We start from the raw sequence: 57,033 nt of genomic DNA, 5'->3' as shown, positions 1-57,033 counted from the left end.
GACGCCCGTGACGACATGTTGGGCGACTTCGGCCGGCAGACGTCGGTCCCGGACGTCTGGTGGATCGAGGGCCTGGCCGAGTACGTCTCCTACGGATACCGCGGAATCACCGACGACCAGGCGGTCGCCGAGGCCGGCAAGCACACCTACCGGCTGAGCACGCTGTTCCAGAACACCTACGCCAACAGCGATGTGACCCGCACCTATCCGTGGGGCTATCTGGCGGCCCGCTACATGTTCGAGAAGCACCCGGCGGACATCCAGAGCATGCTCGCCCGCTTCCGGGTGGGCGACTACCAGGGCGGATACGACGTCTACGCCACCGGCATCGGCACCCGCTACGACGACGACTTCGACCAGTGGCTCACGGCGTGCGCGACCGGCGCCTGCGCCACCCCGTAGTCCGATCCCTACGGACAGCGGCGGCGACCGGGAGGTTGCCGCCGCATCGTCCGTGCGAATTGCTGATGCTCCATCACCAACCTGTGAAAAGAAGGTGGTTGATGAGCAGAGCGAGGACGGCCTGTGCGGTGAGCCAGGCCCGCGGGCCGGTGAGGAGCGCGCAGGAGGGCAGCAGCCACAGGGCGAACGGCAGCCAGATGCGTTCCGTCTCCGCCTTGCTCATGCCGGAGAGGTCGGCGACGAGCAGCGCCACCAGTGCACTGAACACGAGCAGCGCGAGGCGCGCGTCGGCAGCGACGGCCGGGTCGGTCACGTCGGCGGTTTCCGGTGACCGACGGGGCAGCAGGGCGGTGCGGTCGCGGACGAGAGCGGGACCGGCCCGGCCGAGACCGGCCGCGGTCGCGAATCCGACGGTCAGCACGGTGCAGGCCAGGTTCGCCCAGACCCAGTAGCCGTAGGGACGGATGCCGCCGACTCCTTGGTAGTAGCGCGTGACCAGGAGCCGGTATCCCTCCCACCAGTCGAAGCCGGCGAGGGTGAACAGCAGCGGCACCACGGCGAGGCCCGCCAGGAGCAACGGCAGCCCTCGGAGAAGGTCATGGGCCCGGACCCGGCCGAGCAGCACCACGGCGGCACCGATCAGCGCGAACAGCGTGAGGCCGTACGAGAGATAGCAGGTCAGACCGAACAGCAGCCCGGCGCCGAACGTGGCCGTGGCCCGTGCGCCGGCCCCCGACCGCCCGGCCAACGCCATCGCGAGCAGCGCGACGGACCAGGCGGCCACGGCCGCGAAGTATCCGTCGGCCGACGTCCCGACCCACACCGCGGCCGGCGCCAGCACCAGGAACGGCGCGGCCCGTCGGGCGAGTTCCCGTCCCCCCAGCAGCCCCACCGTCACCAGCACGGCCGCACAGGCGGTGGTGCCGACGGTGATGCACCAGGCTCCCGCCCAGCCCCCGCCCCGCAGACCCACATGGTCGAGCAGGACGAAGGTCACCGTCGCGGCCGGGGGATGGCCGGCGATATGGGCGGGCCAGGGCGCGGGCGACTGGGCCAGGATGTGGTGGGTGAAGTCGCGCAGGGTGCCGGGGATGTCGTGGAAGCGGTCGACGACCCTGAGGTACTCATTGGTGGTGGTGAGCCGGCCCGCGACGCCCCGCTGCCAGCCGTCGACCAGCGCCAGTGACCAGGTCCAGGCGAGCGAGGCGCCCCAGGCCGCCACGAGCAGCGCCCGCCACGGCAGCCGCAGGGCGAGCCGCGGACCGTAGGCGATCACGGCCACCGCCACGACCAGGGCTGCCGGGGTGCCCGGCCCCACATGGGGGTCCCAGTCGGCGAACAGCGGAGGCCAGTGGACGAACAGGGTGCGATGGGCGTCCTGGATGTGGCGGCCGACGACGACGGCCGTCAGGACGAGCAGGGCGGCGGCCGCGACGGCACACAGGTCGCGGAGATGGGCGCGGGTCACAGCGGAACGCTAGGCCGAAAGGCGGCCGGAACATCGGCGCATGGGCCGGACGTCAGCGTTTCGTCAGGAGTTGCGCGCCCGGTGCGGGGGTGCTCCCGCCCTACGGTCTGATCATGCGCGACCAACGGCTCCCCACCTCGCCCGGCTTCTGGCGCAGCTCCGTGCGCGGCCCCTGGTTCACCTCCGTGCTCGGCGTCGTCCTGCTCGTCGGCATCACCGTGCTGTTCGTGACCGGGCTGGTCTCTTACGCCGCCTACAACCCGGACCTGTCGCCGGTGAACGACATGACCCCCGACAAGGGCATCCTCGGCTTCTACCTCTTCTCCTGGCCGACGAGCCCGTACTGGCTCTACCGGTTCGCCCAGGGCGTGCACGTCACCCTCGGGCTCACGCTGATCCCGGTGCTGCTGGCCAAGCTGTGGTCGGTCGTGCCGAAGCTGTTCACGCTGCCGCCGGCCCGCTCCGTGGCCCACGCGCTGGAGCGGGTCTCCTTGCTGCTGCTGGTCGGGGGCGCGCTGTTCGAGTTCACGACAGGCGTCCTCAACATCCAGCTCGACTACATCTTTCCCGGCTCCTTCTACCCCCTGCACTTCTACGGCGCCTGGGTCTTCTTCGCGGCCTTCGTCGCGCACGCCGCGCTCAAACTGCCCACGGCCGTAAGGACCCTGCGCGGGCTGCCGGAGGAGGGCGAGCTGGTGTCGCCGAGGCCCGGTCCGCCCACCGTCTCCCGGCGTGGCGCGCTGTGGTTCGTAGGCGGTGGCTCCCTGCTGCTGTTCGCGACCAGCGCCGGCCGCAGCTTCGACCAGCCGCTGCGCGCGACCGCCCTGCTCGCGCCGCACGGCTGGGCCGACCCGGGCAGCGGCCCCGGCGGTTTCCAGATCAACAAGACGGCCGCGTACGCGCACATCACCGTGGCGGAGACGAGCGACGACGCCTGGCGGCTCGTGGTCACCGGCCGCACCGGAACCGTCCGGCTCGGCCGCGCCGAACTCGCCCGACTGCCCCTGCACAGCTCCGCGCTGCCCATCGCCTGTGTCGAGGGCTGGTCGACCGGCGACCAGTGGTGGCGCGGGGTGCGCCTGCGCGACCTCGCGGCCCTCGTCGGACACGACGGCAGTGCACCGGACGTGTTCATCGAGTCCCTGCAGCGCCACGGCGCGTTCCGCAAGGCCGCGCTGCGCGCCAACCAGGTGGCGGACCCGCGCTCGCTGCTCGCTCTGTACGCCAACGGCGAGGACCTGACCCTCGACCACGGCTATCCGGCGCGGATCATCGTTCCCGCGGCGCCCGGTGTCCTCAACACCAAGTGGGTGGCCCGGATGACCTTCGGAGACCTCGGATGACCCGCCGGATCCCCCTCGGCAGCCCGCTGCAACTGCTGCTGCTCGGCTGCTCGTTCGCGCTGGCCGGATACGCCGGGGTGCGCCTGCTGGCGGGTGACTGGCTCGGCGTGGCGCTGTGGTTCGTCGGCGCGGCACTGCTGCACGACCTGGTGCTGCTGCCGCTGTACTCGTCGGCGGACCGTGCCGTCTTCCGGGGCCTGGACGCGACCGGCCGCCGGGAGTGGGCGGTGTACGTCCGGGTCCCGGCGGCCCTGTCCCTGCTCCTGCTCCTGATGTGGTTCCCCCTGATCAGCGGTCAGATGGACAGCGACTACCAGCTGGCCGCCGGCCTGTCGACGGACGGCTTCCTGACCCGCTGGCTGCTGATCACCGCCGTACTGTTCGGCGGCTCGGCCCTGCTGCTGGTGCTGCGACTGCGCAGGGCCACGAGGCACCGGCCGCCCGAGACTCACTGAGCACCGGGCTTGAGTGCGGGACTCATCGGCCCGCGACCGCCGTCAGCCGGGCCAGCCGGGCCGCGAACCGGCCGTACGGTGCCGCGGCGGCGACGGCGTGGGCGTCGGCGGCGGTGTCGACGTCGCGCAGCCGGGGCAGGTCGCGCACCCGCAGGCCCGCGGCGACCAGCCGCTCACGCTGGACGGCGCCGGTCATCGGCGTCGACATGGGTACGCCCCGCAGCAGTCCGGGGTCGGGCTCGGCCAGCCCCAGGGCCCAGAACCCGCCGTCCTCGGCAGGACCGAAATACGCGTCGCAGCCGGCGAAGTCCACCGTGAGCAGATCCGGGGTCACCTGCGGTGTGTCCATGCCGATGAGGAGGGCCGGGCCGTCGCACCGGGCGAAGGCGCCGGCCAGCCGCTCGTCCAGCCCGCCCGCGCACTGCGGTACGACGTCGAAGCCGGGCGGCAGCCAGGGGCCGGGCGCCCCGTCCAGGACGAGGACGCGCCGGGCGGCGGGAGTGGCCGCCACGGTGCGCAGGGTGTCCGCGAGGGCCGCCTCGGCGAGCGCCGCCGCCTGCTGGGCGCTGAACGGTGGCGTCAGCCGGGTCTTGACCCGCCCCGGAAGCGGCTCCTTGGCGATGACGAGCAGCGTGGTCACCGGGGGATCCCCTCTCGGACGGGCGGCTCGGCCAGCACGCGGCGCATGTCCCGTACCGCCTGCCAGGTGCCGCGCCAGGTGCCCGTCACCTTGGAGACGCCGGACCGCGGCCGATACGGCACGTCGTGCTCGGCGATGCGCCAGCCCGCGTCGGCGGCACGCACGACCATCTGGAGCGGGTAGCCGTTGCGCCGGTCGGTCAGGGCGAGGGCCATCAGTCCTTCGCGGCGGGCGGCGCGCAGCGGGCCGAGGTCGTGCAGGCGCAGTCCGGTGCGGCGGCGCAGTATCAGGGCGAGCGCGAGGTTGCCCGCCCGGGCGTGCGGCGGCCACGCGCCCCGGCCCTGCGGTCGCCGCCGGCCGAGCACCAGGTCCGCCTCGCCGGCGCACACCTCGCCGACGAAGGGCGCCAGCAGCGAGGGGTCGAGCGAGGCGTCGCAGTCGCAGAAGCACACGATGTCCGCGGTGGCGGCGGCCAGGCCCGCGTGGCAGGCGGAACCGAACCCGCGTCGGGGTTCGTGCACCACGGTCGCGCCCAGTGCGCGGGCGATGTCCGCCGAGCCGTCGGTGGAGCCGTTGTCCACGACGAGCGCGCGCCAGCCCCGCGGAACGCGGGCGAGAACCCAGGGCAGGGCCTCGGCCTCGTTCAGACAGGGCAGGACAACGTCGACGTCCGGGGAAGGGGGAGAGATCGTCACGGCTTTCACCCTACGAACGCGAATGGTGCATTTCGGGCTTCCGCTCCTTACGAAACACGGACGTCCGGGGCCGGACCGCCCTGGCGGACCGCATGGGCGGGTGGGGTGGTGCGAGGCTGGACGCATGCAGCAGCCGTACGAAGCCGATGGCCCGGCGACCGAAGCCGATGAGCCGGCGACCGCCACGAGGCGGCCGGGCGAGGGCGCCCGCGTCCTGGTCGTGGACGACGATCCCACCGTCGCCGAGGTCGTCTCCGGCTATCTGAACCGCGCGGGCTTTGTCGTGGACCGGGCCCCGGACGGGCCCTCGGCGCTCGCCCGGGCAGGCGCGCACTGGCCGGACCTGGTGGTCCTGGACCTGATGCTGCCCGGCATGGACGGCCTGGAGGTGTGCCGCCGGCTGCGCGGGCACGGCCCGGTGCCGGTGATCATGCTCACCGCGCGCGGCGACGAGGACGATCGCATCCTGGGCCTGGAGGTCGGGGCGGACGACTACGTCACCAAACCGTTCAGCCCCCGAGAGCTGGTCCTCAGGGTGGAGTCGGTGCTGCGGCGCACCCGGCCCGGTGCAGGTACGGGCCCGCTCGGCGCGGCCGGTCTCCAAGTCGACCCCGGCGCCCGTCGCGCCACCAAGAACGGCGTCGAACTGGCCCTCACGCTCCGTGAGTTCGACCTGCTCGCCTTCTTCCTGCGTCATCCCGGCCGGGCCTACGGCCGTGAGGATCTGATGCGCGAGGTGTGGGGCTGGGACTTCGGTGATCTGTCCACGGTCACCGTCCATGTCCGCCGGCTGCGCGGCAAGGTCGAGGACGACCCGGCAAGCCCGCGCCTCATCCAGACCGTGTGGGGGGTCGGCTACCGCTTCGACTCCGGTGGACAGGAAGGGAGTTGACCGTGCGGGACACCCTCCTCATCGCCCTGTACGCATTCCTCGGCGCCGCCGCGACCGGCCTCGCCGGAGCGCTCGTCCTGCGGCTGATCCGCAAGCGGTCCTTCACCGCCTCGCTCACCGTGGTGGCCTCCGTCGCCGTGTTCGCCATGTTCGCCGGGACCCTGGCCGTGGCGGAGGCGATGTTCCTCTCGGCGCACGACCTGAGCGTCGTGACGACGGTCGTCGCGATGGCGGCCGTCGTCTCCCTCGCCACCGCGCTGCTGCTCGGCCGCTGGGTCGTCGCCCGCAGCCGCGAACTCCAGCTCGCCGCCCGCTCCTTCGGCGACGACGGCGACTTCGCCGCGCCGGACGCTCCGGCGACCGCCGAACTCGCCGCCCTGAGCCGGGAACTGGCGGCCACCAGCGCCAGGCTCGCCGAGTCCCGCGACCGCGAACGCGCCCTTGAGTCCTCCCGCCGCGACCTCGTCGCCTGGATCTCGCACGACCTGCGCACCCCGCTGGCCGGCCTGCGGGCCATGGCGGAGGCCCTTGAGGACGGCGTGGCCGCCGACCCGGACCGCTACCTCAAGCAGATCCGCACCGAGGTGGAGCGGCTCAACGACATGGTCGGCGACCTGTTCGAACTCTCCCGCATCCACGCCGGCACCCTGGCCCTGTCCCCGTCCCGGATCTCCCTGTACGACCTGGTCGGCGACGCCCTCGCGGGAGTCGATCCGCTCGCCCGCGAACTCGGGGTGCGGCTCGTCGGCGACCGGGTCGAACCCGTGCCGGTCGAGGTGGACGGCAAGGAGATGAGCCGGGTGCTGGGCAATCTGCTGGTCAACGCGATCCGGCGGACACCGGCCGACGGGACGGTCGCGGTGGCCGCCGAACGCTGTCCGGACGGTGTCGTGGTGTCGGTGTCCGACGGCTGCGGCGGCATTCCGGAGGAGGACCTGCCGCGGGTCTTCGACACCGGCTGGCGCGGCACGCACGCGCGCACGCCGCCCGCCGGGGCGGGCCTGGGCCTGGCCATCGTCCGCGGGATCGTCGAGGCTCATGAGGGCCGGGCCGCCGTACGCAACATCCCCGGCGGCTGCCGCTTCGAGGTGACCCTGCCCGCGGCCGAGCGGTGACGCCCCGCGCGACGGTCACCGTGTGCCGGGCTCTTCCCCGCGCAGCCGCGCCCGCGCGAACTCGCGCATGCCCGCCTCGAAGCCGACCTCGGGCTTCCAGCCCAGCGCGGCTCGCAGTCGCGACGAGTCCGCCGTGATGTGCCGTACGTCGCCCAGGCGGTACTCCCCGGTGACGACGGGTTCGGGGCCGCCGTACGCGACGGCCAGCGCCTGCGCCATCTCGCCGACGGTGTGCGGCTCCCCGCTGCCCGTGTTGTACGCGGTGAGCGCACCGGCGGCCGGATCCGCCTCCAGCGCCGCCACATTGGCCGCCGCCACGTCCCGTACGTGAATGAAGTCCCGCCGCTGGCGGCCGTCCTCGAAGACACGCGGGGCCTCGCCGTGGGCCAGCGCGGACCGGAAGAAGGAGGCGACGCCGGCGTACGGGGTGTCCCGGGGCATCCCGGGCCCGTACACGTTGTGGTAGCGCAGCGACACGGCCGACCCGCCCGTCGCCCTCGCCCAGGCGGCCGCCAGATGTTCCTGGGCGAGCTTGGTCGTGGCGTACACGTTCCGTGGATCGACGGGCGCGTCCTCACCGACCAGCCCGGGGGACAGCTCCTCACCGCACCTCGGGCACACCGGCTCGAAGCGCCCCGCGTCCAGGTCGGCCACGGCCCGCGGCCCGGGCCGTACGACCCCGTGCCGACCGCACTCGTAGCGGCCCTCGCCGTAGACCACCATCGACCCGGCCAGCACCAGGTTCCGTACCCCCGCGTCCGCCAGGGCGGTGAGCAGTACGGCGGTGCCGAGGTCGTTGCGGGAGACGTACTCGGCCGCGTCGGCGAAGCCCCGGCCCAGACCGACCATGGCCGCCTGGTGGCAGACGGCGTCGACGCCGGCCAGGGCGCGGGCGACCGAAGCCCCGTCACGCACGTCGCCGCCCGTGTCCGCGCGCACGTCGAACACCACGGGCTCGTGCCCGCGCGCCACCAGCGCCTCGACGACATGGGACCCGATGAACCCGGCACCGCCGGTGACCAGTACACGCATACCCACACGCTAGGTCCTTACCACCACCGCACGACACGAGCGCGCCCGGCACGTCATCGCTCCGTAAGGACGGACGCCGTCGCCGTGGCCGCGTCGCGCAGCCCGGGCGGGGGCCGCCGTTCGGCCTCAGTCTGGAGAGGAAGGGATCCATCCGCAGCGAGGAGCGGGCGATGGCAGCGGAACTGCAGGACAGAACGGCCGTGGTCACCGGTGCGAGCAAGGGGATCGGACTGGCCGTGGCCGAAGCGCTGGCGGCGGCCGGGGCCCAGGTCGTCGCGGCCGCCAGAACCTCCACCCCCGGGCTGGACGCGCTGGTGAAGAGCGGGACCGCCCGCTGGATCCCGCTCGACCTGACCGAGCCGGACAGTGCGGAGCGGCTGGCGGCGGAAGCCGGGCTCCGCATCGATGTGCTGGTGAACAACGTGGGCGCGGCCCCCGCGCGCCCCGGCGGATTCCTCGCCGTGACCGACGCCGAGTGGCGGCAGACCCTCGATCTCAACCTGTTCGCCACGGTCGCGGTGACCCGGGCCGTGCTGCCGCGGATGCTGGAGGCGGGACGCGGCTCCATCGTCAACATCGCCTCCGTCAACGCCGAACTCCCGGACCCCCTGGTCGTCGACTACGGCGCGGCCAAGGCGGCCCTGGTCAACTTCTCCAAGGCGCTCTCGAAGGAGTTCGGACCGCGTGGCGTGCGGGTCAACAGCGTCAGCCCCGGACCGGTGGAGACGGAGCTGTGGCTGGGCGGGGGCGGAGTTGCCGACACCGTCTCGTCCGCGGCGGGACTGAGCCCCGAGGACGTGGTGGCACGGGCGGCGGCCGCCACGGTCAGCGGCCGCTTCTCCCGGGCCTCGGAGATCGCCGACCTGGTGGTCTTCCTGGCGGGCGACAGGGCCGCGAACATCGTGGGCAGCGACATCCGCATCGACGGGGGATTCGTGCCGACCTGCTGAGACGGGCGGGCGGCGCCGGACAGGCCGTGGCCCGCTACGGCCCTCCCCTCAGCCCTTCCCGCCTGCCCGGACGGCCGCGGCGATCAGCCGGTCGATCAGGGCGATCAGCACGTCGCGCGACGACTCACGCTCCCGTGCGTCGCACAGCAGCACGGGGGTGCCCTCGGGCAGCGCCAGGGCGTCCCGGACCTCCTCGGGTGTGTACGGGTGGAGCCCGTGGAAGCCGTTGACGCCGACCACGAACGGGATGCGCCGCCGTTCGAAGAAGTCGATGGCCGCGAAGCTGGCCCGCGGCCGGCGGACATCGACCAGCACCACGGCACCCAGTGCCCCCACCGCCAGGTCGTTCCACATGAACCAGAACCGCTGCTGCCCGGGGGTGCCGAACAGGTACAGCACCAGATCGCTGCCGATGGTGATCCGGCCGAAGTCCAGGGCCACCGTGGTGGACCGTTTCTCCTCGATCCCGTCGAGGTCGTCGATGTCGAGGCCCGCGGTGGTCAGCGGTTCCTCGGTGCGCAGCGGGACGATCTCGCTGACCGACGCGACCATGGTGGTCTTCCCGACACCGAATCCCCCAGCGATCAGGATCTTGACGGTGTCGGGGGCGGCGACCGCCCCGGCGGCGGAGGCGGGGCCCGTCCGGCGGATCTGGCTGGCCATGAGTGGCGGTGCCCTTTCGTCTTCGGTGGGTCTCAGAGGTGCCCGAGGCCGTCCCGCACCTTCTGCAGCAGCTCCAGATCGGGTTCCGCGTGGCAGAGGGGGTGCGGTGGGTGGGCGGTGATCCGGCCGGACTCCAGCAGGTCGCAGAGCAGGATGACGACGACGCTCACGGGCAGGTCGAGGTGGGCGGCGAGCTCGGCGACGGCGACCGGCCGAGCGCACTGCCGAAGGATCCGGGTGTGCTCGGGCTGCAGCCGGCCGGCCCACGCGGGTGGCGGATCCACCGCGGTCACCGTCGTGATCAGCGTGAAGTCGGCGCGGCTGGGCCGGGTCCGTCCGCCGGTCAGGGCGAACGGCCGTACGAGACGGCCCGCCGCGTCGCCCCCGCTCACCTCACTCGCCGCGTTCGGACACGACGAGGCCCGTGCGCGGTGCCGCGCTGAGGTGCTCGCCGATCTTCTTCACCAGCATGTTCATCTGGTACGCCACCACACCCACGTCGGCGCCCTGGCTGGTGAGGACGACGAGATGGGCGCCGGGTCCGGCGGCCGTCAGGATCAGATAGCTGTTGGCCATCTCGATGAGGGCCTGGCGCACCGGGCCGCCGCGGAAGTCCATGCTGACGCCCTTGCTGAGGCTCATCAGGCCGGACGCGGTCGCGGCCAGGCGTTCGGCGTCGTCACGCAGGAACCCGGTCGACTTGCTGACCACGAGTCCGTCCTCGGACAGGACGACGGCGTGGTTCACCTCGGCGACCCGGTCGACGAGTCCGGTGAGCAGCTGGTCGAGCTGGGTGTGCGTGGCAGGGGTGGGGCGGGTCATGTCAGGTTCCTTCATGAGCGGTCGGCGGGCTGAGTCGAGGAGCGGGGTCCGGCTGCTCGGGCGGAGCCGGGAGCTCGGCTGCGGCGGGGACGTCCACCTCCGGGTCCTGTGGAGCGGTTTCCTCTGCCTGGTCGTACTGCGGATCCTTCTCTGCCTGGTCGTACTGCGGTTCGCCCTCCTCGTCACGTGCCTTGAGCGTGCCGCGCTGGAAGCCGGCCAGCGACGACGCGGCGCGTTCCGCGGTGAAGTCGTCCGGGAAGCCGTCCTCCTCGGCCGGCGCCGACTCCTCGCGCAGTTCGAGCGCCAGGCTCGTCTGCGGCACCCGGCGCGGCAGCGGGACGGGACTGCCGGACCGGCCGGTCCCACCGGATCGGGGCGGCTCCTCGCGGGCGTCGGCGGTACGGGCCGGCTTCGCCTGCCGCGCTCGCTGGGGGAGCGGCGGCGCGGCCTCGGACTCCTTCTCGTCCGCCGCCCCGTCCGTGGCGTCCGGCGCGGGCGGGGCAAGGGTCTCCCGTACGACGATCTCGTGCGGGACGAGGACGATCGCCGTGGTCCCGCCGAACGGCGACGGACGCAGGGTGACGGCGATGCCGTGCCGGGTGGCGAGCCGGGCAATCACGAACATGCCGAGCCGAAGATCGTCGGCCAGGGCCACCACGTCGAACTGGGGCTCCACCGCCAACTGGGCGTTGAGCGAGGCATAGTCCTCCTCGGACATGCCGAGCCCGCGGTCCTCGACCTCGATGGCCAGGCCCTTGGCCACCATCGCCGCGCGCACCTCGACCGGGCTGGGCGCGGGGGAGTACACGGTCGCGTTGTCGAGGAGCTCGGCCAGGAGATGGATCACGTCCGCGACCGCGGGCGGGGCGAGGCTCACCTCCTCGTCGGTGCGCACGTCCACCCGCTGGTACTCGGCGACCTCGCCGACGGCGCTGCGCAGGATGTCGATCAGCGCGACCGGCTCGGTCCAGCTGCGTCCGGGCCGCTCACCGCTGATGATGACGAGGTTCTCCTCGTAGCGGCGCAACTGGCTCGCGGTGGAGTCGAGTTCGTACAGACCCTTGAGGACGTCCGGGTCGGTGTGCTGCCGTTCCAGCCCGTCGAGCCTGCTGAGCTGAAGGTTGACCAGGTTCTGGCTCTGCCGGGCGATGCCGAGGATGACCTTCTGGAAGCCGCGCCGGATGTCGGCGAGTTCGACCGCGGTGTGCACGGCCGTGCGCTGTGCGGTGTTGAACGCCTTGGCCACCTGGCCGAGTTCGTCCTCGCCGTAGTCCAGCGGCGGTGTCGCCAGCTCCACGTCGATCCGCTCGCCGCGGTCCAGCCGCGCGACGACGTCGGGCAGCCGGTCCTCGGCCAGACCGAGGGTGGCCATCCTGAGACCGTGCAGCCGCCGGGACAGGGAGCGGGTGATGCGCCAGGACATGCCGACGCACAGCAGCAGGGCGACGAGTCCGCCGACGCTCAGGGAGGCTGCGGTGACCAGCAGTTCGTGCGCCCTTTCGGCGCTGCGGTGGAGCAGGTCGGCCGTCCGCTGCCGGATGAGGGCCGAGTACTCGTCGGAGACCTTGATCAGCGCGGCGCGCCACTGCTTCTGCACGTCCGGCAGGGCGATCCTGTGGTCCTTGCCCATGGTCGCGCGGGCGGCGAGCACCTTGCCCTCGATGGACTCCAGGGTCTTCCAGTCCGCGCTCTGCAGGATCCGCTCGGTCTGCCGCTTCGCGTCACCGCTGAGCGAGGGGACGATCTGGTCCTGCACGAGCCAGCGGCGGGCGTTCACCAACTGCGCGAACTCGGCCCAGGTCTTCTCGTCCATGTACCCGGCGGGCCCGGCCAGGGTGAGCTGCGTGTCCTCCTCGGACACCAGCTCGGCCGCGTGCTCCAGCGCGACGAGCGGACCGGCCTGCGAGGTGAGGTCGCCGTCGTCGACCTGGGAGAGCTCCTGGAAGCCGTGGATCTGGTCGTCGATGATCGAGGTGTACTGGCCGAGCGACTGTGCGGCGGTGATGTCGGTGGGGTCGTCCACCTGGCCGCGGTAGTACTCCAGGCTGCTCACCGAGGCGACGACCGAGTACAGCCGGTCCTTGATGCGGGCCGGTGCCTTCTTGATCGCGTCGGCCCGGTCGACCAGCTTGGCGACCGCCGCGTCGGTCTTCTTCCGCTGGGCGTCCAGTGCGGCCCGGGAGCCGTGCCCCGAAGCCACCCATACGGCCGACAGGCTGCGCTCCTGCTGCAGGGCGAGCGTGGCCTCGGTGCCCATGGCCCCGGTGGACCTGCTCAGTTGCGTCTGCGAGCGCAGCCGTAGTCCTTCGGAGAACATCTGTGTCGTCGTCACGCCCCACATGGCGGCGAGGGTGACGCTCGGCACGAGCGCCAGCAGGATCAGGGAGAGACGTATGGAGCCGAGGCGGCGCCGGGCACCTGTCCGTGGAGACATCGTCGTCCTAGAGGGCGGTCAGCGGGGCGGGGGAGTGCGCGCGGAGCGCGGTGGGTCGAGGGCGGGACAGGTCAACGTGTGCCGTTGGCGGCGTACTTGCCCACCGCGGCCACGTTCCTCCTGGTCACGAACGCGGGGCCGGTGAGCACGGGGGCCACGCCGCCGCCGCTGACGTTGCCGTTGGTCCGGTACAGCCACAGCGAGTCCACGGCCAGGTAGCCCTGCAGATACGGCTGTTGGTCCACGGCGAACTGCACGTCCCCGCTCCGCACGGCCTTGACCAGGTCCTTGCTGAGGTCGAAGGTCGCGATGTGCGCCCTGCTGCCCGCCTGCTCAACGGAGTTCACCGCGGCGAGCGCGAACGGGGCGCCGTTCGTGACGACTTCGTCGATGCTCGGGTCCTGCCGCAGCCGGGACGCGACGGAGTCGGTCACGGCCTTGATGTCGGTGCCGTCGACATAGAGCATGTCCGTGCGGCCGGTGAACGTCTTCTTCACTCCGGCGCAGCGCGCCTCCAGGGCGATGTTGCCGCGCTCGTGGATGACGCAGAGGGTGTGCTCGGCCTTGAGGCCGTCCAGCTTGTCGCCGACCGCGCGGCCCGCGACGCTCTCGTCCTGGCCGAAGTACTCCAGGACTCCCTCCGACTTCCACACGTCTATACCGGAGTTGAGGGCCACCACCGGTATGCCCGCCGCCCTGGCCCGGGCGATCGGGCCCTTCATCGCCTCCGGCTTGGCCAGGGTCACCGCGATGCCGTCGGTCTTGTCCCGGATCGCGTCCCGCACCAGTTCGGCCTGCCCGGCGGCGTCCAGGTCGCCGGCATAGGTCAGTTCGACGTTGTCCTTGGCCGCCGCGGCCTCCGCGCCCTTGCGCACCAGGTCCCAGAAGGTGTCACCCCGGTCTCCGTGGCTGACCAGGGTGATCTTGATCCGGGGGGTGCCCGCCTTGCCGCCGCTCGACTCCGACCGGGTGCCGTCGGATCCGGAGCAGCCGGATATGAGCAGACAGGTGACGACCAGCACCGCGGCCGGCATGAGGCCGTGCGCCGGTCTGCGTTGGGCTGGACTCGGGGGAGGAGTGTTCATGAGGGTGCGGCACCTCGCTGTGCGGCCGAGCATGAGGGGGATGGATCGCGACCCGCGGCACATATGTGTGCCGACCGGCGACTCTCCTGGCCGGAGCCAATCGTGTGTGACCGCAGGTAGTCAAGTGAGCGATCAGCGTTAGTGCGTTGTCGCTGCCGCATCGTGACGATCCGGGCGGTGCGCGCGAGTTGTGCGGGCGCGACCTGGGCCGCCGCTCCCTGGTGGGGAGCGGCGGTCGGGCGTGGCGGCGCGGTTATGCGCGGTAGCCGAGGACCGTCATCATGCCACTTTCCGAGTGGTACTGGTTGTGGCAGTGGAGCATCCAGAGGCCGGGATTGTCGGCGTCGAAGTCGACGACGAGCTTGCGGTGGGGGAGCACGATCGAGGTGTCCTTGCGGGCTCCGGCGTCCCAGAGAGCGGCAAGGGCGAAGGTGTGGCCGTGCAGATGCAGCGGGTGCCACATGTCGGTGGCGTTGACGAGGGTGAGCCGGACGCGTTCGCCCTGACGGACGGGGTGGCGTTGGGTGACGGAGTAGGGCTTGTGGTCGAAACCCCAGTCGAACCGTTTCATGTTGCCGGTGAGTCTGACGCGCAGTTCCCGGTCGGGCTCGCGTTTGCCGAGGTCCACGGACTCGTGCGGTCTCATACGGCGGGCGGGTACCAGCTCTCCGTCGAGTTCGGCGGGGTGGACATTGGCTGGCGGAACGGTTCTTCCCTTGCCGGTGCGCAGGAGGGCGATGCCCTGGCCGTTCTTGCCCTCGGCGAGGGCGACGAACGGGAAGACGCCGTCCTTGACGGTGACCAGGACGTCGTAGCGCTCGGCCATGCCGACGATGAGCGCGTCGGTGCGCTTGTGCTCGATCGGATAGCCGTCGGTGTGGGTGACGGTCATGGTGTGGCCGCCGAGTGCGACGCGGAAGGCGGTTTCGGAGCCCGCGTTGATGATCCGGAGCCGGATGCGGTCGCCGGGCTTGGCCTTGAACACGGACGGGGCCGACGGTACGCGTCCGTTGATGAGGTAGTGGGGGTAGGCCACACTGCCGCCCTCGCTGTGCAGCATGCGGCTGAAGGAGTGGTGGAGGAGGCGGGAGGGACCGGCGCCCTTCGGGCCCGCATGGCCGTGTTCGGCACCCCTGGCCACGCCCATGCCCTCCATCGTCACGTGCTTGCCCGGGGGGATGAGCTGCGTCAGGACGTTGTCGGGGGTGGAGCCGTTCACGCCGTCGAGCCAGTCGTCCAGGACGATCAGCCACTCCTTGTCGTAGGCGAGGGGCTCCTTGGGGTCGTCGATGATGAGGGGGGCGTACAGACCGCGGTCGGGCTGCATTCCGACGTGGGAGTGCAGCAGGTACGTGCCCGGGTGGCTGGCGGTGAACCGGTAGGTGAAGTCCGTTCCGGCCGGGATGGGCGGCTGGGTCAGGTCGGGCACGCCGTCCATGTCGCAGCGCAGGCGCACGCCGTGGGAGTGGAGGGTGGTCGTGGTCGGCAGGCGGTTGGCCAGGGTGAGGCTGAGGACGTCCCCCGCGGTGACACGGACCAGCGGCCCGGGCAGGGTGTCGGCGTAGCCCCAGGTGTTCACCCTTCGTCCGCCCAGATCCACGGTCACCGGTTCGGCGGTGAACTTGTACGTGCGCACAGGGCCGGACCCGCGCCTCCGCTCGGTGGCGCGGACCTCGGGACCCGAGGGCAGGACATATCCCTTGGGGCCTTTGGGGACGAAGCCGCCACTGTCCACGCTCGCCCCGTTGCCGAGGCGGGGACTGGTTTGCGGGTCCGGGCCGGATTCGGTGCAGCCGGCGAGTACTCCCAAGCCGACGGCCGCGATCGGGGCACGGAGCAAGGTACGGCGCGAAGGTGTGTGCATGACTGAATAACACACGTTTTATGGTGATATGTCCGTTAACCGGGGGCGACTCGTTCGGTGGTGTCGGCCGCCGCGGTCAGTCCCACAGGGGGACGGTCATGACCCGGTTGTATCCCTCCGGCCGGGTGTCGGTGTAGGTGAGGCTCAGTTGCGTGAAGTGCGCCACCCGCGGGTCCTTCTTCCAGGGCTCCGGGCGCTCCAGCCGGATGACCACCGGGTATCCGTGGAACGTACCTGCCGCGCAGTACGGCTTGCAGTCGTTCACCACGTTCACCCCCACGGCCGTCGCGGACGTCGGGCCCCACTGCGACCAGTGCATCGCGACCAGCCGGCTGTTGCCGTCTCCGCAGGCCAGGATGAAGTTCACGGGCTGCGTGTTCGAGTGGAACGCGCAGTCGACGAGCACCGGGGCCGACTGCTGCGTCACCGCCCGCGGGGCAGCCTGTGCCGATGCGGGCGGGGTGGCGGAGGCCGTTGTCATCGACGCTGTGAGCACTGTGCCCGCCCCGAGAATGATCGCTGTGTACACCGCTGGTCTTGCCATCGTTGCTCCCGGTAGTGGGCGATCGCCTCTGTATCGACGCTACGACCGTCCCGGCCGATGCACCACTCGCACGGAGTAGTGGGCCCCGACGTGGTGCCCCGTGCATGATCGGTCCGTAGACGGCGGCACGGAGTGTACGGGGGGCATGGGCATGGCGGCACGGACATACGGCTATGTCGGACCCGGTGATCTGAAGGGGCTCGTGCGGCCGGGCGGAGAAGGCGAGGGCATCCGCTGCGCGGCGGACTTCGCCCGATGGGTGTCGGCTCGCGGCGCGGTGGAACTGGCCGAGCCGTTCACCTTCGTGGTCGATCCCGAGGGCGTGCTGCGCCTCGCGCCGCGCCGCAGCGAGCATGTGGTCTGCGCCGGGGGCGGGCCGGTGCTCAGCGCCGGCGAGATGAGCTTCCGGGAGGACTGCGGACGGTGGGCGGTCGACGAGGTCAGCAACCAGTCGACCGGCTACTGCCCGGACGTCGGCTCATGGCCGGCCGTCGCGGACGCCCTGGACCGGGCCGGCCTCGTCCGTCCCGGTGGTTTCACCCATGAGGTGGTCTTCCGCCGCTGTGTGTCGTGCCGGCAGGTCAATGTCGTACGCGACGACCACTTCGTCTGCGTCCTGTGCGACGCGGACCTGCCGCCGGATTGGAACGTGACTCCGACGGAGCTTTTCGACGTGCGCGCGATCAGCTTCGTCGAGGGCGAGGTGCCCCCGTTGTCGGCCGACGTCCGGCCGGCCATGGACCGTGTCTGGGACGAGGCGGTCCGGGCCGACCCGAGCCTCTTCGACGGTCCGGCGGTGGCCTGCACGGGTCTGCGGGAGGAGGCGGGGAGCCTCGTCCTCTCCTGGGCGAGAGCCACGTACCGGTACCGCGGCCTGCGCCGGGTACCGGGTGCGCCCTCGGTGTCCTCGGTGTTCGTCGCCCTGGTGCAGCCGACGGACGACGGACGTCTCCTGGTGGGCCGTATGTCGGCTTCGACGGCCGCCCCGGGCCGACTGCAGTTGCCCGGAGGGTCGATGGAACCGCCGCCGCACGGCGAGCCGCTCGACGTGGCCGCGCTCCGTGCCCATGCCGCCCGGGAACTGGTCGAGGAGACGGGCCTCGACACACCGCCCGAGGACCTGACCCTCTGGCTGGTCACCCGCGGAGAGCGCGGGAACGTCGGATTTCTGTTCCGCGCCCCGGCCCGGCCGGCCGAACTGCTGCACCGGCGCTTCGCGGCGCTGGTCGCCGCGGAGACGGCACAGGGGCGTGAGTCCGAGCTGGACCGGATCGTCCTGGTCGGCTCCGAGGCCGAGTCGGCCGGACTCGACGGACCTCAAGTGGACTACCTGGGCCCGGTCGTGCGGCGGTTCATGGATGAACGCGGGTGAGCGGTGGCGAGACGCCCTCCGGGCAACCCCGGGGGTCACTCGATCGGAGCCATCCGGCCCCGATCGCCCTCCGTTGGGCGGCGCTTGGCGTGCGGCGGCGGCCGGCCGCGGGTCAGATGGTCTGCGTGCAACGATCATCCATACACACAGCCATGGCCACAGCCACACGTGCCCACCGCACCCGTCTTGCCGCGGCCGTCGTCCCGTCCGCCGTTCTGGCGCTGCTCGTGCCCTCGGCGGCCGTACCCGCCTCGGCCGACGGCACTCCGGTGCGCGGCTCCGCCCATATGGGCATGGGAGTCATGACCCACGACGGCAGCAGCGGAACACCCGGCGACGCGCGCGCCGGCCAGACCGAAGGTGTCGACGTCGCCAGCTACCAGGGCGACGTCGCCTGGTCGAAGCTGTGGAGCAGCGGGGTCAAGTGGGCCTACGCCAAGGCGAGCGAAGGCACGTACTACACCAACCCCTCCTTCTCCGACCAGTACAACAACTCGCGGAAGGTCGGCATGATCCGCGGCGCCTACCACTTCGCCACGCCCGACACCGGCACCGGCGCCTCCCAGGCCGACTACTTCGTCGACCACGGCGGCGACTGGAGCGACGACGGCACCACGCTGCCGGGTGTGCTCGACATCGAATGGAACCCCTACGGCGACGACTGCTACGGCAAGTCGCCGAGCGCGATGGTCACATGGATCCGTAACTTCCTGAACCGGTACAAGTCCCGCACCGGCCGCAACGCCGTGATCTACACCGCCACCAGCTGGTGGAACAGCTGCACGAACAGCTACGGCGGCTTCGGGGCGAGCAACCCCCTGTGGGTCGCGCGCTACGCCTCGTCCGTCGGGGAACTGCCGGCGGGCTGGTCGACGCACACGATGTGGCAGTACACCTCGACCGGAGAGCTCGTGGGCGACCGCGACAGGTTCAACGGATCCAAGGACCGGCTGAAAGAGCTGGCCACCGGCTGAACCGCCCGTCAACGCCCGTTCCGCAATCCTCCGTTCGCGCCCGGCGGCGTGTGCGCGCGGCGCCGGCCGTTCTCGTCGCTTATGTTCAGCCACGGATCCGATATTTGGAGTAAAAATGCCAAAAGCGGATGAACTGGTTGATGCGGCGGGAGGGGTGGCGGTCGTACCCGTCAGCCCACCGAGACGGCGGCTGCTCCCGCGGCCGTTCGTTGCCGGGGCCGCGACGGCAGCCGGCGCGGTGGCGGTGATCTTCGCGCTCGCCGGAACCCAGTGGCTGAACCACCCGGCGGTCGAGGCCTGGCGCACCGTCTGCCTGGCCATCACCGTCCAGGCACTGCCGTTCCTGCTGCTGGGCACGGTGCTGTCCGGCGCGATCAACGCCTTTGTGCCGGCCGACCTGTTCACCAGGGCGCTGCCCCGGCGCCCCGCCCTCGCCGTTCCGGTGGCCGGGGTGGCCGGAGCGGTCCTGCCGGGCTGCGAATGCGCCTCCGTACCCGTCGCGAACAGCCTGATCCGCCGGGGCGTCACCCCGGCCGCGGCCTTCGCCTTCCTGCTCTCCGCCCCCGCGATCAATCCGGTGGTGCTGACCGCCACCGCCGTGGCCTTCCCGGGCAGCCCCGCGATGGTCGCCGCCCGGCTGCTCGCCTCGCTCGTCACCGCCGCGCTGATGGGCTGGCTGTGGCTGTGGCTGGGCAAGGAGGAATGGCTGCGTCCGGCCGTCCGGTACGCGGGCCACCGGCACGGGCACAGCCGCTGGACCGAGTTCCGGCTCGGCTTCCAGCACGACTTCCTGCACGCCGGAGGCTTCCTCGTCCTCGGCGCCATGGCCGCGGCGACCTTCAACGTCCTGGTGCCGCGCTCGGTCCTCGGCGTCTTCTCCGGTTCGCCCTGGCTCTCGGTGCTCTTCCTGGCCGCCCTCGCCGTCCTCCTGGCGGTGTGCTCGGAGGCCGACGCCTTCGTCGCGGCCTCGCTCACCGGCTTCTCGCCGACCGCCCGCCTCGTGTTCATGGTCGTCGGCCCGATGGTCGACCTGAAACTGATCGCCCTTCAGGCGGGCACCTTCGGCCGCGCCTTCGCCTGGCGCTTCTCCACGGCGACCACCGTGGTGGCGGTCGCCGCGGGCGTCCTGATCGGAGGCGTGCTGCTGTGAAACGCCACGCCCAGACAGCGCTGCTGGTGCTGATCGGCCTCGGCCTGCTGCACGCCGCCCTGTTCACCGACCTCTATCTGCGCTACGTCAAGGAAGGCCTGCGCCCGCTGCTCATCGTCTCCGGCGTGCTGCTCACCCTGCTGGGCCTGGCGAGCGCGGCCCTGGACCGGGGACACGAGGAACACGCCGGTCACGCGCACGGCCACTCCACCGCACCCCGCGTCGCCTGGCTGCTCTTCCTCCCCGCCGTGAGCCTTCTGCTCTACGCCCCGCCCGCCCTGGGCGCCTACACCGCGGCCCACTCGAACAACAAGGCGGTCAAGGCGCAGAAGCGGTTCGACCCCCTGCCCGCCGCGTCCCCCCTGCCCATGACGCTCACGGACTTCACCAGCCGCGTCCAGCAGGACCGCACCCTCGCCATCAAGGGCCGCAGCGTCCGGCTGACCGGCTTCGCCACCCCGGCCGGACCGGGCGGCGGCTGGTATCTGACCCGGATCATCTTCACGTGCTGCGCCGCCGATTCGCAGACGGTCAAGGTCCGCGTGTACGGGACCCCGGCCCCGCCCGCCAACAGCTGGCTGGCGGTGACCGGCGCGTGGCACCCCAAGGGCACCCTCGGCACGAGATCCGCGGAAGCGGCCCTCGATGTACGTCAACTCCAGCCCATGTCCCAGCCGGTCAACGCGTTCACGGACGACCTGCCTCTCACCCCGTCCTAGAGTCTGTCCGGCGTTCACCGCGAAGCCGGAGGCCGCCCCGGCCGACATACGATGGCCGTCCGGGAAACGGGCAGCGGCGGAAGGGAGTCAGGGCGTGACGGATCACCAGCGGCGTGCCCGGCGGCGGGGGCAGGGCGAGCTGGAGGCGATGGTCCTGTCGGCGCTGCGGGAGGCGGACGGCCCGGCGACCGCGGGCTGGGTGCAGGAGCGCCTGGGCGAAGACCTCGCCTATACGACGGTGATCACGATCCTGACCCGGCTGCTGGCGAAGGGAGCGGTCACCCGGGAGCGGGCGGGCCGGTCCTTCGCCTGGACGCCCGCGTCGGACCAGGCGGGCCTCGCCGCCCGCAAGATGCGCAAGGTGCTGGACGCCGAGAGCGACCGTGAGGCCGTGCTGGCCAGCTTCGTCACCGGTCTCGGCCCGGACGACGAGCGGCTGCTGCGCGAACTGCTCGGCCACGCCGAGACGGAGAGGGACGGCTGAATCCTGATGGGAGTGTTCGTCTTTCTGCCGCTGATCCTCCCGCTGACGGCCTGGCCGATCGCACGCCTGGCCGAACAACACCTGCATCCACGCACCGCGACACGGCTGCTCACGGGGGTGGCCGCGGTGATGGCGGCGTGCAGCACGGTCTGTCTCGGCCTGGTGATGGTGGTCGGCACGGCCCAACTGCCCGGCAACCCGCTGCCCGACGGCTGGTCGGATCCGGAGGTGCGTGACGCGGTTCCGTACGACGAGGTCGCCGGCCGGGTGGCGATCCCCGCGCTCTGTGCGGTGGTCGCGGTCTGCGGCCGGAGTCTGTGGCGGCACCGTCGGGTGCGCCGCCGTGCGCACCGCGCGCTCTCCGGGCTGCCGGCCACGGAGGTCGCGGTCCTGCCCGACCAGGTGCCGTACGCGTATGCGCTGCCCGGCGGCCGCCGGGATCGGGTCGTGGTGACCACGGCGCTGCTGTCCTGCCTCGAACCGGCCGAGCGCCGGGCCCTGTTCGCCCACGAACGCGCCCATCTCGCGGAGCGCCACCACCGTCATCTGCTCGCCGTCCAGCTCGCCGCGCAGGCCAACCCGTTCCTGCGGCCGCTGCGTACGGCGGTGTTGTACACGGCGGAGCGGTGGGCGGACGAGGAGGCGGCCCGCAAGGTCGGCAGCCGCCGGACCGTGGCCCGTGCGATCGGCAAGGCGGCACTCGTCTCTCCCGGTGCCCCGCCGGCCACCCTGGCCGGTCTCGCCGCCACCGGGCCGGTACCGCGACGGGTGGCTGCCCTGCTCGGCCCCGCGCCGGCCGTGCGCCGCTGGCCCTCGGTATTCACCTCGGTGGGGCTGGCGGCGTGGTGCGCGGCCGCGGGTGCCGCCGTATCGGCGATGTCGTCGGCGAACTCCGCCGTGACGATGTTCTTCATCCTGCACGCCGCGACACCCCTGTGAGCCCGCCCCGTCCCGTCGGCCGGGGCGGGCTCGTGCCGGTCAGAGGTCGAACTCGTGCGGCGGCAGTTCGAGGGTGAAGCAGGCCTCGCGGACGATCGCCTGCTCGTCCTTGTCGAAGTTGCCGTCGGCGCCGCCGATGACGATGCCGATCTGGATCACGGCACGGGCCTCGGCAGGCTTCTTCTTCGCCTTGGCGACCTCCTGCAACACGCTCACCTTGCCGAAGGCGAAGTCGGCCGTCAGCTTGCTGAGGTTGTCCTCGAACCTGCGGCGCAGGTCGTCGGCCGGGAAGTTCTGCAGAACCTCGTTGGTGGCGATCAGTTGAGCCACACGCTGCCGCTCGGAGGGGTCCACGGTGCCGTCGGCCGCGGCGACCAGCGCGCACATCGCCATGCTCGCGTCGCGGAAGGCGCCGCTCTTCAGGTCGTTCTTCTTCGCCACCAACTGGGTCTGCATCTGAGACGCGGATTCCTTGACGCGGTCCCACAGGGCCATGCGAACTCCATACGGTCGTGATTCTCTACAGTCTTGTAGAAACTATCAGGAGGGGTGCGCAGCCGGGCCTGACTTCCCCTCCTGTCCTCTTTCTCCCTCCTGTCTACGATCGGCGGCTCGCCGACGTTCCGGTGCGGTCCTCGTCCTCGACGAGAACGGTGATGTCATCTACTCGAAGCGGCCTTTGACGACCCGTGCCGCGGCCTCGCTCTCGGCCGCGGGGGGAGACAGCTCGCTCAGCGTGTCGAGGTCCGTGTCCTCGGCGAGCTCCCGCTCCCAGGCGTCGGCGAGCCTCACCTGCTCCGCGTGCGGCTGCTGCTGGACGAGTTCCCGGTCGTGTGGGCTCAGGGCGGCCAGGAATCGTTCAACCGTATCGATCGCCATCCTTGTTCTCCTTCGTCACGGGACGTGCCGAACCTGCCGGCACCGTCCAAGCGTGATCGGCACCGACGGTTCACCGTCGGTGCCGTGGCCCACTCGGACCCGAAAGGAGGAACGAACCCGTACGGAGGAACCCGTACGGCCGACCGTCGTGACGGGCGCTCGCCCGGTGTCACTCGGGGTGTCGCATCACCGCACGCGGCGGATCTCGCCCCGTACACGATAGAAACCGCCCGCCGCGGCGTGGACGGCATCGACCACATAGCGCGCCCCCGCCTGCCGTATCTCCCGTGGGAACTGCACGTTCCAGCCGGGCTCGAAGCCCTCGGACACCACGTGGACCCGCAGTCGCCCGCCCTGATCGACGCACTCGACGACCACCCCGCCCGCGGGCGGCGTGCTGACGGTCGCCAGAGCGGACACCGACGTCGCCGGGTTGTAGGTGGGCAGGGCGGCGGCCGACTTCACATCGACGGCGACGGGCACCGAGCCCTGCTGGGCGGCCGCGATGGCGGCCTCCGACGTGTCCACGCACACCAGCGACCCGTCGGTGGTGACCAGATACAGCCGCTCGTCGAAGTACTGCATCGACAGGGCCGAGCCGTTGCCCGTGCGCAGCTTCCACAGCCGGGTGCCCGACGCGTCGAAGCAGTACACGGACGAGGAGTTGTCGCCCGCGAAGACATAGCGGCCACCCGGGGCGGTGGCGCAGGAGTACACCACGGCGTCACAGGTGTAGACGCCCTCGACCCGTCCGTTGGCCTTCGATAGACGCTGCACCACATGACGGTCCGTGCCCGCGTAGACAGACGTCGCCTCCTGCCAGCCGAACAGCACACCCCCGCGCGTGTCGGTGTGCCACAACTCGCCGCCCCCGTCCGGGGCGTAGGCCGTCACGCCCTCGCCGTGCCCGTGGTACACGGCGTGTTCATCGGCCCGCACCATCCAGGCCATTCTGCCGGACGACCGCCGGGACCACTGGTGTTCGTCCTCGTGGTCGATCACGGTGAGGCCGCCCGCCGCGTCCGAGACGTTCAGCACTCCTTCGTGGATGTCCAGCCAGAAGAGGTCGACGTTCGCGGCGATCTCGTACGCGGCGAACGGCAGCTTCGAGGAGAGGTCGTACACGCGGCCGTCGTCGCAGCCCGCGTAGATCCAGAAGTCGTCCGCGACCAGGCACTTCACGCCGTCGGGAAGCAGGTAACGGGCCATCACCTCACCGTCGTGGCCCAGGTTGTAGACCTCGCCCGCCTGGTTGCCCACCCACACACGGTCCTCGTCGACATGGATGCCGAACGCGGCCGAACCGGTGCGGAAGCGCCACAGCACCGGCGCCGTGGCGCGCGCCGTCGACGGCGCGGAGCCGACCTGGCGCCGAGTCACGGAACGGGGCGCACGCTGACCGCGCACGGCCGCCGCGTATCCCTTGCGGACCTTCTGGTCGATCTTCTTCGCCGCGGCCGCCTGCGCCTTGGCAGGTGTCGCGAACGACGACGACTGCACCTGGCCGGACACGCCGATGCGGCCGTAGCGCACGGTGACCGCGGTGCCGTCGACCGTCACCTCGTAGAACTTGTGCGCCCCGCCGCCGTCCTCGGACAGCTCCAGATACGTCGTCTCCGCCACGACCGGTCCCTCCCGTGCACGACCCCACCGGCGCCACCGCCCCGCGGTGCGCCCTTCGATGATCGAAACATACGGGAGGGCACTGACAACGGGTCCGTCAGAGGTCCGCCACCAGGAGCCGGTAGCCGACGTCGACGCTGTCGAGGGCGAGGAGTTCGGCGTGACGGGCGTGCCAGCGGCCGGCCGGCAGGTCGTCCGCGAGCCGGTTCAGGCCGGGCGCGATCAGGTCGTCGCCGGCCTGGGTGAACATGGATATCCCGGCGCGCACCTGAGGGTCGAGGTAGGCGTGGGGGCGGCGCCAGTACGCGGCGCCGAACCCGTCCACGCAGTCGTGGGGGACCGGGACCGGCTCCTGGCGGGCCCCGCCGAGCAGTTCGACGAGCCGGTCGATCGGCACCGCACGGGCGTCGTCCAGCGCGGCCGCCTCGGGCAGATACTCCCGTACGAGCCAGAACCGCTCGCGAAAGACGTCCTGATTCCAGGTCAGGACGACGATGCGGCGGCGGGCGACCCGGCGCAGCTCGGCGATCCCGGCCGTCAGGTCGGCCCAGTGATGGATGGTCAGCAGTGCCATGACGGCGTCGGCCGCGTCGTCACGCAGCGGGAGCCGTTCCGCCACCGCCTGCACGGCGGGGGCGGAGCCCGGCGGGCGCTGGGTGAGCATCACCTGGCTGGGCTCGACCGCGAGAACGGTCCCCGGCGGCTCGTACGAGCCGGTGCCGGCTCCGACATTGATCACGTCCGTCGTGTTCCCGAGTGCGGTGTGGATCTGGGCGGCGATCCTCGGATCCGGCCGTCGAGTCCGGGCATACGTGGCGCCGAGCGTGTCGTAGGTGGCCATGCCGCTCAGTATGCGAAAGGGGCGAGGCTCCGGGCTGCCACATCGCAAGCCCTTGGCCGACGGCCGACTGTCGGACCCGCGTGCCACACTGCGCCGTATGTCACTTGCTGATCTCACACTGGACCAGTGGCGGTCCTTCGACCCGTCAACCGCACGGCGCCTCGCCCAGGAGGCCGCCGGCCTGGTGCACGGCCGGGTGACCGCCGTCGAGACGGTCGAGCATCTGGGCGGCCCGCTGCACCGCGTCCGGATCGAGCGCGACGGGCAGGAGTTCGCGCTGGTCCCCGGGGGTCCGGTGACTCTGGGATTCGACCTGGAGGCCTGGCGTCCGACGCCCGAGCAGGTCGCCGACTACAACGAGAGCGTGGAGCAGGGATTCGGCTACGGCCCCGATCTGCGGGCCCATCTTGCGGAGGTGCTCAGCCCCCGCCGCAGTGCCGTCCTGCCCACGGTGCTCATGGCGGTCGAGGACGAGGACCTGGACGAGGACCTGACCGAACTGCCCGCCGACGTGCCTGCCGCCCTCGCGGCTCGCGGACTGCGCATACCGAGCTCCGACGAGTGGGAGCACGCCTGCGGAGCCGGGGCGGACACCCTGTTCCGATGGGGGAACGACTGCCCCCTGGACCGCATCCCGTACGGGGACCGCACCGGGCCGCACGAGCAGCCGAACGCATTCGGCCTGCGCATCGCCTACGACACCTATCGTGCGGAGCTGACGAGCGATGCCACGGCGATACACGGCGGGGACGCCGGCGAGTCGGTGTGCGGTGGTTACGGCAATCTGCTGGCGTGGCTGCCGCTGGCCACCGCCAACCGCAACCCCTCCATGGTCGAGTTCGTGTACGGCCCGGAGGGCGACGGCGTCTCCGACGGGTGCTCCGTCCGGCCGGTGCTCACGCTCCGATGAGACCCGGCCGCCGCCCGTCACCGCTGGGGGTGGCCGCCGGCCTGTCCCTGCGGGCCCGCCAGGGCCGGTGCGTCCAACATGTCCACATCACTGGCCCGGACGTAGGCGAGCCGGTGGCCGAACTGGATCTCGTAGTACATCTCCTGACCCTTCACCACCGGGCTCGGTGTGTACTCGAAGGTCGACCTGTCGATATAGGAGCCGGTGGTGTGGGACATCGTCACGTAGCGCTGTCCCTCGCCGAGGGTGTACGGCAGGGGCGACTCGGTCGGCTCCGTGATCCCGTCCGGGTAGGCGTCCTCCTCCGGGAGGGCGCGCCCGTACACGGGGACCTCGCTCAGACCTTCCTTCGGAGTCACCATCCGGCCCGCCGCGCCGACGGCCGTAGGGTGCTTCTTCGGGTTCTTGAACCAGGCCTTCTTGCCCAGGTACCAGATCGCCGTCCAGTCGCCCCGGCGCTCGGCGACGGCGTAGGTCTGGCCGGTGGAGACCCGCGAACCCAGGTCGTTGACGTCCTCCGTCGAGTCCTCACCGTCCGGGCGCCGGCCCGGGTCCTGGATCAGCGGGGCGTCGTCGGCCGGCTCGGTGTGGAGGCGGACGGCGCTGGAACCGTGCGGAGCGCACGGCACACCGTGCCCGGCGCATCCGGTGTAGCGCGGCTTGTAGGTGGAGTAGTCCGGCAGCACGGTCACCATGGGGCTGTCCGACCCGGCCGTGGCCCGCAGGGGCGCGCCCAGGAGGTCGAAGTAGTGCCGCCAGTCCCAGAAGGGGCCCGGGTCGTCGTGCATGTCGGGGATGCTGTCGGCCGTCGGGGCCGGCACGTTGTCGTGGCCGAAGATGTGCTGTCGGTCCAGCGGAACGCTGTACTTCTTGGCCAGATAGCGCACCAGACGCGCCGATGACCGGTACATCTGTTCGGTGTACCAGGTGTCGGGCTGCGTGAGGAAACCTTCGTGCTCGATGCCGATGGAGCGGCCGTTGACGAACTGACTGCCCGAGTGCCAGGCCATGTCCTTGGTCCTGATGTGCTGTGTGACGTGACCGTCCTTGGAGCGGATGGAGTAGTGCCACGATGCCTCCGTCGGGTCCTGCACGGTCTGGAACATGGAGCGCAAGGACGCCTCGGTGTCGTGGATGACGATGTACTCGATCTTCTGGTCCTTGGGCCGGTCGCCCAGGTCGTGATTGCCGTACGCGTCGTCGTCGATCTCCGTGTACGGCGCGCTGAGCCAGGAGCAGGACAGCTCGGCCGGGCACTCGACCTCCTTGGACCGCGCCGCGCCGTTCTTCAGAGTGCGCGGGTGAACGTCCGGGCTGGCGGGCAGGGTGACGGACTGTCCGGCGTCGGTGGTGCGGTGCGCTCCCTGGTGGATCACTCCGAACACGTCGTTGGCGTAGGTCGCCGCCTCGGTGGTGTCGTCCAGCCCGGGGAAGCGCGCCACGGCCTCCCACCAGTCCGCCGGGTTGTCGCTGAGCGGCTTGCCGAGCCGCCGCTGCGTCTCCGCCAGGAGCGCCGCACCGCCGCGCACATTCGCGGCGGCGTCCTTCTGTAGCCGCTCCTCCTTCTCCCCGGTCAGACGGGCAGCCTGCTGCAGGTCGGACGGCTGCCCGGATCGCTTGCCCCCGGGTTTGGCCGCCTGGGAGGGGGACGGTCCCGCGAGTGCCATGGCACTGCCGCGCGGCTGCGTCGCCGGGTCCGCCTTCTGGGCCAGCCGGGTGTCCACCAGATGCATCGGTCCAAAGCCGCCGCCGACGCTCGGCGCGCCCCTGTGGGAGTCCCAGCGCGACTGCAGATAGGACACGCCCATGAGCACACTCCGCGGCACGTCGTACTCGTCCGCGGCAGCCGTGAAGTCGTTCTCCAGCCGCCGGTCGGCCGCCACACCGCCCGGCGCGCCGGACAGCAGCGGAGCCAGCAGCGGGGCCATCAGTGCCGCCGATGCCGTCACGAGGACCGTCCGGCGGTGCCTGCGGACGGCACTGGGGACACGGGGGGAGAAGCGTTTCTTCATTGCAGGTGTCTCCAACCAGGCTCGTCGCGACAGGACGCGGCCAGGACAAGGGAGTTGCCCCTTACGCCACCCCTCGTACGATTCCGTGCCCGGCACGCCCCGTCGCGCCGAGGGTCACCGGCGTGGACCAGCAGCCCGGCAGAGGCCACCCGGTCGGCGGCACCAAGTCGGCTCCCCTACCCAGGGCGTGACGGTCAGTCCCGAACGGGGTCCACCCGCCAGTCGGGGTGCCCCGGCATGGGCGGGGTGTGCGCCCCGTACAGCCACGGGGTCAGGAAAGAGGCCAGGTCATGGCCCGCGACCTCGGAGGCCAGGGCGATGAAGTCCCGGGTTCCGGCGGCCCGCCCCCGGAACCTCGTCACCCAGGACCGCTCGATCCTCTCGAAGGTCTGCTCCCCGACCTTCTCCCGGAGGGCGTAGAGCACGAGTGCCGAGCCGTCGTAGCGCATGTTCCTGAACAGGGTCGGCCCGGTGGGTTCGGCGGGCGCTCCGTCGTCGTGCCGCCACTGGTCGTGCTGCTCGTACGCGGCCCGCATGGCGGACTCGAAGCCGTCACCGCCGTGCGTGTCGGAGTAGAGGCGTTCGTAGTAGCGGGCGTGACCCTCACTCAGCCACAGGTCGGACCACCGCCGGACGGCGACGCTGTCACCCGTCCAATGGTGGGTCAGTTCGTGTACGAGGTCCCGCTCGGCGTCGACCCGGTCACCCAGCAGGTTGTCCCGGGGTACGACGGACAGCGACTGCGTCTCCAGCGCCACCGGCAGGTCGGTGTCGCCGACCAGCACGCCGTAGCGGCCGAACGGGTACGGCCCGAGTCGCTGTTCCAGCCACGCGAGGTGCTCGGGGGTCAGGGACCGGTACGCCGCGGTGTCTTCGACCATCCCGCCGGGGACGACGTCCCGGACGGGCAGCCCGCGCGGGCCGGTGCTGTCGACGAACGTGAACCTCCCGATGGCCATCTGGACCAGCTGCGCCGCGACCGGCTGCTCGGAGTCGTACGTCCACCGGATGTGTCCGTCGGCCCGCCGGACACGCTCGACGAGCCGGCCGTTGGCCACGGCGCCGAGGCCGGGCGGCGTGGTGATGCGGAAGGTGATGCGCGCCCGCAGGCTCGGGTGGTCGTTCGCCGGGAAGACCATCTTGGCGCCGTCGGGCTGGGCGTAGATCAGGGTGCCGTCGGGCGTGGGCATCCAGCCGTAGTCCTGGATCGCGTCGTCGCGGTGCCGTTGTTGTGTCGGGTCGGCGGTGTAGGCGACGCGCACCGTGAACGCTCTGCCGTGCGGGATGGGCTTCGTGGGGGTGACGACGAGTTCGTCGCCGTCGCGGACGAAGGCCGCCGGTGTGCCGTCCACGGTGACCGTGTGCAGCGTGTTGCCGGCGAAGTCGAGGTCGAAGCGGGAGAGGGCCTGTGTGGCGGTGGCGCTGATGGTGACGCTCGCGTCGAAGGGCGTTCGCGGTGCCCGCCAGTCGAAGTCGAGTGTGTAGTGGCGGACCTCGTAACCGCCGTTGCCGTCGAGCGGCATGAGCGGATCGCCGATGCCCCTGGCACCGGGGGAGGGGACCGCTGCCGAGGAAACGGCGGAAGGACCGCCGGCGGGAGTGCGGTGGCCCGTGTGGGGGAGTGCACCACCGAGGCCGACCGCGCCGGCGATCCCCGCGGCACCGGTGAGGACCAGGGCCAGGGCCGTACGGCGAGGTGTGAACGACACCTTCACCCTCGGCTGCCGACGGTCATGATCTCCATGGCCGCACTATGTCAGCAGATGGTCGTATTGACTGCTCACGCCTTCGTGTCCGGCGCTCCAATGGACTATCACGGCCCGCGGTTCACTCGGACGGGTTGTTCCCACGGCGACCGCGCGGTTCGAGCGGCTCGCCGCCATCCGTGCCCTCGCGTGGCTGACCGGCCCGGCCGACCGGGTCGGTGACGAGGTGTTCGCCGACCAGGCCGACGGTCCGCTCCTCGCGGAACGGGACGACCTCGCGCCGGCCCTGGCCGCGGCCGACCCGTTACGGGCATCGCGTCTGGGCGAGCAGGCGGTGGACCTGGAAGCGGCAGTGGTGGAGGATCAGCCCGCGCTGACGGGACGGGAGTTCATGGTGGCCGGTCTCGTCGCGGACGGGCACCCTTTTTCCCCGATCCGTCCCTGACTGCCGGGCCCCGGAATCGCCTACAGGGTCCGGGCCACGAGGAGGGCGACGTCGTCGTGGTCGTCGGGGTGGCGTAGGCCGTGCAGGAGGAGGTCGCAGGTCTCCTCCAGGGGCCGGTGCGGCTCGTCGAGGAAGCTGAGCAGGACGTTCAGGCGGTCGTCGATGGGGTGCTGTCGGGTTTCGACCAGGCCGTCGGTGTACAGGACCAGCAGATCGCCGGAGCCGAGATCCGCCTTCGTGGTCTCGAAGGAGACGCCGCCGACGCCGAGCGGCACTCCGGCGGGCAGGTCCAGCAGTTCGGGGGCACGGCCGGGGCCGGCCAGCGCCGGCGGCAGGTGTCCGGCGTTGGCGATGTGGCACTCCCTGGTGTGCGGGTCGTAGACGGCGTAGAGACAGGTGACGATGTAGTGCTCCAGATCGCAGGTGATCTTGTCCAGATGCTGGAGCACCGCGTTCGGTGGCAGGTCGAGGTCCGCGTAGGCGCAGGTGGCGGTGCGCAGCCGGCCCATGGTGGCGGCGGCGTCGATGCCGTTGCCCATGACGTCCCCGACGACCAGCGCGGTCTTGCCGCCGGCCAGGGGGAGCACGTCGTACCAGTCGCCGCCGACCTCGCTGGTCGCCAGGGCGGGCTGATAGCGGGAGGCGAGTTCCAGGCCGGGGTGGTGCGGCGGATGGTCGGGCAGCAGACTGCGCTGGAGGGTGAGCGCGGTGTTGCGCACGCTCTGGAACCACCGGGCGTTGTCGATGGACATCGCGGCGCGGCTCGCGAGCTCACTGGCGAGGACGACGTCGTCCTGGTCGAACGGGAGCGGGTTGAGGGTGCGTTTGAGGTCCAGTGCGCCGAGGACCTCGCCGTGCGCGATCAGCGGCACCGCGAGATAGGAGTGGAGTCCGGCCTGGGCCAGCAGCTCGCTGACATCGGGGGAGCGGGCGATACGCCGTAGATCGTCGCTGCCCACACGACGGACCAGGACCGGTCTGCCGGAGTGGACGCACAGGGTGACCAGACGGTCCCCGTCGTAGGCGGCCAGGTCGCCGGGACGGTCGGCGGCCTGGAGCGCCACGGTGGGGCGGGCCGCTTTCAGAGCCAGTGCCCTGAAGAGCTCCGGGCCGTTCTCGGGTTTGCTGCTGCGGCGGAAGGCCAGGGCGGAGTCCAGCACGTCCACGGCGACGATGTCGGCGAGCTCGGGAATCGCGATGTCGGCCAGTTCATGGGCGGTCTGCTCCACTTCCAGCGTGGTGCCGACCCGGGTGGAGGCGTCGGCGATGAGTGCCAGACGGCGCCGGGCCCGGTCCGCCTCGGTGGCCGCGCGGTGCCGTTCCGTGACGTCCACGACCGAGGCGGCCGCGCCCAGGACGCGTCCGCCGGGGTCCTCCAGCCGGTAGAAGGAGAGAGACCAGGCGTGATCGTGGTCGGGGTCGGCCGGGGGCCGGCTCACGTGGTACTGGTCGAGCAGCGGGGTGCCGGTGGTGAGCACCTGGCGCAGGGCGGACTCGATGGTGTCGACGTCGGAGAAGGGCAGGGTCTCTCTCAGATGGCGGCCGATGTGCTCCTCGGCGGGTATGCCGTCGATCCGCTCCAGGGCCGGGTTGACCAGGAGATAGTGCAGGTCGGGGTCGAGCAGGGCCAGCCCGATCGGAGACTGGTTGATCAGCCGCTCGCACAGGGCCAGGTCGGTCTCCACGCGCTGGAGAAGGGTGTGGTCGGCCGCGATGCCGAGGGCGTAGACATCGCCGTGGTCGTCCAGCAGCCGCATGTTGCGGAACTCCATCAGGCGGGTGCTGCCGTCCTTGTGCCGGACGGGGAAGGCGCCGGCCCAGGCCCGGCCGGTGGCCAGCACCTCCGCGAACAGACTCATCACGGCCTGCATGTGCTCCGGGCGGATCAGCAGCCGGGCCGCTTCCGTGCCCAGGGCCTCTTCCGCGGTGTAGCCGAAGAGATCCTGGGCCTGCGGGGTCCAGAACACGATGCGTCCCTCGGTGTCCAGGACGATCGCGGCCACGCTCAGCACATCCAGCAGACCGGTCGGCCGGACCGTCTCGGGGCCCGAGACGTCACTGTTGGGCTTGAAGGATTCGGCTGTCATCCCAGATCCTCCTCGACCGGTCGGCAGGACAGGCCGGTCTGGACCGGCGTTGCCGCACGCCTGGGTTCTGGCTCCCGGTACTTCCATGCTGCCTCGGGGTTCCGCGGCTTGCCCAGCCACGTCGGGTCCGCATGTGCAGGTCAAGCCGGGTGGTGGCCGGCAGCCGCGGACCCCGTCGGTGTGGCCGGGCACGCTCAACTCGGCCCCGACGCGGCCGTGGAGGAGGATCTCGGCGGTCCGACGAGTCCCGTGACCGCACCGGTCAGCAAGATCCTGGGCGCCGGGAAATCGTCGCACGTGTGCCATCGGGAAGGATCGTCCCGCCCGGGTCCGTCCGGCGCCCCGCGGCCGTCCGCCGGACCGTGCGGATCGGGCGCGCAAGCAGGACCATGGTCCTGTAGAGGATGGGATCAATGGATTCTGCGCGAAACGGTTCGGAGACGCCCACGTCCGCAGGAGCACGCGATCTTCTCGACGCGTCCACGGACGCGGCGGCGCTGATCGACGCGGACGGCGTCGTGATCGGCTGGACCCGGGGCGCCGAAGCCCTTCTCGGCCACCTCGCCTCGGAGGTGGTCGGCGGCTCCGCCGCGCGGCTGCTGGCGACGCGCCCGGACCCGGGACGTCTGGCCGGCGTCGTCGAGCGCTGCCGCTCCGGAATGGGGTGGAGCGGTCTCGTCCCCGTACGGCACCGCGACGGCGAGGCGATCGACGTCGACCTCAGGGTGTCCGCGTCCTTCCGGATCGGCCGAACCGAATGCTTCCTGCTCTCCGCGCGCGAGCAGCGGCGGCAGTGGACGGTCGGCCAGTCGGTCCTCGACGGCTTCCTGACCCGCTCGCCCATCGGTATGGCCGTCATGGATCTGCAGCTGCGCTACTTGTGGCTGAACGACACCCTGGAACGCCTCGGCGGTGTGCCGCGCGAGCAGCGGCTGGGGCGCCGGCTGGCCGAGCTGCTGCCGGGAATCCAGGCGGAGACCATCGAAGGGCTGATGAGCGAGGTGCTGGCGACCGGAGAGCCGGTGACCGACTACGAGTACCTGGGATGGAGTTGGGCCGATCCGCGTCGCCAACACGCCTACTCCACCTCCTTCTTCCCCCTGGTGGACGCGGACAACTCCGTCATCGGGGTCTGCTACATGGTCCAGGACGTCACCGAGCGGTGGAACGTGCGCCGGCTCCTGTCGATGGTCAACGAGGCCGGAACCAGCATCGGCACGACGCTGGACGTGATGCGGACGGCCCAGGAGCTCGCCGACTTCGCCGTGCCCCGCTTCGCGGACTTCGTCATCGTCGATCTCCTGGAATCCGTCCTCAGCACCGAGGGCCACGGAACGTGGCTCACCGACGCTGGAACGGCACCCGCCAGGCCGGTGATGCGCCGAGCCGGACTGAGCTCGGCCCGGGAGGGCTGCCCGGAGGCCGTGGCGCGGGTCGGGGACAGGGTGGACTTCCTTCCCCCGCCGCACGGCGTGGACCTGCTCATCAGCGGCGAACCCATCCTCATCCCGGTCCTCGACCCGGCCGACGAACTGTGGATCACCGAACAGCCCGCCAGGACCGAGAGCATGCGCAAGTACGGGCTGCATTCCCTCATCTCCGTGCCGATGCGGGCGCGGAACACCGTCCTGGGCCTCACCACGTTCGCCCGCTCGGTCAATCCGGTCTCGTTCCAGCCCGACGACGTCCTGCTGGCCCGCGAACTGGTGGCGCGCGCGGCACTGTGCGTCGACAACGCCCGCCGCTACACCCGGGAACACACGGCGGCGCTCACCCTCCAGCGCAGTCTGCTGCCCCAGGCCCTGACCGGCGGCACGGCACTGGAGGTGGCCTCCTACTATCTGCCGGCGGACGCCACCGGCGGGGTCGGCGGCGACTGGTTCGACGTGATCCCGCTCTCCGGCGCCCGGGTGGGCCTCGTCGTAGGTGATGTGGTCGGCCACGGCATCAGCGCGGCGGCGGCCATGGGCCGGCTGCGCACCGCGGTGCAGACCCTCGCCGACATGGAGTTGCCCCCCGATGACCTGCTGGCCCATCTCGACGATCTCGTGCTCCGACTGAGCGAGGAGGAGGCGAGCGACGACGCGGCCGACCGGAGCAGCACCACCTTCCTCGGGGCGACCTGTCTCTACGCCGTCTACGACCCGGTCACGAAGCGGTTGTCGATGGCCCGTGCGGGACATCCGCCCCCGGTGGTCGTCACCCCCGACGGGCGGGTCGACTTCCCGGAGCCCCCCGCCGGGCCGCCGCTCGGGCTGGGCGGGCTGGGGTTCGAGGCCGTCGAGATCGAGCTCCCCGAGAACAGCCTCTTCGGCCTCTACACCAACGGTCTCATCGAGGGCGTGGACCACGACATGGAGTCCGGCATGGCCCGCCTCGCCGAGGTGCTCGCCCGGCCCGCGGCCGACCTCGGCACCCTGTGCGCATCCGGGGTGGAGCAACTGGTGGCCGGGCCGCAACCCGACGACATCGCCTTCCTCCTGGCGCGCACGCGCGCCCTGGGACCCGACCACGTGGTCTCGTGGGAGGTACCCGTGGACCCGGCCGCCGTCGGCGACGTCCGTGCGCGGGCGACCGGGCAGGTGGAGGCCTGGGGCTTCGGGCATCTGGCCATGACCACCGAGCTCATCGTGAGCGAGCTGGTCACCAACGCGATCCGCTATGCCGCGCCGCCCATTCGGCTGCGGCTGCTGCGTGACTCCCGGCTGACCCTGGAGGTCGCGGACGCCAGCAGTACCGCTCCCCGGCTGAGGCACGCCCGGAGCATGGACGAGGGCGGCCGCGGCCTGTTCCTGGTGGCGCAGCTCGCCCATCGCTGGGGTGCCCGGTACACGGCCGGGGGCAAGGTCATCTGGGCCGAGCAGGAGATCCCGTAACGACCTCCGGCAACGACTCCGGCGACTTTGCCGTCTCTTTGCAACCTGCCCCTGTGCTGCCTCGTCTCTCCGCTCGATCTGTCACCCAGCCTCCCGGCCACCGGGCGGGCCGACGAAAGAGAGCGATTCGATGCGCCGAACTGTCCCCAAGGGCATGGCACTTGCGTGCACGGCGGTGCTGGCGAGCGCCGTGCCCGCGTTCGCCGACGGGGCGACCGCGACCCCCTCCGCCGCGCCGACCCGGGCGTCGAGCGCCGCCCCCACCGAGATGCCCAGCGCCGAACCCTCCCGGGGGACGAGTGCCCGGCCGACCACGGCGCCGGCGCCGGCGCCGAGCCAGGTCTCCGTGGTGCCTTCGGGCGCACCCGACACCGGAGTGCGGGCGGCGTCCTCCGGGTCCGGAACCGAGGGCGGCCTGATCGGCGGAGCCGCTGCCACGGTGCTCCTCGCGGGCGGCGGCGCGGTCCTCGTCGTACGCCGCCGGCGGGCGACCGGGGCATGACCCCGCTCTCCAGGCGCGCCTTCGTCACCGCGGCGAGCGCCTCGCTGCTCGTCGGCTGCGCGGGTCCGGCGGCCCACCGGGCCTCGACCGCACGCGCCGCGAGCACGCCGGCGCCTCCCCCGGCCTCGGCCTCGGCCTCGGCCTCGGCGAAGACGGTGCGGGCCCTCGGGCGGTCGGTCCCTGTCCGGCTGCGGATCCCGGCCATCGGGGTCGACACCCCGCTCATCCGGCTGGGGCTGGAGCCCGACGGCACGGTGCAGGTACCGCCCGTCACGGCGCACGACCGGGCGGGCTGGTACCGGCACTCGCCGACGCCGGGGCAGGTCGGCCCGTCGGTCATCCTCGGCCATGTGACGGTCGGCGCCTACGGGGACGGGGTCTTCCGGCACCTCGCGCGGCTGCACCGCGGCGACCGGATCGTGGCGCGCCTGGAGAACGGCAGGGCGGCGGAGTTCACCGTCGGCGCCGTACGGACGGTGGCCAAGGCGGACTTCCCGGCGGACGAGGTCTACGGGGACGTCGGCCGTCCGGAGCTGCGGGTCATCACATGCGGCGGTCCCCACACCGGCGACGGCTATCTCGACAACGTGATCGTCTTCGCCGCGCTGAGCTCCACGAACCCCTGACCGACCGCACGGATGCCGGGCCGGCGGAACGTACACCGGCGGCCCGGCATCCTTCCCTGTGCATGCGACACGACCATGGAGAGCGTTGAAACGGTCCCGCGACAGGGCAGCGTCCGAGCTGTTCGCCGCCCTCTATCCGCGCCTCGCCGGCTGGTGCCGCCGTCTCGTCGACGACGACGAGACGGCCCACGAGGTCGCCTCGGAGGCGTTCACCCGGCTCTGGGCCCGCTGGACGACCGTGGAGGAGCCCCGCGGCTTCCTCTACGTCACCGCCGCCAACCTGGTCCGGGACCACTGGCGCAAGCTGGAGCGCGAGCGCAGGGCCATGCACCGCGCCACCTCGGAGGCCGCCGTCCGCCCCCACGACGAACAGGCCGACCCCTCGGTACGGCTGCTCGTGCAGTCGCTCCCGGAACGACTGCGCGTCCCGATCCTGCTGCACTACTACGCTGACATGCCGATCCGGGAGGTGTCCGCGCTGACCGGACGCAAGGAAGGAACCGTCAAGGCCGACCTCCACGCGGCCCGAGAACTGCTCCGCGCCCACTTGAGGAGAAGCCTTGACCACACGCTTTGACGAGGGCGCGGAGTTCGAACCCGATGACCCGCTCGCGGTCATCCTGCGGCCCCCGTCCAACTACCTCGGCGCACCCCCGGGCCGGTACGAGGCGATCCGCCGCGCCGCGAGCCGCCGCCGACGGCTGCGCGCCGCGGCCGGAGTCGGCCTGTCCTGCGGCGTGGCCGCGCTCATCGCGCTCCAGCTCCATCTGGCGTCACCCGGGGCGCCCGCGTCACCCGCGGTGCCGCTCGCACCGCCCCCCGCGAGCGGCCGTACGGCGCCGCCCACCCCGTCGGCGTCACCCTCCGATCCGGCGTCACCTTCCGAGTCGTCGCTGCCGGAGTCGGCCGGACCGCACCCCAGCGCCACACAGCGGTCCGACAACACCCGTGCCCCGAGCCGTTCGGCGTCGCCCACCCGTGGCCCGTCGGTGACACCGACCGAGGCGGGGGCCGAGCCGTCGAGGGCGCGGCCCTCGGCCGTCGCCACGCCCGACGGCACTCCCTGACTCCGGTCGACTCCGGGTGGCACGACCACTTTTGACATCTTGATGGCATGCTCTGGTCAAATCTGTCACGCTTTCGGCAGCCATTGCCCCGACCCCAGGGGCCGCGGTGGAACACTCCCCGAGCGAACAGTCCGACCCAAACGCGCAAACCCGAGGTCGTCCGCCGGCGCACCCCAGCCGGGCGGGCGGCCACCGAGCAGGCCGGAATCCCGGCCGCCGCAAAGGAGTTTCGTGTGAGACAGACCCCCCACAAGGCCCTCGCCGTGGGCGCAGCGGCCGTCGCCGCACTGGCCGTCGTGTCGCTTCCCGCCACCCCGGCCGCCGCCGCACCGCACCCATCCCCGCTCGCCGCCGACTGCACCCCGGCCCAGGTGGTCACCAACGGCGGCTTCGAGAGCGGGACTTCGCCCTGGACCCCGTCCTCGTCCGGCGTGATCACCAGCCGCAGCGGTCAGACCGCCCACGGCGGCACCAGTTTCGCCTGGCTGAACGGCGTCGGCAGCACCCACACCGACACGCTCTCGCAGAGCGTCACGATCCCCTCCGGGTGCAGCACTGCCACCCTCACCTTCTGGCTGCACATCGACACCGCCGAGACGACCTCGTCGACCGCCTACGACAAGCTCACGGCGAAGATCGGCTCCACCACACTGGCGACGTACTCGAACCTCAACAAGAACACCGGCTACGTGCAGAAGTCGTTCGACGTGTCGGCGTTCGCGGGCCAGACCGTGAACCTCGCCTTCACCGGCACCGAGGACTCCAGCCTCCAGACGAGCTTCGTCCTCGACGACATCGCCCTCGACACCTCCGGCGGCTCGACACCTCCGGCCGACTCCACCCGGACCCCGGCCGCACCCTCGTACACCGTCAGCCTGAGCAGCGACACCAGCGGCACGGTGTGGACCGGCCATGAGAGCGTGGCCTTCACCAACGCCTCCTCCACCGCGCTCAGCGAGGTGTACCTGAGGCTGTGGGACAACTACCACGGCACCTGCTCGGCCCCGCCGATCACGGTCAGCAATGTCACGGGCGGTAGCGCGGGTGCCCTCTCCGTCGCCTGTACGGCTCTCAAGATCGACCTGTCGTCGCCGCTGGCGCAGGGGCAGACCGCCACCATCGGGTTCGACCTCGGCGTCACCGTCCCGAGCGGCGCCGACCGCTTCGGCCACGACGGGGCCTTCAGCTTCATCGGAAACGCCCTGCCCGTCCTCGCGGTCAAGGACGGGGCCGGCTGGCACCTCGACCCGTACACCAACAACGGCGAGTCGTTCTACTCGCTGGCCGCCGACTTCAAGGTGACCCTCGACCACCCCAGCACCCTGCTCGTGCCGGCGACCGGCACATCGGTCGACACCCCCGGCTCCAGCGGCCGTACGGTCACCACCGCCACCGCCACCAAGGTGCGGGACTTCGCCTGGGCCGCCGGTCCCTTCAGCAAGATCTCCGGCACCTCGACGGCCGGCGTCCCGGTGAACATCTACTCCGTCTCGGGCATCAGCTCCTCCAGCGCCCAGTCGATGCTCACCACCGCCAAGTCCGCCGTGGACGCCCACGCGTCACGGTTCGGCGCCTACCCGTACGGCGAACTGGACGCCGTGATCGACAACAACTTCTGGTTCGGCGGCATGGAGTACCCGGGGTTCGTCCTCGACCTGGTCAGCACCACGGCGCTCACGCACGAGATCGGCCACCAGTGGTGGTACGGCATCGTCGGTGACGACGAGTACAACAGCCCCTGGCTGGACGAGGCGTTCACCGACTACGCCACCGACCTGGCCCTGGGCAAGACCGGTACCAGCTGCTGGAGCAGCGTCTCATGGGCCTCGTCCGCCGAGAAGATCACCAACTCGATGGCCTACTGGGACGCCCACTCGTCCCGGTACTCCACCGTGGTCTACGGCTACGGCAAGTGCGCCCTGCACGATCTGCGACGCGTCCTCGGCGACACCGCGATGACCAAGCTCCTGAAGGACTACGCCACTTCGCACTGGTACGGCGTCTCGACCACGGCCGAGTTCAAGGCGGCCGCCCAGGCCGCCACGAGCACGGACCTGACTTCGTTCTGGACCCAGCACCGCATCGAGGGCTGACCCCCAGCGGCCGGCCGCGTCCGGCGCCCCAGGGCGTCGCCCGCGGCCGGCTCGCGCCGTGACCTCAGTAGCGGTGGCCCGGCCAGTGCGGGTCCGTCCAGCGGGCGGGCCCGGTGAGGCCGAGAAGCCGTATGCGGTGCAGCAGTTCCTCGGACGCTCCGTGGCCGCGGAGCCGGTCCGGAGCATGGCGGACCAGCCACGCGGTCAGCTCGGCCCGCATGTCCTCCCCGTTCTCCCATGCGGACCACGGCAGTTGGTCACCGAGCAGGCCGTACTCCCAGTGCGCCGCCGCGTCGGCAAGGTGACGGTCGGCAACAGGACCGGGCGACGTCTCCCACAGGCGCAGCCACGGGGTCAGCGCCCCCGAGGCCTCGGCGCACAGCACGAGGACCTCGTACCCGGGCACGGCGGGCTTCGGGGTGACAAGGGTGTAAGCCCACCAGGCCTCCAGGAACTCCCGCACCGCCGCGGCCTGTTGGACCGGCCACTGCTGCCAGTGACCGAGGGCGAACGAAAGTCCCGCCGTCCCCATGCCGGAGAGGGGCTTGATGCTTCCGTCGACGAGGCCCGAGGCGAACTGGGGCAGGATCCGGCGCAACACGGACGCGTGGTCGATCCAGTCGATGGCCCCCCAGGTGCGATCGAGGAGGTCGGGGTCCAGCGGCACGTCCGGCACCTTGAGCTGGGCGAGCTCCTCCGCGCTGCCCCAGTGGCACTCGCAGTTGTTCTCGTCGGGATGGGCGGTCATGCCCCGGAAGGTGGTCGCCAGGCCGGTCAGGGCGGCGTAGAGGCGCAGCCGCGCCGGGGTCCGGTCGGGGTTCGTCATGGACTCGGGCTTTCGAGGACTCCGGGTGCCTGCGCGCCCGAAGATCGCGAACTTACCCCAAGACGGTTCCCGCGGCGAGTCCTTTGTCCCCGGCCGGCAGGAGGCACGCGGTGAGCGCGGCGGTGTCGTCGTGCAGGCCGTGCTGACTGTAGGCCAGCAGGTCGTGGTGGAGCCTTTCCAGGAGGTCCCGGGGCGGTAGCGGTCCCAAGGCGCGGACGCGTTCGACGAGGGGGTAGAAGGAGCCGTCCGGGGCGCGGGTCTCCGTGACTCCGTCCGTGTAGAGCAGCAACTGGTCGCCGGGGCGGAAGTCGTAGGTCTCGACGTGGTACGGCTCCCCGACGAGCACGCCCAGGTTCAGCGGCGGAGAGGAGCGCCCCAGGTCCAGTTCGCGCACCTCGTCGGGACGGATGAGCAGCGGCGGCGGATGGCCGCAGTTGACGACGCGGACGGTCTGCTCGGCGGTGCGGACCTCCGCGAACACGGTGGTGACGAACCGTTCGCTCACATCGCTCCCGGGGATCTGCTCGGCCCGGCGCGACATGCTGGTCTCCACCCGGCCCACCAGGGCGGGGAGGTCGGGCTCGTCGTGCGCGGCCTCCCGGAACGCGCCGAGCAAAGCGGCGGCGGTCTCCACCGCGAGCAGGCCCTTGCCGCGGACGTCGCCGATGAGCAGCCGCACCCCGTGCACGGTGGGCACGGCCTCGTAGAGGTCACCGCCGATCCGCGCCTCCGCCGAGGCGGAGAGATAGAAGCTCTCCAGCACCAGGTCGCCGATCCGGTGCGGAACCGGTCGGAGCAGGACGCGTTGCGCCATCTCGGCCACGAAGCGCACATCGGCCAGGGTGCGCTCCCGTCGGATCCGGTGGGCGGCCAGGATGGTTCCCAGGGTGCCCACCAGGGCGGTGCAGATGTAGGCCGCCACATAGTGCCGGTCCCACAGATATCCGACCTCACGGCCCGCGCAGCACGGGGTACCGGCCAGGATTCCCTGGAAGACGATGGCGAACACCGTGGTGAGGGCGACGACGGCGGGTCCGTGGGCGAAGGCGGCCACCAGAGGCAGTGCGATCAGCACGAAACTGACCGGCCACTGCACGGGCGTGATGGGCTCCAGCACCAGGACGCCCGCGACGTAGAGGACCGGAAGCCGACGCAGCCACGCGGGCTCGGGCGTTTGTGCCCCGGGGTCGGTCTGTGGCCGGGACTCACGACGGTCCGACTGACGCAGCCTGTACACACAAACTCCCGGACACGATCTCAACAGAAAGGCCAGCGTCGTGTGCCGGGCCGCGGCGCACCGGCGATTGCTCCACTCAACGGCATGTCCGGCCTGCATGCGTGGACCGCCATACGGGTGATCTCCGAGGCGTGCCCAACCTGCCGGAAACCAGGGAACACGGGCCTGTCGCGCGCTGCCGTCGCACAGGGCGATCGATCAGGAGTGGCACCCGCACGGTGATCGACTGAAACTGAAATCCATGGTTCGTGATCAGTATCGGGCGCAGTGCCCAGTTGAAAACGTCCTCCGGGAGGTCGGATGGTCGAGCAGTCCTCCGGGGTCCATATATCCGGGACAAGCGCGTCAGTCGTCGACAGACTTGCGGAAGTACTGGCCGACGTCACCAGCGTGGAGCGAGTTCCGGTCGACGGTCACTTCTTCGACGACCTCGGTGCCAACTCATTGGTGATGGCGCAGTTCTGTGCGCGGGTCAGGAAAATACCGGACCTGCCGTCCGCGTCCATGAAGGACATCTACCGGAACCCGACGATCGAAAGCCTCGCCGCGGCTCTCGCGGTGACGCAGCCCGCTCCCGCCACCTCGTCGCTTGCCTCGAAGCCGTCGGCGCCGCCGGCCGCACCGACGCCGGTGACGCTGGCCGGCCGACCGACCTATGTCCTGTGCGGAACTGCCCAGTTGTTGTTCTTCCTGGCATACTCCCTGGTCTTCGGAGTGGTCACAGCCCGCGGCTACGAATGGATCGCGACCGGTTCGGACCTGGTCGACATCTATCTGCGCTCGCTGGCCTTCGGCGGCCTCGGTTTTCTGGCGATGTGCGTGTTCCCGATCGCCGCCAAATGGATTCTCATCGGCCGCTGGAAACCCAGTGAGTTCCCCATCTGGGGTCTGACCTATCTGCGCTTCTGGCTCGTCAAGGTGCTGCTCCACGGCAATCCGATGGTCTTGTTCATCGGGAATCCGCTGTATGTGCTGTACCTCCGGGCGCTCGGCGCGCACATCGGCAAGGGAGTCACGATCCTCTCCCGGACCGTCCCGGTCTGCACCGACCTCATCACGATCGGGGCCGGCACGGTGATCCGCAAGGACTCGTTCTTCGTCGGCTACCGGGCCCACGCGGGTCGTATCCAGACCGGCCGTGTCACCCTCGGCCGGGAGGTGTTCATCGGGGAGAAGTCGGTCCTCGACATCGACACGGCGATGGGCGACCGGGCGCAGCTCGGTCACTCGTCCGCCCTGCACCGCGGTCAGCGGATCCCGGACGGCGAGCGCTGGCACGGATCCCCGGCGGAGCCCACCGAGGTCGACCATGTGAGGGTCGCCCCGGCGAGGTGCGGCACCGCACGCCGGGTCTGGTTCGGACTGGGCACCCTGTTCCAGCTGTTCCTCCTCTACATACCGCTGGCCGTCGGCGGGCTGTACATGCTCTTCTCCGTGGTGCCGGCGCTCGGCTCACGACTGGGACCGGACTCGGCCGGACTCACCACGGGAGCTCTGCTCAGCGACGCGCTGGTGCTGTCCTTCGTGACGTTCTTCGGCTTCGTCGTCCTGGGCCTCGCCGCCCTGTTCACCGTTCCGCGGCTGGTGGCCAGGGCCATCAAGCCCGAGAAGGTCTATCCCCTGTACGGATTCCACTACGCGCTGCACCTGGCGACAGCGCGCATGACGAACATCAAGTTCTTCGCCTGGCTCTTCGGCGACAGCTCCTTCATCGTGTACTACCTGCGCGGTCTCGGGTACGACCTGTCCAAGGTCGAGCAGACCGGCTCGAACTTCGGCACCGAGGTGCAGCACGAGACCCCGTTCCTGGCTTCCATCGGCAGCGGAACGATGGTGGCCGACGGGCTCTCCATCGCCAACGCGGAATTCTCCAGCACGTCCTTCCGGGTGTCCCGGACCACGATCGGTCCGCACAACTTCCTCGGCAACAACATCGTCTACCCGGCCGGCGGCAGAACGGGCGACAACTGCCTTCTCGCGACGAAGGTCCTGATTCCCCTCGACGGTGAGATCCGCCAAGGCGTGGGTCTCCTCGGCTCGCCCAGCTTCGAGATACCCCGGTCCGTGGAGCGGGACTCACGGTTCGACGACCTCAGGACCGGAGACACCTTGCGCACCCGTCTCGCCGCGAAGAACCGCTACAACCTTCGCTCGATGGCCGTCATGCTGTTCGTGCGCTGGCTGTACGCCTTCGCGCTCATGCTGTTCGCCCTGCAGTCCGTCGAGGTGTACGGCTGGCTCGGACATGCGGTGATCGCCCTGTATCTGGCCTGCACCCTCACCTTCACCGCCCTCTACTACGTGCTGCTGGAGCGCTGCATCACCTCCTTCCGCGCGCTGCGCCCCAAGCTGTGCTCCATCTACGACCCGTACTTCTGGTGGCACGAGCGCCTGTGGAAGGTTCCGGACCACCATCTGAACATCTTCAACGGCACCCCCTTCAAGACCCTGATCTGGCGGATGACCGGTGCCCGCGTCGGCAGCAGGGTGTTCGACGACGGCTGCTACATGACCGAGCGGACGCTCAGCACCATCGGCGACGGGTGCACCCTGAACGCCGGGAGCAAGATCCAGTGCCACTCGCAGGAGGACGGCACCTTCAAGTCCGACACCACCACGCTCGGTGCCGGGTGCACGCTCGGCGTCGGCGCCCATGTGCACTACGGCGTGACGATGGGCGACGGTGCCGTACTGGCGGTCGACTCCTTCCTCATGAAGGGCGAGGAAGTCCCCCCGAACGCACGGTGGGGCGGCAACCCCGCCGTGGACATGCCCGACGCCTCCGAACAGTCCTGTGGCATTGGCCCGGCAGCCGCACTGCCCGCGCCCAACGGCGCCGCGAAGACGATGAGTTGAGGAGGGCCATTCGATGGGAGCGCGCGTGGAAGCCGACCGGGAGTTCTGGAGCGGTGTGCTGACCGCCGGTGGATTCACCGCCGTACCGCGGTGGGTCCGGCAGCCGGTGGCCGGAGTGGCCGAGTACGAGGCGGCGGTCCCGCAGAACGTGGCGGCGGCGGTGCGCGGGCTGGCCCGGGAGGCGGGGGTCCCGTTGAGCGCGGTGCTGCTGGCGGCCCATGCCAAGGTGCTGGCCGCGCTGTCCGGTGAGCGGGAAGTGGCGACGGGCTATGCCGCCGGGGTCCGGGGCGGCCCGCTGCCCTGCCGGCTGACCGTCGCACCGGGGACCTGGCGCGCGCTGGTGTCGCGAGCTCATCACGTCGAGGCCGAGCTGCTGGCGTTCCGCGACTTCCCGGTGACCGAGCTGCGCCGGGAGCTGGGGGTGACCGGACCGTCGTACGAGATCGTGTTCGATCCCGCAGGGGCCGAGACCGGGCTGGTCGACGAGGCCGCACTGGGAGTCGCCTGGTGCGACGAGGGCGGGCGGCTGTTCGTGCGGCTGCGGTATCGCACCCAGACGCTGGACTCCGAGTGTGCGGCCCGGATCGGGGGCTATCACCTGGCCGCACTGCGGTTGATGGCCGATGACATCGACGCCGATCACTCGCGGCAGAGCCTCCTCTCGGACGAGGAGGTGCACGAACAGCTCGACGGGCTGGCCGGTCCTCACCGCAGACTTCCCGAGGGGCGGGCACACGTACTGTTCGAGCAGCGGGTGCGCGAGCATCCGCAGGCGGTGGCGGCGGTCCACGGCGAGCGCGAGTGGACGTACACGGAGCTCAATGCCCGCGCCAACCGGCTGGCGCGGACGCTGCTGCGGCGGGGGCTGGGCCGGGAAGACGTGGTCGCGGTGGTCACCGAACGCAATCTCGACTGGCTGGCCGCGGTGCTGGCGGTGTTCAAGGCCGGAGGCGTGTACCTGCCGATCGAGCCGCACTTCCCGGCCGGCCGTATCACCGCGACCCTCTCGCGCGCCGAATGCCGGCTGGTGCTGACCGAGCCCGGCAGCACCGACACCCTCGACCAGGCCCTCACCGGCCTGCCCGGAGTCGAGAAGCTGCTCATCGAGGCGGCCTGCGCGGAGCAACATGCCGAAGGCGACCTCGGGTTGGAGGTCACCGCCGATCAACTGGCCTACATCTACTTCACCTCCGGCTCCACCGGCGAGCCGAAGGGAGCCATGTGCGAACACGCGGGCATGCTCAACCATCTCTACGCCAAGATCGACGACCTGGGCATCGCCCAGGGGCATGTGGTGGCGCAGACGGCACCGCAGTGCTTCGACATCTCCCTGTGGCAGCTCATCTCCGCGCTGCTGGTCGGCGGGCGGACGCTCCTGGTCGAGCAGGACGCGATCGTGGACGTGGAACGGTTCCTCGACACGATCGTCCGCGGCCGGGCCGGCGCGGTGCAGGTCGTACCCTCCTACCTGGAAGTCGTGGTGTCGTATCTCGAACGGCACCCCCGGGAACTGCCGGACCTGCGCTGTGTGTCGGTGACCGGTGAGGCGCTCAAACGGGAGCTGGTCCAGCGCTGGTTCGCGATTCAGCCGGGCATCAAGCTGGTCAACGCCTATGGACTGACCGAGACTTCGGACGACACCAACCACGAGGTCATGACAGAGGTGCCCGAACGCGTGCTGCTGGGGCACGCGGTCAACAACGTGCACGTCCACGTCGTCGACGAGCATCTGTCCCTCGTACCGCTGGGCGCACCCGGACTGATCGCGTTCTCCGGTGTCTGCGTGGGGCGCGGGTATGTCAACGACCCCGAGCGGACCCGTGAGGCGTACCGGGACAACCCGTACTTCCCGGGGGAGCGGCTCTACCTGGGCGGTGACTGGGGGCGCTGGCATCCCGGCGGCAAGCTGGAATTCCTCGGCCGACGCGACAACCAGGTCAAGATCCGCGGCTTCAGGATCGAGATCGGCGAGATCGAGAACACCCTCCTGCGGGTGAAGGGGGTGCGGGACGGCGCCGTGGTCGTCGCCGAGCGGGCCGACCAGAGCAAGCACCTCATCGCCTTCTACACGGGCCGCCGTCAGGAGACCGAGGTACTGCGCGAGGCACTCGGTGCGGCACTGCCCGCCTACATGGTCCCCTCCGCCTTCCACTGGCAGTCGGGCCTGCCGCTGACCCCCAACGGCAAGACCGACAAGAAGGCGCTGACCGCGCTCGCCGAACGGACGCGGCCGACCACCGAGAGCGAGGCCACCGGGCGGCCCGACCGCTCCGCCCTCACCCCCACCGAGCGGAAGCTGGCGGCCGCCTGGGCGGAACTGCTGGGGGTCCCCGAGGAACGGATCGGCCAACGAGACCACTTCTTCGACTCCGGAGGCACCTCACTGTCGGCGGTGAAACTCACCATCGCCCTGGACCGCGCGGTGTCCCTCAAGGACATCACCCGGCACCCGGTACTCGCCGACCTGGCCGCGCTCCTCGACGGTGCCGGCCAAAAGCGCCAGGAACTGCTCCAGCCGCTGTCGGACGCCGGCGCCGCGCCGGAGTGCGCCCTGGTCTGCTTCCCCTACGCGGGCGGCAACGCCGTCAACTACCAGCCCATGGCCACCGCTCTGGCGGGCAGCGGGACCGCGGTCTACGCGGTGGAACTGCCCGGTCACGACCTGGCCGCCCACAACGAGCCGTTCGCCGCGCTCACCCAGGTGGCGGAACAGGTCGTCACCGAGATCACCGCACTCGGCCCGGCCAGGGTCCTGCTGTGGGGTCACTCCTCGGGCGCGGCCCTCGCCGTGGAGACGGCGAGAAGACTGCGGGAGCGCGGGACCGAGGTCTCCCGGGTGTTCCTCGGCGCGCAACTGCTCGGCACCGCCGCCGACCGCCGCGCCGCCGTCGACGAGCTGACCGGCCGCAGCGACGCCGAGATCGCCGCCCGGCTGACGGCCGACAGCGGCTACACGGAACTCGGTGAACTCAACGCACAGCACGCCCGGCACATCGGCGCCGCCTACCGCCACGACTGCGTGTCCGCGCACCGCTACTTCGCCGACGCCCTGGAAGACCCGCCGGCCGTGAAGCTGTCCGCGCCGGTCACCGTGGTCATCGCCGCCGACGACCCGAACACGCCCGGCGCCCGTGACCGGCACCGCCACTGGCAGCTGCTGGCCGAGCACGTGGACCTGCACGAACTCGCCGACGGCGGCCATTACTTCCTGCGCACCCGTCCGGCCGAAGCCGCGCGGATCGTCCTGGGCGCAGCCGAATCGCTCGCCTCCTCCTGAACCTCCAGCCTCAGATGGGCAACCGAAGGGAAACCGAGATGTCGTCCTCACCGCTGGCCGCACCACTCGACGTGGAGCTGAAACCGGACAGACCTCCGATCCTGCACGTCGATTCCCCCGGCGACGCGGCGAGTTGGGCGGCCCAGTACCGCGAGGCGGTGCGCGCGCGGGTCACCGAGCACGGCGCACTGCTCGTCCGCGGCCTGGGACTGCGCGAGACGGATCAGGTCGGTGCCGTCTTCGCCGCCCTGTCGGGCGGTCTGATGACGGAGCGGGAAGCCTTCGCCCCCCGAGAGGCGTACGGCCCGGGGCTGTACTCCTCCTCGGCCTGGCCGGCCAACCAGCCGATGTGCATGCACCACGAGCTGAGCTACACCGTCGAGGTTCCCGGCCTGATGCTGTTCGCGTGTCTGACCGCGCCCGCCGAGGGCGGCGCGACCGCGGTGGCCGACGCCGAAGAGATGCTCCAGGCACTGCCCACCACACTGAGCGAGCGGTTCGAGCACGAGGGCTGGCTGCTCACCCGCAGCTACAACGACGAGATCGGGGCGTCCCTCGCGGAGTCCTTCGGCACCGACGACCCCGCCGCCGTCGAACGCTACTGCCGGGCCCACGCCATCGACTTCGCCTGGCAGCCCGACGGCTCACTGCGCACCCGGCAGCGCCGCAGCGCCGTGGTGCGGCACCCGGTCACCGGCCGGCGCTGCTGGTTCAACCAGATCGCCTTCCTCAACGAGTGGACGCTGGCCCCGGAGGTGCGCGAGTACCTCGTGGACGTCTACGGCGACGAGGGGCTGCCGTTCAACACCCGCTTCGGAGACGACACTCCGATCGGCGAGGACGTCGTCCAGCTCCTCAACTCCACCTATGAAGAGCACACCCGCCGCGAGCCCTGGCAGGCCGGTGACCTGATGCTCGTGGACAACATCCGCACCGCACACAGCAGAGAGCCCTACGGCGGAGAACGTCAGGTGCTGGTCGGCATGGCCGAGCCCTGCCGCCTGACCGACCGCGTCCCGACCCCGGAGGCAAGCCGGCGATGAGCAACACACTGTCACCCGCCACACGGCGGACCAAGCCCCACGCGGCCACGACGCCGACGTTCGCGGTGATCTCCGGCGCACAGGTGCAACAGGCACTCGCCGGCCGCGAGAAGGAGATCGTGGAGCTCGTCGAGGCCACCTACCGGCTGCACGGCGCCGGAGACTCGGTCAACCCCCCGTCGTACTTCCTGCGCTTCCCCGACCGGCCCACGTCGCGGATCATCGCGCTGCCCGCCTCCATCGGCGGCGAGGACCATGTGGACGGCCTGAAGTGGATCTCCAGCTTCCCGGACAATGTGACGGCGGGCCTGCCACGGGCCTCCGCGGTCCTCATCCTCAACGACCACGACACCGGATACCCGTTCGCCTGCCTGGAGAGCTCCATCATCAGCGCCACGCGAACCGCGGCATCCGCCGCACTGGCAGCCGACTGGCTCAGCCGCAACCGGCCCCGCCCCACCCGTATCGGATTCTTCGGTACGGGCCTGATCGCCCGTTACATCCACACCTTCCTGGCCGGCACCGGCTGGTCGTTCGACAGGATCGGCGTGTACGACGTGTCCGCCGACAGCGCCGCCGGCTTCACCGGCTATCTGCGACAGGCCGACACCACGGCACAGGTCCAGGTCCACGACACCGCCGAGGATCTGATCCGCTCCAGCGACCTGGTGGTCTTCGCCACCGTCGCCGGCGAGCCCCATGTCACCGACCAGGCCTGGTTCGCGCACCACCCGCTGGTCCTGCATGTGTCCCTGCGCGACCTCGCCCCGGAGATCCTGCTCGCCTCGGCCAACATCGTCGACGACGTCGAACACTGCCTGAAGGCGGACACCTCACCGCATCTGGCCGAACAGCTCACCGGCAGCCGCGACTTCCTCGACGGCACCCTCGACGACGTCATGTGCGCACGGCACATCCTGCCGACCGACCGGACGGTGATCTTCTCGCCCTTCGGACTCGGCGTCCTCGACCTCGCCGTCGGCAAGTACGTCTACGACGAGGTGGCCAGGGCGGGACAACTCCGCCTCATCGACAACTTCTTCCACGACCTGCGCCGGTACGGCTGAAACCCCACTTCGTCGGCCCTGGCACCAGGAGGCCCAAGTGCCCGTCATATCCGCGCCGCAAGCCTTCAACGAAGGCGGGCTCTACGTCGACCTCGAGTCGATCCTCGGGGTGCGTTTCTACCTGAAGTGCGAGGGCTTCAACTTCGCCGGCTCCATCAAGCTGAAGGCCGCGAACGAGATGGTGGAGAGCGCCGAGCGTGAGGGAATCCTGACGCCCGACTCGATCCTCGTCGAGTCCTCGTCGGGAAACCTGGGAGTGGCGCTCAGCATGATCGCCGCGAGCAAGGGATACCGGTTCCTGTGCGTGACGGACTCCCGCTGCAACCTGTCCACCCGGCTGCTGATGGAGGCGCTGGGCAGCGAGGTGCACATCGTGGCCGACCTCGACTCCAACGGCGGCTTCCTCGGCAAACGGATCGACTACGTCCGTTCGCTGTGCGCGTCCGACGACCGGTACGTGTGGCTCAGTCAGTACACCAACCCCGGCAACTGGCGGGCGCACTTCCGCACCACCGCCCCGGAGATCGCCACTCAGTTCCCGCAGCTCGACGTGCTGTTCATCGGGGCGGGCACCACCGGGACCCTGATGGGCTGCGCCCGCTACTTCCGGCGGTGGCACCGCCCGGTGCGGATCGTCGCCGTCGACAGCGTGGGCTCGGTGGCCTTCGGCGGGGAGCCGGGCCGCCGGATGATTCCCGGCCTGGGCATGAGCATGCGCCCACCGCTGCTGAACGAGGCGTACGTGGACGAGGTGATCCGGGTCGAGGAGGCCGACACCATCCGTATGTGCCACCGGCTGGCCCGGCGCGGGTTCCTGTTCGGCGGCTCCACGGGAACGGTGGTGAGCGGCGCGTTCGACTGGCTGACCCGGCACGACACCCGGGACATCACCGCGGTGGCCATCGCGCCGGACCTCGGCGAGCGCTATCTCGACACCATCTACCAGATCAACTGGCTCCAGGACCTGTACGGGGACGACATCCTCGACTACGAGGCCCTGACCGCCTCCCGCAAGGCCAAGACGGCCTCACGGGAGTCGGCACGCCGACGCAGACCCTAGGCCGTCGTGAACTCACCCGATGTCGACCACCCGTGCCCACGCGGGTGGTCGGTCCGGGACGTAGTCGGGATCGTCCTGGTCCCACGACGGCCGGGTGCGAGGGAACAGGCCCACCACGGTCCGGCACGGTGGACGTGTGGCCGGCCACGGGGTCTGTCCGTCGGTGAGGGCCACGATGACATCCGGCTGTGGCCGGGTGCGCAGGGCCCGGGCGAAGCCCGTGCGCAGATCCGTGCCGCCACCGCCCATCAGCGGTATGCCCTCACCACGGCACAGCGGGTGCACGATCCGGGCCGACGCGTCGCACGGCAACACGGTGACCAGGTCACGGCGGCCGCCCACGGCACGGGAGATCGCGGTGACCTCCAGGAGCGCACTGCCCAGTTCGGCGTCGCTGACCGACCCGGACGTGTCGATGACCACGCAGACCCGGGGCGGCATGCGCCTCAGGCTCGGGAGCACCGTGCCGGGCACCGAGGCCGAGCGCCGTGACAGCCGGCCGTACGAGTAGTCCTCGCCCGCGCCGGAGCCGGACGCCGCCGAGCGGACCGCGGCTCCCAGCAACTCCCGCCACGGCTGCGGCGGATGGAACGCCTCCTCCGCCCAGCGCCGCCACCCCTTCGGGGCGTTCCCGGGACGGCCGTTGATGCCCTGCGCCACCCGGAACCGGACGCCGTCCCGCTCCTGCTCGCTCAGCCCGTGCGCGCCGTCCGGACCCAGGTCCCACTCCCGGTCCAGCCCGTCGGCACCGCTGCCGCAGTCCAGCCAGGAGAGGTTCTCCAGCCACGGCCCGAGCCGGAACAGACGCAGATAGTCCTCCATGAGCTCCCCCTCGGGCAGCCCCATCGACTCCGGCCGGACAGCGCCCTCGGGCCGGACCAGCCCATGACCGAACACATCGTCGTTGATCTCCAGATCCGCGGCGATGTTCATCCGCAGGCGTTCCCCAGGACCGGTCAGCCCGCGCTGCCGGGCGACCCTGTCACTGCGCCCGTGGTGGTCGCGCAGCAGATGTGACACCTCGTGCACCCAGACCCCGGCCAGTTCCTCCACCGGCATCCGGTCCACGAACACCGGTGAGACATAGCACCGCCAGTACCGGTCGACGGCCATCGTCGGTACCTGCCGCGACTCGACGGGGTGCAGGGCGAACAGCGCAGTCGCCAGGTAGGGCCGGACGCGGGCGGCGTGCAGCCGGGCGGCGAAGAGCTTGTCGAAGTCCAGTGTCCCCGGCGCGTCCGTCGTCATCGGCCTGCCTCCGAGGTGAGCGCGGCGGCCCGGGCCGTGGCGTGGTCCGCACGTTGCGACAGCGACACCACTGAGGCGAGCCGCTCGATCGATTCCGGTACGTCCCAGTCCTCCTGCCGCAGCGAGGCGAGGGTGGTCGCGGGGACGACCACCAGGTCCGCGGCTCCCGTCTCCAGCGCCTGGACCAGCAGGGCCCACGCCGCGTCCCAGCGGGACTTCTCGGGGCGGTTGCGGACCGCCTCCACCACACCTTCGAGTGCGGCCTGGCGCCGGTCCCCGCGCTCGGGCAGTTCGGCACCCGCCGGGTCGGCGAGCAGGACCTCGGGATCCGGAAGGTCCATCCGGTCCAGACAGGCCAGCAGCTCCAGCCCCGGACCGTCCCCCACCGTGCCCCTGACCAGCAGCGAAAGCACCTCTCTGGAGGAGCCTGCCGCGGTCGCGAAGGCGATCAGACACACCGTCATGTCCCAGCTGCGGGGCGACGGCCATGCGCCGCCCCGGCGCGTCTCGCTGCTGGGCAGCCGGTGCACAAGAGCGGGCCGGGTGGACAGGAGACCGCACACCGCACGGCGGGCCAGGTCGACGGCCTCGGGCAGCCTCCGCGGATCGAGCCGGGGCAGGGTCGCCCGGGGCCAGGTCCCGCCGAGGCCGCGCACCACGACCTCATGGTCGTGGGTCCACTGCAGATGCACGAACCGGTTGGCCAGCGGGGGGCTCAGTTCCCAGCCGTCGGCCGCCGAGGACCGCGGATTGGCGGCGGCCACGATCCGGACCCCGGGCGGCAGTCGCAGGGCGCCGATCCGGCGTTCGAGCACGAGACGCAGCAGGGCGGCCTGAACGGCCGGTGGCGCGGTGGACAGCTCGTCCAGGAACAGCAGCCCCCGGCCGGCCCGGACCAGTCGTACCGCCCAGTCCGGCGGGGCCATCGGGACACCCTGTTCCGCGGGGTCGTCCCCGACGATGGGCAGCCCCGAGAAGTCGGACGGCTCGTGCACGCTGGCGATCACCGTGGTCAGGGGCAGGTCCAGGGCCTCGGCGAGCTGGGTCAGGGCGGCGGTCTTGCCGATGCCCGGCTCACCCCACAGCAGCACGGGCAGGTCGGCGGCCACGGCCAGCGTCAGGGCCTCCAGCTGGCTGTCGGGGCGCGGTTCGGTCGTGGTGTCCCGCAGCAGCGCCAACAAGTCGCCGGCGACGTCGAGTTGGGAGGTGCGGACCGGGTCGGAGAGTGAGCAGGAGGGGGAGTCGGCCATGGCGAACGGGCTGTATGCAGGCATGTTTGATCACCTTTGGGTGTGTGGTGAGACGGGTGGGTGAGGGGAGTCAGGAATCCGGAGTCAGGAGTCCGGAGTCCGGAGTCCCCCGGGTCGGCGAGTGGCGGCGTGCGGGGTCAGCGAGCGATGGCGTGGCGCGGATGCGCGCGGCGGCCACCGGGACGGCGCCCTTGCGGGCGGAGGCGGTCGGGCCCCGGTCCGATCAGGCCGGCCCTGAACAGCCCGTAGGTGATCCGCCGTTGAGCGGCCGCCTCCAGTTCGTCGCGCAGAGCGCCACTGCGCAGCACTGCGTCGGGGCCCAGCAGCCCCTCGACGACAGCCAGCGCGCCGGCGGTGTCGCCGTGGTCCAGGCGTTCACGCACGCCTGTGAGACAGTCCGGATGACGGTGCGCCTCGTCGATGGCCCGCAGGCACGGGAGCGGAGTGCCGGTCAGCGCGGCCAGCAACTCCTCCCGCCGGACCTCGGCGGGATCGTGGTCCAACGCGGCCAGGACGCCGTCGACCAGACCGATCCGGTGCCGGGCTCCCCGGCACTCCACGATGCGCGGCTGTCCCGCCGGGTCAGTTCCCCGGGGCGGACGCACCGGTGAACGGCCCGGCACCAGTGCCGAGGTGACCAGCGGGTGCAGCTGATCGACCTCGATCAGACCCGTACCGAGCAGTTCGAGGTCGGGCGGCACCCAGGTCGCCGCGTCGGGCAGCACCGGCAGCCCAAAGTCACCGCCACGCGCGGACGCCCCCGCGATCCGCAGACCGGGCGGCCCGACGCCGCACCCGTCCGCGACCAGGTCCAGGGTCAGCCGATGCCGGCCGCCCAGTCGTACGGTCACGCCGCAGTCGGCCGGACGCCCCTCGTCGTGCAGCAGGATTCCCGCCTCGGCCGCCCACCGGTGGACGGCACAACTGCGGTCCTGCGGCAGCATCTCCAGCAGATCGGGGCCCACGCCGGGAGAACCGTCCACGGGCAGCCCGTCGAACCCGGACCGGACCCTCAACTCATCGGTTCTGCGCGCGTCCCACAGATGGCGGTGCAGGTCGAGGCGGAACCGTGCGCTGGGATGGGGGTGCGGATGGCGGCGGGCGCTCGGCTCACTGTGGGACCCGTCCCACAGCGCGAGGCTGATCCGCTGCCCGGCATCCGCCCAGGCCGGGGGAGTTCGGGCCACGAGGTGCACCGGGTACGGGCCTTCGCGCCCCGCAGCGTCGTACCGGGCCAGCGCGACGGTCAGACCGGGGCGCAGCAGCCCGTCGGGAGCGATCCTCGGCATGTGCCAGCGCAACAGGTCCGGCGCCAGATGCCGTAGATCGGCCCGGAGTCGGGCCATGAGCTCCCGGCCGTGCGAGCGTGACACGGAACGCAGGTTGAGATCGACGTCGATGCCCGCGGCGGCACAGGCTCCGGCCCAGTCCCCGGCCTGGCGGCGGGCGGTCGCGGTCTCGATCATGGAGGGCGGCACGGCGAACTCGCGCACGCGCAGCCAGAAGGAAGTACGGGCATCCCCGTTCGCGGTCTGGGTGAGCATCAGCACTCACCTTGCGCGGACGGGACCCCCGATCTGTCAACAGAGTGAGTGGTCATCGCGGCGAGCATAGCGCCGTCATGGCGATCTGTCAGGCGCGTTGTGTGTGCGGGGACGACAGGGCCGGAACTCACGGTGGCCCGGCCCCAACCCGCCGGCCGGCGTCAATAGGCCAGTCGCGGGTACCAGTCACCGCGGCCGGCCGGTGTCAGATCGAGGAGGTGCCAGACGGGGGCGAGCAGGTCGATGCCGCGTTCGGCGATGTCCTCGGCCATGCGGGGATGGGCGGAGTAGCGGTGCCGGACCGTGCCGTCGTCGTCGCGTGTGAAGACGGAGACCGTGGAGTCCTGCGCACCGTCCTCGTCCTCGCTGCCGAGGTCGTACTTGAAGGCGCTGTCCCCGCAGCTCAGCAGGCGCAGCCGGGACCAGCCGCGGTTGCGGGCGTGCTGCCGGAGGGCGGGCAGGTCGGCGGCCGCGGCTATGGCGAAGTCGGCGTTCTGGGTCACGTGGTGGGCGACGCCGCTGAAGCCGTCGATCCACAGGGTGCACATCGGGCACGGCTCGGTCTGCAGCTTGCCGTACATGAGGTGGTAGACGATCAGCGCCCGGTCCGGGGAGGTGAACAACCCGCTCAACGTGACCTCGCGGACAGGTGTGTCGCCCGCGTCGAGATCGGCCGGGCCCTCGAGGAAGACGTAATCCTCGACGGCCGGCCCCTGGGGGAGTGCCCGCCGTCGGGCCGCGACCTCCTCGCGCTGACGCATGAGGTCGATCTCGGCGCGGCGGAGTTCCTCGCGGGCGGCGAGATAGTCGTCGGACTCACCGGACAGTCGGGTCTGCCGCAACATCGCTTCCTCCTGGAATGGCCGACCCCCCAGGGCCATTCCAGTCTATTGCGGCTGTCGAGTTTCCCCGGTCAGTGGCGGAAGATGTCCTTGGTCTTTTCCTTCGCCTGGCGGGCATCGCCCTTGGCCTGCTTCATGCGGCCTTCCGCCTCCATGCTCTCGTTGCCCACAGCGCGTCCGGCGGCCTCCTTGACCTTGCCCTTGGCCTGCTCGGCCTTGGCCTTCGCCTTCTGGTTGCCAGCCATTGGTTTCACTCCCAACGTCTCATCGGCGCGTGGTCCGCTTATTCGACTCTCCGCTGCAGGGCGGTTCAAACACAGGAATCAGAATTGCGGGCAAGATAAATCGGCTGGAAAGTTGAATTATTCATTTCTCCCGTCTGCCCCCCGCCGGTCAGCCCTCGGCCCGCCGCGAACGGATGCCCACCTGGCGCGATCAGCGCCATCCGATAGGATCGGGCCATGCGCAGCAGCGACCGTGCCTCCGGCTTCCGTCCGCATCGCGTCGTGGTCCTCGCCCTCGACGGCCTGCTCCCCTTCGAGCTGGGCATCCCGCACCGGATCTTCGGGCGCCCCAAGGACGCGCAGGGGCGGCACCTGTACGAGGTGATCACCTGTTCCATCCGGCCGCCCGGTCCGGTCCAGACCGACGCCGACTTCGCCATCCAGGTGGGGCACGGTCCGGAGGTCCTGGCCACGGCCGACACGGTCGTCGTCCCGGCCTCGTACGAACTGGGGCCGGTCTTCGACGAGGGCGTACTGACCGCCGAGCTGGCCGCCGCGCTCGCCCACATCCGCCCCGGCACCCGGCTCGCCGCGATCTGCACCGGCGGGTACGTCCTCGCGGCGGCCGGCTACCTCGACGGCCGCCCGGCGACCACGCACTGGGCGGATGCCGACCGCTTCCAGCGGATGTTCCCGCAGGTGAAGGTGGACGCCGACGTCCTGTTCATCGACGACGGCGACGTCCTGACCTCCGCGGGGGTCGCCGCCGGCATCGACCTGTGCCTGCACATCGTGCGCCGCGACCATGGCACCGCCGTCGCCAACGACGTCGCCCGCCGCACCGTCGTAC

51 protein-coding genes (2 of these 51 running past the window's edge) are annotated in these 57,033 nt (G+C 71.1%); 26 read left to right on the top strand and 25 right to left on the bottom strand.

Annotated features, from left to right (window positions below; genetic code table 11):
* On the top strand, positions 1-402 hold the final stretch of the coding sequence (locus ACZ4EG_RS09330; RefSeq protein ID WP_467790179.1) for a collagenase. Its footprint begins 1,515 nt before the window's first position; 402 of the gene's 1,917 nt are visible here — the last part of the coding sequence; its start codon lies off the left edge, out of view; the stop codon is at positions 400-402.
* Positions 403-475: 73 nt separating this feature from the next.
* Here the strand turns inward: ACZ4EG_RS09330 and ACZ4EG_RS09325 are convergent, their stop codons facing one another.
* The gene (locus ACZ4EG_RS09325; protein ID WP_467790178.1) at positions 476-1,870 is read right to left on the bottom strand and encodes a hypothetical protein; all 1,395 of its coding nucleotides are present in this window, start codon (positions 1,868-1,870) and stop codon (positions 476-478) included.
* 113 nt (positions 1,871-1,983) lie between these two features.
* Here ACZ4EG_RS09325 and ACZ4EG_RS09320 point away from each other — a divergent pair, with 113 nt between their 5' ends.
* Together ACZ4EG_RS09320 and ACZ4EG_RS09315 are read left to right on the top strand one after the other, a co-directional pair.
* Positions 1,984-3,213, top strand: coding sequence for a molybdopterin-dependent oxidoreductase (locus ACZ4EG_RS09320; protein WP_453546334.1), 1,230 nt, complete (start codon positions 1,984-1,986; stop codon positions 3,211-3,213).
* Positions 3,210-3,668: a hypothetical protein gene (locus tag ACZ4EG_RS09315; protein WP_467790177.1), complete on the top strand. Its 459-nt coding sequence runs from the start codon at positions 3,210-3,212 to the stop codon at positions 3,666-3,668. The genes ACZ4EG_RS09320 and ACZ4EG_RS09315 overlap by 4 nt, the downstream gene beginning before the upstream one ends.
* A gap of 22 nt (positions 3,669-3,690) precedes the next feature.
* On the opposite strand, the gene ACZ4EG_RS09310 is transcribed toward ACZ4EG_RS09315, so the two are convergent.
* Both ACZ4EG_RS09310 and ACZ4EG_RS09305 read right to left on the bottom strand, forming a co-directional pair.
* Positions 3,691-4,308 carry a TIGR04282 family arsenosugar biosynthesis glycosyltransferase gene (locus tag ACZ4EG_RS09310; protein ID WP_467790176.1) on the bottom strand — a complete coding sequence of 206 codons (618 nt, stop codon included), beginning with the start codon at positions 4,306-4,308 and terminating at the stop codon, positions 3,691-3,693.
* Positions 4,305-5,012, bottom strand: coding sequence for a glycosyltransferase family 2 protein (locus tag ACZ4EG_RS09305; RefSeq protein WP_467790175.1), 708 nt, complete (start codon positions 5,010-5,012; stop codon positions 4,305-4,307). Before ACZ4EG_RS09305 ends, ACZ4EG_RS09310 begins: the two co-directional genes overlap by 4 nt.
* A gap of 115 nt (positions 5,013-5,127) precedes the next feature.
* Between ACZ4EG_RS09305 and ACZ4EG_RS09300 the strand changes: the two genes are divergently transcribed.
* A complete protein-coding gene (locus ACZ4EG_RS09300) occupies positions 5,128-5,895 on the top strand; it encodes a response regulator transcription factor (RefSeq protein WP_467790174.1) in 768 nt (255 codons plus the stop codon).
* Between the two features lie 2 nt (positions 5,896-5,897).
* The gene (locus ACZ4EG_RS09295; protein ID WP_453546345.1) at positions 5,898-7,010 is read left to right on the top strand and encodes a sensor histidine kinase; all 1,113 of its coding nucleotides are present in this window, start codon (positions 5,898-5,900) and stop codon (positions 7,008-7,010) included.
* Positions 7,011-7,025: 15 nt separating this feature from the next.
* On the opposite strand, the gene ACZ4EG_RS09290 is transcribed toward ACZ4EG_RS09295, so the two are convergent.
* Positions 7,026-8,042, bottom strand: coding sequence for an NAD-dependent epimerase/dehydratase family protein (locus ACZ4EG_RS09290; RefSeq protein ID WP_467790173.1), 1,017 nt, complete (start codon positions 8,040-8,042; stop codon positions 7,026-7,028).
* Between the two features lie 170 nt (positions 8,043-8,212).
* On the opposite strand from ACZ4EG_RS09290, the gene ACZ4EG_RS09285 reads away from it, so the two are divergent.
* A complete protein-coding gene (locus tag ACZ4EG_RS09285) occupies positions 8,213-8,992 on the top strand; it encodes an SDR family oxidoreductase (protein WP_467790172.1) in 780 nt (259 codons plus the stop codon).
* Positions 8,993-9,040: 48 nt separating this feature from the next.
* Here ACZ4EG_RS09285 and ACZ4EG_RS09280 read toward each other — a convergent pair whose 3' ends face one another.
* The 7 genes from ACZ4EG_RS09280 to ACZ4EG_RS09250 form a co-directional block, all read right to left on the bottom strand.
* Positions 9,041-9,655, bottom strand: a complete 615-nt coding sequence (locus ACZ4EG_RS09280) for a GTP-binding protein (RefSeq protein WP_467790171.1) — start codon at positions 9,653-9,655, stop codon at positions 9,041-9,043.
* A 32-nt stretch (positions 9,656-9,687) separates the two neighbouring features.
* Complete coding sequence (locus ACZ4EG_RS09275; RefSeq protein WP_390706010.1) at positions 9,688-10,047, bottom strand: DUF742 domain-containing protein; 360 nt, start codon at positions 10,045-10,047, stop codon at positions 9,688-9,690.
* Between the two features lies 1 nt (position 10,048).
* Positions 10,049-10,477, bottom strand: coding sequence for a roadblock/LC7 domain-containing protein (locus tag ACZ4EG_RS09270; protein WP_363301064.1), 429 nt, complete (start codon positions 10,475-10,477; stop codon positions 10,049-10,051).
* Between the two features lies 1 nt (position 10,478).
* Positions 10,479-12,911, bottom strand: a complete 2,433-nt coding sequence (locus tag ACZ4EG_RS09265; protein WP_467790170.1) for a sensor histidine kinase — start codon at positions 12,909-12,911, stop codon at positions 10,479-10,481.
* Between the two features lie 71 nt (positions 12,912-12,982).
* On the bottom strand, positions 12,983-13,996 hold the full coding sequence (locus tag ACZ4EG_RS09260) for a sugar ABC transporter substrate-binding protein (protein ID WP_467790169.1): 1,014 nt from the start codon (positions 13,994-13,996) through the stop codon (positions 12,983-12,985).
* A 253-nt stretch (positions 13,997-14,249) separates the two neighbouring features.
* Complete coding sequence (locus tag ACZ4EG_RS09255; RefSeq protein ID WP_453546357.1) at positions 14,250-15,860, bottom strand: multicopper oxidase family protein; 1,611 nt, start codon at positions 15,858-15,860, stop codon at positions 14,250-14,252.
* A gap of 76 nt (positions 15,861-15,936) precedes the next feature.
* A complete protein-coding gene (locus tag ACZ4EG_RS09250; RefSeq protein WP_467790168.1) occupies positions 15,937-16,341 on the bottom strand; it encodes a hypothetical protein in 405 nt (134 codons plus the stop codon).
* Between the two features lie 214 nt (positions 16,342-16,555).
* Here ACZ4EG_RS09250 and ACZ4EG_RS09245 point away from each other — a divergent pair, with 214 nt between their 5' ends.
* The 6 genes from ACZ4EG_RS09245 to ACZ4EG_RS09220 all read left to right on the top strand — a co-directional run bounded on the left by ACZ4EG_RS09245 (position 16,556) and on the right by ACZ4EG_RS09220 (position 22,042).
* Complete coding sequence (locus tag ACZ4EG_RS09245; protein WP_467790167.1) at positions 16,556-17,776, top strand: hypothetical protein; 1,221 nt, start codon at positions 16,556-16,558, stop codon at positions 17,774-17,776.
* Positions 17,777-17,928: 152 nt separating this feature from the next.
* The gene (locus tag ACZ4EG_RS09240; protein WP_467790166.1) at positions 17,929-18,750 is read left to right on the top strand and encodes a lysozyme; all 822 of its coding nucleotides are present in this window, start codon (positions 17,929-17,931) and stop codon (positions 18,748-18,750) included.
* A 115-nt stretch (positions 18,751-18,865) separates the two neighbouring features.
* Complete coding sequence (locus tag ACZ4EG_RS09235) at positions 18,866-19,900, top strand: permease (protein ID WP_467790165.1); 1,035 nt, start codon at positions 18,866-18,868, stop codon at positions 19,898-19,900.
* On the top strand, positions 19,897-20,619 hold the full coding sequence (locus ACZ4EG_RS09230; protein WP_467790164.1) for a TIGR03943 family putative permease subunit: 723 nt from the start codon (positions 19,897-19,899) through the stop codon (positions 20,617-20,619). Before ACZ4EG_RS09235 ends, ACZ4EG_RS09230 begins: the two co-directional genes overlap by 4 nt.
* 94 nt (positions 20,620-20,713) lie before the next feature.
* Positions 20,714-21,103 carry a BlaI/MecI/CopY family transcriptional regulator gene (locus ACZ4EG_RS09225; protein ID WP_363297963.1) on the top strand — a complete coding sequence of 130 codons (390 nt, stop codon included), beginning with the start codon at positions 20,714-20,716 and terminating at the stop codon, positions 21,101-21,103.
* Between the two features lie 6 nt (positions 21,104-21,109).
* On the top strand, positions 21,110-22,042 hold the full coding sequence (locus ACZ4EG_RS09220; RefSeq protein ID WP_467790163.1) for a M56 family metallopeptidase: 933 nt from the start codon (positions 21,110-21,112) through the stop codon (positions 22,040-22,042).
* Between the two features lie 39 nt (positions 22,043-22,081).
* On the opposite strand, the gene ACZ4EG_RS09215 is transcribed toward ACZ4EG_RS09220, so the two are convergent.
* From ACZ4EG_RS09215 to ACZ4EG_RS09200, 4 genes are all read right to left on the bottom strand, one after another.
* A complete protein-coding gene (locus tag ACZ4EG_RS09215; protein ID WP_467790162.1) occupies positions 22,082-22,537 on the bottom strand; it encodes a tellurite resistance TerB family protein in 456 nt (151 codons plus the stop codon).
* Positions 22,538-22,705: 168 nt separating this feature from the next.
* A complete protein-coding gene (locus ACZ4EG_RS09210) occupies positions 22,706-22,921 on the bottom strand; it encodes a hypothetical protein (protein ID WP_453546374.1) in 216 nt (71 codons plus the stop codon).
* Between the two features lie 186 nt (positions 22,922-23,107).
* Positions 23,108-24,544, bottom strand: a complete 1,437-nt coding sequence (locus ACZ4EG_RS09205) for a WGR domain-containing protein (RefSeq protein WP_467790161.1) — start codon at positions 24,542-24,544, stop codon at positions 23,108-23,110.
* Between the two features lie 97 nt (positions 24,545-24,641).
* Complete coding sequence (locus ACZ4EG_RS09200) at positions 24,642-25,385, bottom strand: class I SAM-dependent methyltransferase (protein WP_467790160.1); 744 nt, start codon at positions 25,383-25,385, stop codon at positions 24,642-24,644.
* Between the two features lie 97 nt (positions 25,386-25,482).
* Between ACZ4EG_RS09200 and ACZ4EG_RS09195 the strand changes: the two genes are divergently transcribed.
* On the top strand, positions 25,483-26,295 hold the full coding sequence (locus ACZ4EG_RS09195; RefSeq protein ID WP_467790159.1) for a hypothetical protein: 813 nt from the start codon (positions 25,483-25,485) through the stop codon (positions 26,293-26,295).
* A 17-nt stretch (positions 26,296-26,312) separates the two neighbouring features.
* Here the strand turns inward: ACZ4EG_RS09195 and ACZ4EG_RS09190 are convergent, their stop codons facing one another.
* Both ACZ4EG_RS09190 and ACZ4EG_RS09185 read right to left on the bottom strand, forming a co-directional pair.
* Positions 26,313-28,307, bottom strand: a complete 1,995-nt coding sequence (locus ACZ4EG_RS09190; RefSeq protein WP_467790158.1) for an N-acetylmuramoyl-L-alanine amidase — start codon at positions 28,305-28,307, stop codon at positions 26,313-26,315.
* A 194-nt stretch (positions 28,308-28,501) separates the two neighbouring features.
* Positions 28,502-30,016, bottom strand: a complete 1,515-nt coding sequence (locus tag ACZ4EG_RS09185; protein ID WP_467790157.1) for a M1 family metallopeptidase — start codon at positions 30,014-30,016, stop codon at positions 28,502-28,504.
* Between the two features lie 223 nt (positions 30,017-30,239).
* Between ACZ4EG_RS09185 and ACZ4EG_RS09180 the strand changes: the two genes are divergently transcribed.
* Positions 30,240-30,458 carry a hypothetical protein gene (locus ACZ4EG_RS09180; RefSeq protein WP_467790156.1) on the top strand — a complete coding sequence of 73 codons (219 nt, stop codon included), beginning with the start codon at positions 30,240-30,242 and terminating at the stop codon, positions 30,456-30,458.
* 20 nt (positions 30,459-30,478) lie between these two features.
* Here ACZ4EG_RS09180 and ACZ4EG_RS09175 read toward each other — a convergent pair whose 3' ends face one another.
* Entirely contained in the window at positions 30,479-32,545 is a 2,067-nt protein-coding gene (locus ACZ4EG_RS09175) for a SpoIIE family protein phosphatase (protein ID WP_467790155.1), read from the bottom strand.
* A gap of 404 nt (positions 32,546-32,949) precedes the next feature.
* Here ACZ4EG_RS09175 and ACZ4EG_RS09170 point away from each other — a divergent pair, with 404 nt between their 5' ends.
* The 6 genes from ACZ4EG_RS09170 to ACZ4EG_RS09145 all read left to right on the top strand — a co-directional run bounded on the left by ACZ4EG_RS09170 (position 32,950) and on the right by ACZ4EG_RS09145 (position 39,709).
* Positions 32,950-35,421, top strand: coding sequence for a SpoIIE family protein phosphatase (locus tag ACZ4EG_RS09170; RefSeq protein ID WP_467790154.1), 2,472 nt, complete (start codon positions 32,950-32,952; stop codon positions 35,419-35,421).
* A 130-nt stretch (positions 35,422-35,551) separates the two neighbouring features.
* Complete coding sequence (locus tag ACZ4EG_RS09165) at positions 35,552-35,923, top strand: sortase-dependent protein (RefSeq protein ID WP_467790153.1); 372 nt, start codon at positions 35,552-35,554, stop codon at positions 35,921-35,923.
* Positions 35,920-36,549 carry a class F sortase gene (locus ACZ4EG_RS09160; RefSeq protein ID WP_467790152.1) on the top strand — a complete coding sequence of 210 codons (630 nt, stop codon included), beginning with the start codon at positions 35,920-35,922 and terminating at the stop codon, positions 36,547-36,549. Before ACZ4EG_RS09165 ends, ACZ4EG_RS09160 begins: the two co-directional genes overlap by 4 nt.
* Positions 36,550-36,634: 85 nt before the next feature.
* Complete coding sequence (locus ACZ4EG_RS09155) at positions 36,635-37,126, top strand: RNA polymerase sigma factor (protein WP_316754406.1); 492 nt, start codon at positions 36,635-36,637, stop codon at positions 37,124-37,126.
* Positions 37,110-37,616 carry a hypothetical protein gene (locus tag ACZ4EG_RS09150; protein ID WP_467790151.1) on the top strand — a complete coding sequence of 169 codons (507 nt, stop codon included), beginning with the start codon at positions 37,110-37,112 and terminating at the stop codon, positions 37,614-37,616. The genes ACZ4EG_RS09155 and ACZ4EG_RS09150 overlap by 17 nt, the downstream gene beginning before the upstream one ends.
* 233 nt (positions 37,617-37,849) lie before the next feature.
* Positions 37,850-39,709: a M1 family metallopeptidase gene (locus ACZ4EG_RS09145; RefSeq protein WP_467790150.1), complete on the top strand. Its 1,860-nt coding sequence runs from the start codon at positions 37,850-37,852 to the stop codon at positions 39,707-39,709.
* A gap of 64 nt (positions 39,710-39,773) precedes the next feature.
* On the opposite strand, the gene ACZ4EG_RS09140 is transcribed toward ACZ4EG_RS09145, so the two are convergent.
* Together ACZ4EG_RS09140 and ACZ4EG_RS09135 are read right to left on the bottom strand one after the other, a co-directional pair.
* Positions 39,774-40,535: a hypothetical protein gene (locus ACZ4EG_RS09140; protein WP_467790149.1), complete on the bottom strand. Its 762-nt coding sequence runs from the start codon at positions 40,533-40,535 to the stop codon at positions 39,774-39,776.
* 52 nt (positions 40,536-40,587) lie between these two features.
* The gene (locus ACZ4EG_RS09135) at positions 40,588-41,691 is read right to left on the bottom strand and encodes a PP2C family protein-serine/threonine phosphatase (protein WP_453546843.1); all 1,104 of its coding nucleotides are present in this window, start codon (positions 41,689-41,691) and stop codon (positions 40,588-40,590) included.
* 381 nt (positions 41,692-42,072) lie between these two features.
* On the opposite strand from ACZ4EG_RS09135, the gene ACZ4EG_RS09130 reads away from it, so the two are divergent.
* The 5 genes from ACZ4EG_RS09130 to sbnA are packed head-to-tail and all read left to right on the top strand — an operon-like array spanning position 42,073 to position 51,075.
* Entirely contained in the window at positions 42,073-44,628 is a 2,556-nt protein-coding gene (locus tag ACZ4EG_RS09130; RefSeq protein WP_467790148.1) for a Pls/PosA family non-ribosomal peptide synthetase, read from the top strand.
* A 13-nt stretch (positions 44,629-44,641) separates the two neighbouring features.
* Positions 44,642-47,905, top strand: coding sequence for a non-ribosomal peptide synthetase (locus ACZ4EG_RS09125; RefSeq protein ID WP_467790147.1), 3,264 nt, complete (start codon positions 44,642-44,644; stop codon positions 47,903-47,905).
* Between the two features lie 38 nt (positions 47,906-47,943).
* Positions 47,944-48,948 (top strand): TauD/TfdA family dioxygenase, encoded by a 1,005-nt coding sequence (locus ACZ4EG_RS09120; protein ID WP_467790146.1) that lies wholly within the window; start codon positions 47,944-47,946, stop codon positions 48,946-48,948.
* Complete coding sequence (gene sbnB, locus ACZ4EG_RS09115) at positions 48,945-50,015, top strand: 2,3-diaminopropionate biosynthesis protein SbnB (RefSeq protein ID WP_467790145.1); 1,071 nt, start codon at positions 48,945-48,947, stop codon at positions 50,013-50,015. Before ACZ4EG_RS09120 ends, sbnB begins: the two co-directional genes overlap by 4 nt.
* 37 nt (positions 50,016-50,052) lie before the next feature.
* On the top strand, positions 50,053-51,075 hold the full coding sequence (sbnA, locus tag ACZ4EG_RS09110; RefSeq protein ID WP_467790144.1) for a 2,3-diaminopropionate biosynthesis protein SbnA: 1,023 nt from the start codon (positions 50,053-50,055) through the stop codon (positions 51,073-51,075).
* A gap of 12 nt (positions 51,076-51,087) precedes the next feature.
* Here sbnA and ACZ4EG_RS09105 read toward each other — a convergent pair whose 3' ends face one another.
* The 5 genes from ACZ4EG_RS09105 to ACZ4EG_RS09085 form a co-directional block, all read right to left on the bottom strand.
* Complete coding sequence (locus ACZ4EG_RS09105; protein WP_467790143.1) at positions 51,088-52,323, bottom strand: vWA domain-containing protein; 1,236 nt, start codon at positions 52,321-52,323, stop codon at positions 51,088-51,090.
* On the bottom strand, positions 52,320-53,597 hold the full coding sequence (locus tag ACZ4EG_RS09100) for an AAA family ATPase (RefSeq protein ID WP_467790142.1): 1,278 nt from the start codon (positions 53,595-53,597) through the stop codon (positions 52,320-52,322). Before ACZ4EG_RS09100 ends, ACZ4EG_RS09105 begins: the two co-directional genes overlap by 4 nt.
* Positions 53,598-53,710: 113 nt before the next feature.
* Positions 53,711-55,117 carry a hypothetical protein gene (locus ACZ4EG_RS09095; RefSeq protein WP_467790141.1) on the bottom strand — a complete coding sequence of 469 codons (1,407 nt, stop codon included), beginning with the start codon at positions 55,115-55,117 and terminating at the stop codon, positions 53,711-53,713.
* Positions 55,118-55,278: 161 nt separating this feature from the next.
* The gene (locus tag ACZ4EG_RS09090) at positions 55,279-55,962 is read right to left on the bottom strand and encodes a DUF899 family protein (RefSeq protein ID WP_467790140.1); all 684 of its coding nucleotides are present in this window, start codon (positions 55,960-55,962) and stop codon (positions 55,279-55,281) included.
* Between the two features lie 68 nt (positions 55,963-56,030).
* Positions 56,031-56,204, bottom strand: a complete 174-nt coding sequence (locus ACZ4EG_RS09085) for a CsbD family protein (RefSeq protein ID WP_453546418.1) — start codon at positions 56,202-56,204, stop codon at positions 56,031-56,033.
* Positions 56,205-56,420: 216 nt separating this feature from the next.
* Here ACZ4EG_RS09085 and ACZ4EG_RS09080 point away from each other — a divergent pair, with 216 nt between their 5' ends.
* Positions 56,421-57,033, top strand: partial view of a GlxA family transcriptional regulator gene (locus ACZ4EG_RS09080; RefSeq protein ID WP_467790139.1) — the 5' portion only. Its footprint extends 395 nt past the window's final position; only the first 613 of its 1,008 coding nucleotides appear in the window; the start codon lies at positions 56,421-56,423; the stop codon falls past the right edge of the window.

It is taken from the genome of Streptomyces sp. NPDC025638 (assembly GCF_055558775.1).
The sequence above is the reverse complement of the archived record's forward strand: the minus strand, read 5'-3'. Positions and strand labels throughout refer to the sequence as shown.

Coding starts and splice junctions, on each gene's coding strand:
- ACZ4EG_RS09160 (WP_467790152.1), top strand. CDS start 35,920: ATGACCCCGCTCTCCAGGCGCGCCTTCGTCACCGCGGCGAGCGCCTCG.
- ACZ4EG_RS09240 (WP_467790166.1), top strand. CDS start 17,929: ATGGCCACAGCCACACGTGCCCACCGCACCCGTCTTGCCGCGGCCGTC.
- ACZ4EG_RS09095 (WP_467790141.1), bottom strand. CDS start 55,117: ATGCTCACCCAGACCGCGAACGGGGATGCCCGTACTTCCTTCTGGCTG.
- ACZ4EG_RS09265 (WP_467790170.1), bottom strand. CDS start 12,911: ATGTCTCCACGGACAGGTGCCCGGCGCCGCCTCGGCTCCATACGTCTC.
- ACZ4EG_RS09165 (WP_467790153.1), top strand. CDS start 35,552: ATGCGCCGAACTGTCCCCAAGGGCATGGCACTTGCGTGCACGGCGGTG.
- ACZ4EG_RS09300 (WP_467790174.1), top strand. CDS start 5,128: ATGCAGCAGCCGTACGAAGCCGATGGCCCGGCGACCGAAGCCGATGAG.
- ACZ4EG_RS09260 (WP_467790169.1), bottom strand. CDS start 13,996: ATGAACACTCCTCCCCCGAGTCCAGCCCAACGCAGACCGGCGCACGGC.
- ACZ4EG_RS09290 (WP_467790173.1), bottom strand. CDS start 8,042: ATGCGTGTACTGGTCACCGGCGGTGCCGGGTTCATCGGGTCCCATGTC.
- ACZ4EG_RS09200 (WP_467790160.1), bottom strand. CDS start 25,385: ATGGCCACCTACGACACGCTCGGCGCCACGTATGCCCGGACTCGACGG.
- ACZ4EG_RS09235 (WP_467790165.1), top strand. CDS start 18,866: ATGCCAAAAGCGGATGAACTGGTTGATGCGGCGGGAGGGGTGGCGGTC.
- ACZ4EG_RS09100 (WP_467790142.1), bottom strand. CDS start 53,597: ATGCCTGCATACAGCCCGTTCGCCATGGCCGACTCCCCCTCCTGCTCA.
- ACZ4EG_RS09090 (WP_467790140.1), bottom strand. CDS start 55,962: ATGTTGCGGCAGACCCGACTGTCCGGTGAGTCCGACGACTATCTCGCC.
- ACZ4EG_RS09120 (WP_467790146.1), top strand. CDS start 47,944: ATGTCGTCCTCACCGCTGGCCGCACCACTCGACGTGGAGCTGAAACCG.
- ACZ4EG_RS09215 (WP_467790162.1), bottom strand. CDS start 22,537: ATGGCCCTGTGGGACCGCGTCAAGGAATCCGCGTCTCAGATGCAGACC.
- ACZ4EG_RS09255 (WP_453546357.1), bottom strand. CDS start 15,860: ATGCACACACCTTCGCGCCGTACCTTGCTCCGTGCCCCGATCGCGGCC.
- ACZ4EG_RS09210 (WP_453546374.1), bottom strand. CDS start 22,921: ATGGCGATCGATACGGTTGAACGATTCCTGGCCGCCCTGAGCCCACAC.
- ACZ4EG_RS09140 (WP_467790149.1), bottom strand. CDS start 40,535: ATGACGAACCCCGACCGGACCCCGGCGCGGCTGCGCCTCTACGCCGCC.
- ACZ4EG_RS09315 (WP_467790177.1), top strand. CDS start 3,210: ATGACCCGCCGGATCCCCCTCGGCAGCCCGCTGCAACTGCTGCTGCTC.
- ACZ4EG_RS09250 (WP_467790168.1), bottom strand. CDS start 16,341: ATGACAACGGCCTCCGCCACCCCGCCCGCATCGGCACAGGCTGCCCCG.
- ACZ4EG_RS09170 (WP_467790154.1), top strand. CDS start 32,950: ATGGGATCAATGGATTCTGCGCGAAACGGTTCGGAGACGCCCACGTCC.
- ACZ4EG_RS09285 (WP_467790172.1), top strand. CDS start 8,213: ATGGCAGCGGAACTGCAGGACAGAACGGCCGTGGTCACCGGTGCGAGC.
- ACZ4EG_RS09105 (WP_467790143.1), bottom strand. CDS start 52,323: ATGACGACGGACGCGCCGGGGACACTGGACTTCGACAAGCTCTTCGCC.
- ACZ4EG_RS09085 (WP_453546418.1), bottom strand. CDS start 56,204: ATGGCTGGCAACCAGAAGGCGAAGGCCAAGGCCGAGCAGGCCAAGGGC.
- ACZ4EG_RS09195 (WP_467790159.1), top strand. CDS start 25,483: ATGTCACTTGCTGATCTCACACTGGACCAGTGGCGGTCCTTCGACCCG.
- sbnB (WP_467790145.1), top strand. CDS start 48,945: ATGAGCAACACACTGTCACCCGCCACACGGCGGACCAAGCCCCACGCG.
- ACZ4EG_RS09320 (WP_453546334.1), top strand. CDS start 1,984: ATGCGCGACCAACGGCTCCCCACCTCGCCCGGCTTCTGGCGCAGCTCC.
- ACZ4EG_RS09125 (WP_467790147.1), top strand. CDS start 44,642: ATGGGAGCGCGCGTGGAAGCCGACCGGGAGTTCTGGAGCGGTGTGCTG.
- ACZ4EG_RS09190 (WP_467790158.1), bottom strand. CDS start 28,307: ATGAAGAAACGCTTCTCCCCCCGTGTCCCCAGTGCCGTCCGCAGGCAC.
- ACZ4EG_RS09175 (WP_467790155.1), bottom strand. CDS start 32,545: ATGACAGCCGAATCCTTCAAGCCCAACAGTGACGTCTCGGGCCCCGAG.
- ACZ4EG_RS09270 (WP_363301064.1), bottom strand. CDS start 10,477: ATGACCCGCCCCACCCCTGCCACGCACACCCAGCTCGACCAGCTGCTC.
- ACZ4EG_RS09130 (WP_467790148.1), top strand. CDS start 42,073: ATGGTCGAGCAGTCCTCCGGGGTCCATATATCCGGGACAAGCGCGTCA.
- ACZ4EG_RS09220 (WP_467790163.1), top strand. CDS start 21,110: ATGGGAGTGTTCGTCTTTCTGCCGCTGATCCTCCCGCTGACGGCCTGG.
- ACZ4EG_RS09245 (WP_467790167.1), top strand. CDS start 16,556: ATGGCGGCACGGACATACGGCTATGTCGGACCCGGTGATCTGAAGGGG.
- ACZ4EG_RS09280 (WP_467790171.1), bottom strand. CDS start 9,655: ATGGCCAGCCAGATCCGCCGGACGGGCCCCGCCTCCGCCGCCGGGGCG.